Genomic DNA, 57671 nt, shown 5'->3' on the forward strand with positions numbered 1-57671 from the left:
GTAAAGATATGAGCGGGACTGGAGCCCGCCAAAAGAACTGGACTGTTCATTTCCAAAAAACTAAAATTTACTATAGCCTCGCCCACACCAGGCCAACTTACGAAGTTCGCCTGTGCTTTGGCCTTCCTAACCTTCGTAAGTTTTCCAAAACCTTAACTATAACTTATTTGCTTAACCCTGCCAATGCATTAATGGTTAATGCCACAATTACGGTATTAAAGATAAAGGCGATTAAACTGTGTAAAAGAGAAAGCCGTCTGATCTTCCGATCTGAAATTTCTACATCAGAAACCTGGAAAGTCATGCCTAGCACGAAAGAAAAATAGGCAAAATCGATAAAATCGGGTTCATCATCTCCAGGAAATTCAAGTCCTGACCCTTTTTTATTTGAATGCCCTTTCTTATTATCGCCATAGTAAAGATGTGCATAACGCATGCTAAAAGTAGTATGTACCAAAAACCACGATAAAAACATACCTGTTATGGCTACCACTAAATCGAGCGGCTCAATATCTTTATTAATCAGCAATAAAATTACGGCAAGCAGACCAGCAAAGGTAGAAACCAACACAATGGCAAAAATTTCGCCCCGGGTTTCATCCTGCATTTTAGCTTTAAGGTGCGTTTCGGCCACAGAAGTATAAAAAAACATGTACCAGTGCAGCGTAATCAGGATTAAACAAAATATATCCCAGCCGAACATGATGTGTGTAAGTACACTCATTTTAAAAAAAAGCGAAACCAAATAAAAAGCAATCCCTAAAAACAGACTAATCAACAAAATAAACAGCGCTGACCGTTTTTGGATACCTTCTAATTTCGGTTCGATTTCCATTTTCTAAAATTTAAGCTTGAAGTGTTCTTTTGCCTGTCCTTTTTTAAAGTAAACCAAGCCGATCCAGAACAAATCTACTGTTATGGTAACATCAGGATGGTTTTTAATTTCAGCCCAGGCTTCTTTCATGCCTTCGCTCCAATAAATATCGTCAAAAATCAACAGTGAATCTTCATTAATTTTAGGCAAACACCAGTTAAAATAGTTCAGGGTAGCATCCTTGCGGTGGTTACCGTCAATGTAAACGAAATCTAAACTTGGCTGTTTGGCAATAATATCGGGTAGGATCATATCAAAATTGCCCACATGAAGCTCGATATTCTCTAAATTTAGATCCTCGAAATTTTTCTTCGCCACCTCTGCCGTTTGCGGGCAACCTTCGATACTAATCACTTCTGTATCAGCACTTGTTGTGGCCAGATAAGCCGTTGTAATGCCAAGGCAAGTGCCTAATTCTATAGCACTTTTAGGATTTGTATTTTTCGCCAACCTGTAAATCAGTTTGGCCAAGCGTGGACTTTTCAACGCGTTCTTCGCAATCTGACTTACCTTTTTTGTACGATTTTTATTGAGGTGAGAACCCGCCCCAAGGTCTGTAACAGTGATTATCGAATCGTCATTAAAAAGTTTTTTTCGTTGTTCTTCTATGTTTTTGTATTCAGATTTGTCGGTAAAATCGTAAATTACCTCATCAGCGAGCTTGTACACGAATGGTGAGTGCGTTCCATGTCGGCTTTTTGCTGTTAAACGGTGTTTAAGGTAATCTGTAATAAATTGAAATAGCATAATATTGCAAAAGTAATTAAACACTGCAAACGTAGGTATGTTTTATGGAAAATAACGCAGAGATAAGTGCTTTAGTAAAATTGTTGGATGATCCTGACGAGGAAGTTTTCCATCATGTAGAGAAGAAACTGCTTGAATATGGTGGCGAAGTAGTACATTTTTTAGAAAATGCCTGGGAACAGTCTTTTGATGGCTTGTTGCAGGAGCGAATTGAAAATATTGTTCATCAGATCCAGTTTAAAACGGTTAAAGAAGATTTAAGCTTATGGTATTTAAGCGGTGCTTTTGATTTATTGCAGGGCGCATTGATTATTAACCGGTACCAATATCCGGATTTAGATGAGCAAAAGGTAATTAACCAGATGGAAGAAATTAAAAGGGATATCTGGTTGGGCCTTCAATATGAAATGAGCTCGGTTGAAAAAGTAAAACTGATCAATCACGTTTTGTATCAACAATATGGTTTTGGTGGCAATACCAAAAACCACCACGATCCACAAAATTCTTATTTAAACCAGGTTCTGGAAAGCAAAAAAGGCAACCAGATTTCGCTGGCCATTATCTATTCTACCCTGGCACAGAAATTAGACCTGCCTGTGTATGGAATAAACTTGCCACAGCACTTTATTTTGGGTTATATAGACGATAGCAAACAGGAAGGAACTGAATATGGTGTGCTTTTCTACATCAATGCTTTTAACCGCGGTAATATCTTCGGCAAACATGATGTTGATCAGTTTCTTCGCCAGCTTAATTTAGAGGCCCTGCCCGAATATTACCGGCCTTGCAGCAATACCGATATTATCCGCCGGGTAATCAGAAACCTGATTTCGGCTTATGAAAATGCAGGGGCTACTGATAAAGTTGCCGAATTGAACGAACTTCAAGATATTATTGCCGAAAAATAGTTTACCTAGATCCCATGCACAAAAGAAAACTTACCGCTCCTACTATACTGTTCTGCATTACAGCCATCATCTCCTTATCATTTTTGAGTATCCGATCAAAAGCCCAAAAAACAATTAAACCAAACGTTATTGCCTATTACACCGGACAAAATTCAGTAATAGATAGCTTTCCGATCGAAAAACTGAGTCATTTGATTTATAGTTTCGGTCATTTGAAGGGCGATAGTTTAAACATAAGCTCAGCGAAGGATTCAGCCTTGATTACTAAAATGGTGACTTTAAAACAACGAAACCCTGATTTAAAGGTAATGATTGCTATGGGTGGCTGGAGTGCCTGCAAAGATTGTTCGGAGGTATTCAGCAGGGCTGAGGGGCGAAAAACATTTGCCAAAACCACTAAAGAAATACTCGATTTTTTCCATGCCGATGGGATAGACATTGATTGGGAATACCCTGCAGTAGTTGGCTTTCCTGGACATAGATATACAATTGATGATAAACATAATTTCACTTTACTGATTAAAGAACTCCGTAAAAAATTAGGTAAAAAGGCCGAAATTAGCTTTGCTGCAGGCGGTACAAAAAACTGCATCGATTCTTGTTTCGAATGGGATAAAGTAATGCCATTGGTAAACCGGGTTAATGTGATGAGCTACGATCTGGTAAACGGATATGCGACACAAAGCGGCCACCATACCTCGTTGTATGCTACCGCTCAACAATCTTTATCAGGCGATTACGCTGTAAAAGCTTTAATAGATTTAGGTGTACCCGCACAAAAAATTGCATTAGGAGCAGCATTTTACGCCCGTATTTTTGAAAACACTATCGATGCCAACCAGGGATTATACCAGCCTACCAAATTTTTAAGCGGTGTTTCTTTTAAGGATTTTAAAAAGCGGTTCACTGCAGAAAATGGCTATACTTATTATTGGGACGAGAAAGCCAAAGCCCCATATTATTATAATCCACAAACAAAATACCTCGCCACTTTTGACGATCCGAAATCAATTTCATTGAAAACCAAATATGTAATTGATCAAAAATTAAATGGCATCATGTTCTGGGAATTAACAGATGATGCTTATACCGATGGACTATTGGATGTGATTGATAAAACGATAAAAGAATTATAACGGATTACCAAAGGTTACCACCCAGTAATTTTGGGCCATGCCTACACCAGCTTCTTTACTTTTAGCATCCATCATGGCTTTACAATGGCTCACGCTATTTTTCCATGCAGCAATTACCTGATCTGCCTGACCATATCCCTTAGCTAAGTTTTCTGCTCTAAATTCACCTGTATAACCCGCATTTAATGCACGCTCCTCAGGAGTACCGCCTTCAGGAGATAAATGATCAAAATAGTTTTGTTGTGCCATATCTTTGGCATGAGTTATTGCGGCATTTTGCAGTTGGTTATTTAATGATAGGGTGGGTACTGGGGGCATGTACGCTGTGCCACAATTACACCCACTTTGCCTTAACAGATTAATTTTAGCAATTACCAAATTAACATCATTCTCTGGCACAGGCACTTCATCCTTTTTACACTGTACAAATAAAATGCAGAGCAGTATACAGGCAAACATGCTTAGGCATTTTTTCATATTTATTTTATGCTACAAAAGGAGGCAGCTATAAAGCTACCTCCGAAAGTGAATATTTATTTTTATAAACTAAAAAGCTCTTTCTCTACCCATATAAACATTTTTACCTGTGTAGAAAGTATTGCCAGAAGGGCCTGGAGAGCCGCTATCGCCTTCCATTTGCATATTGATGATTAACCACATAGGTTTATTTACCGAATTACTCATGGTATGCTTGGCTACCCAAACATTATCGATATAATAATGGCAATCTACATCTGTCGCACTTACCTTATTGTACCAGCATTTGTAATTATGGTAGGAACCCGCATTAGAAACTGCGGTGAGTTTATTCTCCCAACCACCATCATAAGTATTCTGCCAATTTGTGTTATTGCCCTTAAACTCCATAATATCACTTTCAGGTGGCCATGAATTAACGCCGGTGATCCAAAAAGCAGGCCAGGTTCCTTTACTGGTGGGTACAGCAAAATCGCCAGAAATGGTATAACTGGGAAACTGATCGTTAATTAAAACCTGTTGTTTGGCGTAACAAGCACCTGAATTGTACCAAATAGCAATATTGGTAAAACCATTGGCAGTACTGTTTCCTGGAGATGAAGCTAAGCGGGTAGCTTTAATGGTGAGTACACCTCCGCTTAACGAGATCTGGTTATGATTTGAGGTACTACCTACCATGCGGGCAGAACCATTATGATCGGTACCCCAGGGATAATTATAATTCCATTGTGCCTCAAAATTAGTATAGTTGGCAAGAGAATTACCATCTATTAATGTTTCCCAGGCTTTAACCTGTCCGTTTTCTTGTTTAACTTCTTCTTTCTCTTTCTTACAAGATAAAAGCACCACAAACATGCATGTAAATAACATACACCATTTCATTTTTTCATTTCTCATTTTTTTTGAATTAGGTAAATATTTGGTTAATTGTAAGGCAACAGAATGTGGTCAATCGACTGTAAATCAATAACTAACAAATACAAAAGATTTCAGTGACCACTGTAGGGCAGACAAGGTTGATTGGTATTTTTTCCATAAGATTTGGTTAGGTTACAACATCATGTCAATTTTAAAATTGACATGTCTGTAAGCAAAGATATACGCAGGCTTATCAAAAAATGAGGGGCTAAATCGTAAAAAAAGAGTGGTAAAATGGGCGTTTTTACATCATTTTCTTAATATGGGTTATTTTCTGTTTCTGAATATTTGGGCATTTAATTTTATTGACAGCTAAAAACCCTACAAAAACAAAAGCCTGATCATAGTTTATGATCAGGCTTTCAATGATATTTTTTATATCTATTTACAAGTATAATTTAAGCTATATTTTACATTATAAGTATCCGTTTGAACTGGTCCACTGCTTGGATAAAAAGTAGAAAGCACCGAAAACGATACCGATGTAGCGTTTCCTTTTCCATCGTATTGATAACCGAAGGTATAAACAGCATCAGTAAAAGGATCGCCATCGCCGTCTACCGTTTTTGCTGTGCCTTTAAGTAATACATTCTTAGATTGTTTCCCAAAATATCCACCGGGAAAATAATCAACATGATAAGAAAGTGGATCCGCAATCTCGTATGTGTTTACCGCATTTTCTGTTGAATATACATAGGTAGTGGTTTCTGTGTAGCCAAGGTGAGCATCAACTGAAACTGCCTTTACTAAATTGCCGTTGGCATAAGTTAAGTTATCAGTTGTATTTAATTCTCCGTTTAAATAATTTTTCACCTGAATTAAATAGCCATCTGCATTGTAGGTGTATTTTCTGGTATAACTATAACTAACCCCACCTCCACTAATAACACCATCACTCCCACTCGATATTGCCCTTCCATTTTCCAAAACGATTTCAGACACGTTCCCATCCCCGTCGGTAGCGGTAATTTTATTTGCCGTATAAACATAATTACTCGTCTGACCGTCGGTAGTTGTTGCTTTCGAAATCCTACCAGAAGCGTCGTAAGTGAAAGCAAGTGTGTAAGTGCCTAAAACATCAAGATCGGCCTTTAAACTTACTAGTTTGCAGCCATTTCCATTAGAGTCGAACTTGGCGTTCCCATTAATTTCTTTTTTACAACTTGCTATTGATATGATAGCCACAAAAGCTACCATAACATACTTAATTGTTTTATGCATTAAAATTTCCGGTTAAGAGGTTAAAATATCAGCAAAGATATTAAAATTTCTCTTTTTTCATCCAGTCAGCCAACAAGTTAAACCAATCTACATCCGAAGTCCTGTTGATTAAACCAAAACCATGACCACCTTTCTCGTACAGATAAATATCGGTATCTACTTTATTCTGCTTTAATGCCTCATTCATTAAAACACTATTTTCGAAAGGAACAGTTTTATCATCTTTAGCATGCACAAAAAAAGTTGGAGGTGTTTTCCTGGTTACATTTTTATTGGCTGAGAAATAATGTTTTAAACTATCAGCAGGATTTGGACCCAATAAATTCTTCATCGTACCAGTGTGTACAGATTCTTCAAAACTGATTACAGGATAAATTAATGCAGCGAAATTTGGCCTAAGATCTATCTTTTCCGGATTGGCAATCTTAAGATCGTTATAATGGGCAACCAAAGTTGAGGCAAAATGCCCCCCGGCAGAAAAGCCCATAATCCCGATCTTGTTGGTTTTAATCCTATATTTTTTTGCATTTTTTCTAATCAGATAAATGGCTTGCTGCGCATCCTGCAAAGGGCCATAGGTTTTATCAACCATAATCTGATCGCTCGGTAACCGGTACTTCAATACAAAAGCGGTAACCCCAATCGCATTAAATCTTTTGGCCACATCAATACCTTCGTGGCTAAATGCCAAAGCGCCATAACCTCCGCCCGGGCAAATGATTACAGCTGTTCCGTTGGCGATATTTTTAGGCGCTTCAAAAACCGTAAATGTTGGCACCGATACTTTGGTAATACTCAATGTACCGTTGGCTCGAACCTCCGTATTTTCTATATATTCAGCAGGAGTGGTTTTAGCTCCCGGAACTTCTCCTGAATATAAGGGTACAATTTCTTGGCATTCGAATAGTTAATTGCCATAAGCAACAAAATTATAATGATGGATGATTTTGCCATTTTTTTTATTTTAAAATTCCATTAAATAAGCTTTCAAGAAATCGTTTATATCGCCATTTAAAACGGCATCAGGATTTGAAGTTTGATAATTAGTACGGTGATCTTTTACACGTCTATCATCGAGCACATAACTCCTGATCTGCGAGCCCCATTCTATTTTCTTTTTCGATCCCTCTACCGCAGCAATTGCTTCGTTACGTTTCCGTTCCTCAATTTCATATAATTGAGATTTTAATAAACGGATAGCATTCTCTTTATTCTGCAACTGCGATCGCGACTCCTGGTTTTTAATAATAATGCCTGAAGGTTTGTGGTATAAACGTACAGCTGTTTCAACTTTGTTTACGTTTTGTCCGCCTGCTCCACCAGCCCTAAATGTTTCGAATTCTATATCAGCAGGATTAATATCAATCTGTATGGTATCGTCAACTAAGGGATAAACATAAACAGAAGCGAAAGATGTATGCCTACGGGCATTCGAATCGAATGGAGAAATCCGAACCAAACGATGCACGCCATTTTCGCCTTTCAGATAACCATATGAGAAATCACCATCAAACTGAAGCGTTACCGATTTTATACCGGCAACCTCCCCTTCCTGGCTGTCCTGTTCGGTAATTTTATAACCGTTCTTTTCTCCCCACATCATATACATGCGCATCAGCATATACGCCCAATCACAGCTTTCAGTTCCGCCAGCTCCAGCAGTAATCTGTAAAACGGCAGAAAGTTGGTCTTCTTTGCTACGGAGCATATTTTTAAGTTCCAGTTCTTCTACGGCAGTTTTACTGATCTCGAACTGGTCTTGCAGCTCAGCTTCTGAAGCATCGCCCGATTGAAAAAACTCAAGCATTACCGCAGCATCTTCAACCGCATTATTGGTTTGGTTAAAGCCATCCGTCCATTTTTTCTTTGAACTTATTTCGGCAAGAATTTTCTCTGCTTTTTTAGGGTCGTCCCAGAAATCGGGAGCCATTGTTAATTTTTCCTCTTCGCGGATGGCGTAAAGTAGCTCATCAACGTCAAAGATACCTCCTCAGCGACGTTACTCTGTCCCTTAAATCCTGAATATTTTCTTTGGTCATGAAACAAATATAGTAATAAAGACAGCTTTTACCTTAGGTCCTTGTTAAGTTTGACGTTTAGAGTCAATTAGCCTTTTTAAATAATTAACCAATGGCAACTACAGATTAACTTCTCATGTAACTTAGCTGTTAAAACTTGTTAAAATCAAAAAATGACCAATCAACTAATTATTTAATTGATTAATTTTCAAAAATATTTATCAGATAGACCGGAATTTAAATGATATGCCAGGCAAGTGGCACAGCTCAAATCAATCTGTTAATACCAAACTAATATTAACATCTTAACCAACACAAATGAAAATGCTCTTTTTTATTTTAGGTTATTTGTTTTTCTGTACTGCAACATTTGCACAAACAGGTAAAATAGATAGCACTGAAATGGCTACATTGCGTATCGACCCTCAAACTGCGCGTGGCGCAGCTGTTTCTCAGGTTTTTAGCGAAGTAGAATTTATCCCCCTCGAAACCACTAAAGAAAGTCTTTTTGGTAATATACATCAACTAAAAATTGTAGACGATAATTATGTGATTTTTGACTACGATACCAAGGCAATCTTAATTTTTTCGAAAGATGGTAAGTTCAAATCCAAAATCAACGCAAACAATATACAACCAGAAAAGAACGATAAAAACAAAGCAGAGTTTAATAGCTTTACCGTCGAAAAAGAAAATAATGTAAATTATATAGTCGTTTTTGCCCACCCTCGCGCATTCTATTTTGATTTAACTGGGAAACAGATCAAAAAAGTAATGATTAAAGATTACTTTAAGCAGAATACAAGTCGAGATTACAAAATTGCAAATAACAGCATCTCGGTGAGGCCAGATTTTAAAGTAAAAAAAGGAAAGGATAGCACGCTTTACGAACTTGGAATAATTAGCAAAACCGATTCTGTTGGATATTTCCCTTATAATATAAAACGATATGAAACCGATGAATTTTGGGGATCGGGCGAGCGTTTCTATAAATATGGAGTTGAAAATGAAATGTTTTATCTCAACTACTATTCTTACAATATCTATAAAGCTAGTCCTTCTAAACTTTCGCTTGCCTACCATATTATATTTCCAGCCGCCAATTCCTTACCGAATGATTTCACAACCAATCCGGTTTATGTTAAAAAACGGGGAGAATATTTTAGAAACAACCCAAAGGTTTTTTATAGCTTAAGTAACACTTATTTAGTTGGTAATAATCTTTACCTCAAAATGCACAATTATGGTTGGGACACCGGGATGAAAAAGGCGCTTATTTACAACTTAAAAACCAGTGAGCTAACCTCTGTGCAGGATCTGGAACCTGATTCTTTATCGTTTTTTTTACCCGTTACTGATGCCAGTGGTAATTTTTATGATTTTATAAATAATGGTTTTCATATGTACGAAAATGGTTATTTCTACACCAATTATTCATCATTGGCCATGTTTACTTTTAAAGAGCAGAGCGAGGGTAAAACAACAAAATACCCGCCCAGTTTAGAAACTTATTTTAAAACCCAGAATAAAAAGAGTAACCCCGTTATCATTAAGCTTAAACCCAAACAAAACTAATATACCCATCTAAATGCACCATCTTCAACGCTACCTCACCGTATGTTTAATCTTATTCTGTTTTTACAATTCGAATGCCCAGCAAGCTAATCCTACTCAAATTGGTACAGTAAAGGGCGTGATTAGAGATACCACACACAACTACAACCTAAAATCGGCAACGGTATCTTTATTTAAAGGCGATAGCACTTTAGTCAGTTATCAACTGAGCAATAACTATGGTGAGTTTAGCTTCAAAAACATAGCACTAAATGTTAAAATGTATCTGGAAATAAGCCATGTTGGCTACCAGTTACTCCGCAAAAATTTCACGATTATAGACGGGAAAACTGCACTGGATTTAAAAACATTAATAATTGCTGTAAAAGACAACAATTTACAGGATGTTGAGATTAGGGTAGCGCCAATTACCATGAATGGCGATACTTTAGAATTTAATGCTGCAGCTTTTAAATTGGATAGCAATGCCGTTGTAGAGGATCTTTTGCGCAAAATACCCAATGTAACCCTATGGGGCGACGGGCAGATTACCGTTAACGGGCGTGAAGTAAAGAGTTTATTGGTAAATGGGAAACAGTTTTTTGGCGGTGATATTAAAATGGCCACACAAAACATTGCAAAGAATGCATTAGATAAGGTACAGGTTTACCGGGAACGGAATGAGAGCAACCCGCTTGACAGTACTTTAACCGTTAATTTAAAGCTTAAGAAAGGCAAAGACATTGGCTATTTCGGTAAAATTGGTGCAGGTTATGGCACCACCAAAAAATACGAAACCGATGCAAGCTTTAATATGTTTTCGCCTAAAATGCAACTCGGTATTATAGGTGCGAGCAATAACATTAATAAAACAGCCAATAGCATCAGATCATTAACTGCTAACAGCACTTTTAAGGGCTTAACTACCAATGTAGAGTATCAGCCCGATTTCAGGCAATCAGGCATAAACCGACCGAATATTGGTGGCGTAACTTTTACTTATAACTTTATCGAAAAGCCTCAGTACGATAAAAAAAGTACACTGGATGCAAACTATTTTGTACAAAACAGGAACAACGAAAATGTATCCGACACGCGAACTACAACATCCATTAATGCTACCGATAAAATATTCGATACAAACACCTCTAAGGGAAATGTCACATCAACCAATCAAAGCTTTAATTCAAGTCTCGATTTTGTTAAAAAGAACCATCGTTTAAATATTAACCAATCAATGTCGTTGAACAATGGCAACTCAAATAACGACACACAAAGAAGTGCTTTTAATGGACAAAATGTACTAACAAGTACCAATAATACAAAAGGACAAAGTGATTTTAACAACAAAGGCTTTAATCTTGGTATAAGATATGGTATGTCTCCCAATTATATCACCAGAAAAGAACATACTTTTGGCGGCCTTAATGCAGATTATCGGTTATCAATAAATGACAATGATAGCCAAAGATCGAATCTAACCTCTTTTAGATCTTTTGTAAACGCAGCCACCAATACCGATTATGATAGACGGTATGATACACAGCGAAAATCTTTTAACCAGACCCTATCGTTAGAACTACCCAATTTAAAATCGTTACTATTTGGATATAAAAATGTTGCGGGCTTCGATTTGTCTTTAAAAAATAATTTAGAACTAAACAATAGTAATGACCATAACCTGGTAGAAGATTTAAAGGCTGGTGCTTATACTAGAAACACCTATTTAAGCAATAATACCAAAACCAGTACAGTTGATGAAACCCCGAGTCTAACCTTAAGTAAATCTTTTCACAAGAGTTTGTCAAATAGATTTAGCAAAAGCTTAAACATTGGAATTTCCGCGAAACAGCGCTTTATTTTTCAGGATAACAGATCGGATAAAGCGCAACAAAACATTAACCGGACTTATAACAGATTTGTCCCGGAGGTCGATATTAATTATACGAATTATCAATATGGCGAATCATATAAATCAATATCATTAACCTATAAGACAGATATCACCATACCCTATCTACAACAACTTGCCCCTTTAACCGATAGTACAAATTTATATAATTTACAACGGGGCAATATTAAACTGCGCGAGGCTATCAACAGATCCATTAACATTAACCTCAACCATTCGGATCAGAAAAGCAAAAACACCTTAAACTATAATTTTAGCATTTCTGCAGGTATAGTTGATGATGCTATAGTAGATAGTATTTTTATCGACAGCCAAAATAAGCGTACCGCCTATTTAACCAATGCCGGTGGAAATAAGTATTTAAATGCTAATGGTTATTTAAGAAAAGCTTTAAAATTGAAGACGACTGAATTACAGCTCAGTTTAAACGGAGGAATAAATATTGCTAAAAATGCCAGTTATTTAAATGATGTATTCAGTTTTTCCAATATCTTAAATACAAATGCCAACCTAAGCTTAAACTATACTTATAAAGATAAATTTGCAGCTGAAGCCGGCCAGGGCTTTAATACCTACCGAACGGAACAGGAAGCGTTTAACACGAAATATAGCGGAATAAATTTAACCAGTTCTTTAAGCTCCATTTATAACATTACCAAAAAGTTTACTTTAAGCAGCAACATTAGCTTTAATTCGAGCAAATCGAACAGTGCTGCCAATATAAATTTTGCTATCTGGAATGCCAGTGCCGTTTATCGTTTTCTAAAAGGAAATAATGCAGAGTTTAAATTTTCTGCCATGGATCTGTTACATCAGAATACCAATATCATTAATTATGGTGGCGCGAACAGTTTTACGTTGGGTACACAAAATGTATTACAACAATATTTTATGGCTACTTTTTCATACTATCCAAGGCAGTTTGGCAAAAAACCAGTGAAGAAATAAGATGATTAAATCATCTTATTTCTTCATCGACATATAATCTAAAGTAAGATTAGATAATAATTTGACCCCTAAAACAAAACCGCTTTCATCAAGATAAAAATCCGGTGTGTGGTGCGATGGCGCTTTTAAAGGATCTTTACCTTTTGGCATCCCCCCTAAAAACACAAATAAGCCAGGTACTTTTTCCTGGAAGAAGGAGAAATCTTCTGCGCCAGTAACTGGTGGTTTTAACTTCACATGATCCTTACCTGCCGTTGATTCCATGCTTGACAACATTTTTTCGGTTAGCGCAATGTTATTAAAAGTAACCGGATAATGGTTGCTATAAGGGATTTTGACTTCAGCTGTTGCACCGCCTGCTTCGGCCGTTTTGGTTACGATGGTTTTAATCCTTTCGATAAACATAGCCTCATCTTCCTTACTAAAGTTGCGTACTGTACCTAACATTTCTACCTTTTCAGGAATAATATTCGACCGTACACCACCATTAATTGCGCCAATGGTAACTACACCTGGGTTTTCGGTCACATTTAAATTCCTACTTACTATGGTTTGCAGGCTGTTGATAATCTGGGCCGAAACCACAACCGGATCGATACTGCTCCATGGATAAGCCCCATGTGCCTGACGGCCGGTAACTGTAATCTTCATATCGTTTACTGCAGCCATTGTACCCCCTGGGCGATAAGTTACATCGCCAACTTCAGTTTGAGAATTGATGTGTAAACCGAAAATCACATCAACTTTAGGGTTTTCGAGTACGCCCTCCTTAATCATTAACGCTGCCCCGCCTTCATCTCCAGCAGGCACACCTTCCTCAGCGGGCTGAAATATGAATTTCACCGTCCCTTGAATATCTTTTTGCATAGAAGCCAGCACTTCTGCTACACCCATTAAAATAGCCACATGACTATCATGTCCACAGGCATGCATTACACCTACCTCTTGTCCGTTATATTGTGTTTTCACTTTCGAGGCAAATGGAACGTCTACCCGCTCTGTAACCGGCAAACCATCCATATCGGCACGCAAAGCAACTACTGGTCCGGGCTTCCCTCCTTTTAGCACACCAACTACGCCTGTTTTGGCAACGCCTGTTTTTACTTGAATACCTAAAGATTCTAAATGTTTTGCAATAATACCAGCTGTTCTTACTTCAGTATTTCCCAATTCAGGATGTTCATGAAAATCGCGCCTCCAGGTAATTACTTTTTGTTCGATGGCATCAGCTTTTTTTGAAACCAATGGTCTTAAATCTGATTTTTGGGCGAAAGAATTTAATGCCAGTATGGAAAAACCGATCAGGAATATTTTCTTCATAAATGAATTATTTAGTTTAGGTGCCCTAAGCTAAACAATTTTAAGGAGAGATTGAATTGTGCAAAAAAACAAAAGCCATCCCTTGGGATAGCTTTTTGGATGATTAACCTTTTTTATAAATTACAATCTTTCTTACGTAGATATCACAAGCGATCACCTCGTCGTTAGCGCCTAGTGCCACACCTCTAGCAAAATCTAATTGGCCGAGCCCTATCTTTTCTCTAACATCACCGTTCTCGTCAGTTTTAATGATGTAACCGCCAGCGGCAATGTATAAATAATCACCTTTACCCTTAATGGCCCAATAGTTATCTGAAACTTTCCAAGTTTTTAGGTATTTGCCTTGCTTATCAAAAACCTGCATCCTACCGGCATCACTAACATAAATATTCCCTTTAAAATAACATATGCCTAACGGTGTATAGAATTGACCATTTGCTCTGCCCTCGGTACCAAATGTGAAAAGTAACTTCCCATTTGAATCATATTTCTTAATCCGATCGTTTAGGCTGTCTACAATCCAAATATTCTGTTCGTCGTCAATAGTTAGTTCTTCTACATTTCCAAATCCATTATCTCCTGTCCCGTAAACGCCCCATTCTCTAATTAACTGCTTATTAGCATCAAACATCTGAACATAACTACTACTTTGGGTGCGGGTTGCTATATAATTTCCATTGCTAAAAAAACCAATTGCCCTTGCACCCGACCCACTATAAAAAAGCTCCTTATAATTTCCATTGATATCAAATTTCTGAACACGGTTTAACCCCTCATCACTTACATAAATATTTCCAGTTTTATCTGTTTCAATGTGATAGGCAAAGTTAAATTGACCAACTCCGTTACCCTCTGTTCCAAAAGACAGTGCACGATAATAATTTAACCCAGAGGTATATCCAAAATCTGCATCACTAAACCGACTAAAAGACTTTGTATTATTGTAAGTTCTAACCTTATAAAAGTTCTTTGTCAAAGATTTTGCTATAGCTGTATCATCAAAAGTAGTATCGGCTAATTCTTTTAACAAAACATACTTTTGAGTAACATCATTAAACTTATATAACTGATACTTTTGAGCCAATGGCATTGGTGTCCAAGAAATGGTGATCCGAGTTCCGTAAATGCCTTTTGTGGCTTTAAGATTTATTGGACGGTCGACATCGAGTGTGTCGATGATTCTTAAGGAATCAATTTTGGTTACACCATCTTTTTCACAAGAAGAAAAAAAGAAGCAACAAAAAAACAGGCAGCCTGCGGCCAATAGTGAGAGCGCTCTATACATATTTTATTTTTTTGGTGAAGGTAATTATTTAACCTCGTTTGTTAAATAATTACCTTCGATTAATTTTACCCAAACATTCCCTTCAGCTTATCCATAATGCCACCACCTCCTGCCTGGCCGGGTTGCTGCGCCTGCCCACCACCATTAAACATTCCGATTACATCACTTACATCAAATTTACCATCATCACCGCCCAAACTTCCCAAAACATCTTTAATGTTAAAGGAGCTATCGTTCGGGTCGTTTGTTTTTTGGGTAAACTTGGCAATCAGGCCCGGAATAATGCTTGCGGCCAAAGATTTCGCCGTATCGGCATTAATGCCTAAGCCACTTAATTTATCGATAAAATTCCCCGAGGCCTGCTCAGCAACCTGGGTACCCTCTGCTTTATTACCGTTAAATATATCGGTTAATGCACCAATATTACCTGATGATACCTGCTCTTTCAGCGTATCGAAGATAGAACCCGATGCAGCCTGGATTACCGCTTCATTTTGTTCATTGGGAATGGCAGTGTTGTTTACAACGCTTTCCTGGACGTTTTCACGCACCATTTCATTTAAATTTTCTAACATAACGTAGAATTAAAGGTTAAAAATAATTGATGAACTAACAGGGACGGTATATTAAAGTTAATGTGTTTAATCGACATTAAAAATTCTTATTCATTTAGAACATTAAAAAGACCATTTTAAATTTTTGCTTTATTACTTTTACAAAAAAACAAAGATTATGTTACCTAAAGTAAATTTCACAGAAACTGAGGCCTACAAGTATTTAGCCGATCATTTTATAGATATTAATCAAAAAAGCATTAAAGATCTTTTTGCTGAGGATGCAGATCGTTTCAATAAGTTTTCTGTTTTTTTTGAAGATATTCTACTAGATTATAGCAAGAACCGCATCAGCGATGAAACATTAGCACTATTGATTCAATTGGCCCGTGAGTGTAAATTGGATGAAGCTATAAAATCGATGTACAACGGCGATAAAATTAATGAAACGGAAGACCGTTCGGTACTTCATATTGCCTTACGTAATTTAAGCAATACGGCAATTTTAGTTGACGGTAAAGATGTGATGCCGGAAGTAAATGCAGTACTGGCTAAAATGGAGAAATTCAGCAACAGCATCATTAGCGGCGAATGGAAAGGTTATACAGGCAAAGCCATTACCGATGTGGTTAATATCGGTATCGGTGGGTCAGATTTAGGTCCGGTTATGGTTACCGAAGCTTTAAAACATTATAAAAACCACTTAAACATTCACTTTGTTTCGAATATTGATGGCACACACATCGCCGAAACATTAGCAGATTTAAATGCCGAAACAACATTATTCTTAGTCGCATCAAAAACTTTTACGACACAAGAAACCATGACGAATGCACACTCTGCACGCTCTTGGTTTTTGGATAAAGGCGGAAAAGAAAATGATATTGCCAAACACTTTGCTGCATTATCTACCAATGCGAAAGACGTATCGGCTTTTGGTATCGATACCGAAAATATGTTTGAGTTTTGGGATTGGGTTGGCGGCCGCTACTCGTTATGGAGCGCTATCGGCTTATCCATCTCATTAAGCATAGGCTTCGATAATTTTAAACAATTGTTAGCTGGAGCTCACGCAACTGACAACCACTTTAAAACTGCCGAGTTTGAAAGCAACCTGCCTGTAATTTTAGGTTTGTTAGGCATTTGGTATATCAATTTCTACAATGCAGAAACACAGGTTATTTTACCTTACGATCAATATATGCACCGTTTTGCTGCTTATTTCCAACAGGGAGATATGGAGAGCAATGGTAAACACGTAGATAGGAACGGTAATGAAGTTGATTATGAAACCGGACCGATTATCTGGGGTGAGCCCGGAACAAATGGCCAGCATGCCTTTTATCAGTTAATTCATCAGGGCACCAGAATTATCCCTGCCGATTTTATTGCTCCGGCACAGAGCTTAAACCCACTAGGCGATCATCATCCAATTTTACTATCAAACTTCTTTGCACAAACAGAAGCTTTAATGAACGGTAAAACCGAAGAAGAAGTAACCGCTGAGTTAAAGAAAGATGGCAAATCAGCGTCAGAAATTGAAAAAATTGCGCCGTTTAAGGTATTTGAAGGCAACCGCCCAACAAATTCTATCTTATTGAAAAAAGTAACGCCATATACTTTGGGCAGTTTAGTTGCCATTTACGAACATAAAATATTTGTTCAGGGAATTATCTGGAACATCTTTAGTTTCGACCAGTGGGGAGTAGAACTTGGCAAGCAATTGGCCAAAAAAATTCTTCCAGAGCTGGAGGGCAGCGAAAAAGTTTCGAGCCACGATAGCTCTACCAACGGCTTAATTAACCAATACAAGGCCTGGAAATAAAATATATTAAAAAAGCGAGTGTAAATACTCGCTTTTTTTGTTTAAATCCATAATTTAGGCCATCCTGATTATTCTTCACGCTAGTGAAAAATCCAAATTAACTTATTAATGAAATAGTTGCTCGCTTTCGCCTTTGATTATTTCTAATCATTTAAAAAAAACTACTAATGAAAAAAAGAATTCTTTTTGCTTTGGCCATTTCCGGTCTGTGCTTAAGTGCTTCTGCCCAAAAAGTACAGTTTACGGAATTTGACCTTGACAATGGCCTCCATGTCATTCTACACCAAGACAAAACCGCTCCAGTAGTTGCCGTTTCGGTAATGTATCATGTTGGTTCTAAAGATGAAGAAACCCAGCGTACAGGTTTTGCTCACTTTTTCGAACACTTATTATTCGAAGGTTCGGATAACATCAAAAAAGGTGAATTTATGAAATTAGTAAGTAGTAACGGCGGCCAGAACAATGCCAATACTTCTCAAGACCGTACTTTTTATTATGAACTTTTTCCATCAAACCAATTGGAACTGGGTTTATGGCTGGAAAGCGAAAGAATGTTACACCCGGTAATTAACGAAAGTGGAGTAAAAACACAAAATGAGGTAGTAAAAGAAGAAAAACGTTTACGCATAGACAACTCACCTTACGGAAAATTTACAGAGAAAATTTTCGGTCATTTATTTGATGGGCATCCTTACCGTTGGCAGCCAATTGGTTCAATGGAGCACTTAGACGCAGCAAAATTGAGCGAGTTTATTGCTTTCTTTAAAAAGTATTATGTGCCTAACAATGCGGTTTTAACCATTGCCGGCGATTTAGATATAGAGAAGACCAAAGCTTTAGTAAAATCATACTTTGCCGAAGTACCTAAAGGTGCACAAATTGTTCGTCAAGAATTCAAATTACCAGAAATTACCAAAGAAATTATCGATACTGCTTATGATGCCAACATTCAGATCCCGGCCATCTTCGCGGCTTACCGCGTACCAGGAATGAAGAGCAGAGAAAGCAAGGTTTTAGGTATGATCAGCTCTATTTTATCAGAAGGTGGAAGCTCGAGATTAAGCACTAAAATGGTCGATCAAAAGAAAACTGCCCTGCAGGTTGCTGCTTTTAACTATTCGCTTGAAGATTATGGCGCTTATATCACCTTAGCTTTACCCAATAAGAATACACCGCTTAACGATTTATTAAAAGATATTGATGAAGAAGTTTTACGTCTTCAAACCGATTTGATTAGCGAAAGTGATTATAAAAAACTACAGAATAAATTCGAAAACAACTACGTAAGTGCAAACAGTAAAATGTTGGGTGTAGCTGAAAACCTGGCCGATGGTTATACTTTCCATGATAAGGATACAAACGATATCAACAAGGAATTAGAGGTAATTAGATCCATTACCCGTGAGGAGATCAGAGACGTTGCTAAAAAGTACCTGAACAAAAACCAAAGAGTTGTATTGTATTACTTACCTAAGAAATAAGCAGATCGCTTTTTCATTTTAATTATTAAAAACATGAAGAAATTATTCATTATAGCTGCAGTTTCCTTATTGGCTCAAGGTATTTCAGCACAAACAATAGACCGAAGCCACAAACCAAAACCAGGTCCGGCACCCATTATTACCGTTGGCGATCCTGTGATTTATAAATTAGCGAATGGCATAACTGTTTTGGTGGTAGAAAACCATAAACTACCAAAAGTAGCAGCAAGTTATAGTATCGATGCAGGTCCCATTACTGAAGGTGCTAAAGCAGGCGTAGTAGGTTTGATGGGCAGTATGCTAAACGAGGGAACCACAACTAAAACAAAAGCACAATTTGACGAAGCGGTAGATCAGCTTGGCGCTGATGTAAGTGCAGGGGCATATGGGGGCTCAGCTTCTGCTTTAACCCGTTATTTTCCTGAGGCATTTGCTTTAATGGCGGAGAGTATCCGTAAACCTGCTTTTCCCGCAGAATCTTTCGAAAAACTAAAATCGCAAACCATTACTGGATTAAAATCTAATGAGAAAAGTGCGAAAGCCATTTCTGCACGTGTAGTAAATGCTTTGGCCTATGGCAAAAACCATCCTTATGGAGAGTTTGAAACCGAGGCTTCTATTACAGGTATTACTTTAGACGATGTAAAAGCAGCTTATAAGAAATACATTACCCCATCTAGAGGTTATTTAACTTTTGTAGGTGATATTAAACCAGAAGCAGCAAAAGCTTTGGCAGAGAAAGCCTTTGGCGATTGGAAAGGAACCGCCTTAACTTTACCAGTACTTACTAAAGTTGTTAATCCTGCCAAAACAGAAGTTGACATCATTAATGTGAGCAATGCTGTTCAATCTGAAATTACAGTTGTGAACTTAATCGACCTGCCAATGAGCAGCCCAGATTATTTCCCGATTTTATTGGCAAACCAGATTTTAGGTGGTGGCTCTGAATCGAGGTTATTTGATAACCTCCGTGAGAAACATGGCTTTACTTATGGTGCGTATTCTAGCACAGGTTCGGGCCGTTTTCAATCTAAATTTTCGGCCAATGCAGCCGTTAGAAATGAAAAAGTTGACAGTGCAGTGGTGGAATTTTTAAGAGAAATTAATACGATCCGCACGGCAAAGGTAACTGCTGATGAATTACAGAATGCGAAAAATCTTTTCAACGGATCGTTTGCATTGGGCTTAGAAAATCCGGCACGAACTGCAGGGTTTGCGAGCAATATCTTAATTAATAACTTACCGAAAGATTTTTACCGTACTTATTTACAAAAGATTAATGCGGTAACAACCGACGATATTTTAAGGGTAACCAAAAAATACTTTAACCATGATAATACACGTATTGTTATTGTAGGCAAAAGTGATGCATTTGCGGCAGGCTTAACGAAAGCAGGCTTTAAAACACAGGTTTATGATAACTATGCGAATGCAGTTAAAGCAACCGAAACTGCTGCTGTACCAACAGCTGCGCCTGCAGAAATTATCAAAAACTACATTAAAGCCATTGGCGGTGAAGAAGCCATTAAAAAAATTACTTCCTTACAGCAAAATGGTGAAATGGAAATGCAAGGTCAAAAGCTTATGGTTACCATTAAAAACATGGCGCCGAACTTAAGCAGCATGGAAATTTCTATGGGTGGCCAAACTGCCATGAAACAGGTTTACAATGGAAAAACAGGTTATGCGATGCAAATGGGCCAAAAGGCTGAATTAACTGGCGATGACCTGGCTGAAAAGAAAGATGATAAAGGTTATGGCGGTCAACTCTACTATGCAACCGATGGAACGAAAATTGAAGCAGCCGGAACAGCAAAGGTAGGTACTGCTGATGCTTTTAAATTAAATATCACTTCTCCATCGGGCAAAAAGAAAACTGAATACTACGATACCAAATCGGGTTTACTTTTAAAAGATGAAAGTACCACGACCAAAGGTGGGGCTGAAATTAGTCAATCTACAGAATATTCAAACTACAAGAAAGTTGGCGATGTATTATTTCCATTTACCTTAACTCAATCGGTGGCAACCCCACAAGGTTCTCAGGAGTTTTCAGTTGTAATTAAAGACATTAAAATTAATCCTCCATTAAAAACCGAAGATTTTAATTAGGTTTTAGATACAATTTATCTCGAAAGCCATCCCGATTTTAGATCGGGACGGCTTTTTTTTTGTGTTTTTTTTATTGCAGGCAACCAATTGTAAAAAGTGTACGTAACGATTAAGATTTCAATAGAAATTATTTAAAAGCCCATGGTTATTACAAAAACCGCGATAGTTTTCAAATAAACAAAACATAAATCTTAAAAAATTCGGATATGGCTGCAAAAAAACAAGTTATCGCAATTTTATTTGCTGTATTTCTGATCATGTTATGCCTATCGGTAAAAGCAAAAGACAATTCGGCCATCCCTACAAAAAAATCCATTACCCTGTACCATAATCGAATATGAGGATATAAATATGACTCTACCACCAATTTTTAATCTTAAGTAAATACCTATGAAAAAACAAAATTCAATCTTTTTATTAGCCGCAATTACGGCCTTGCTTTTTGCCTGCTCTAAAAAACAAGCAGAAGAATTAAAGCCCGAAACTCCAAAACCCAATGGCCCAACACCTGTAACCACTGCGAATGTAACCTACACAAATTTTGCCGGGGCATTGTTTAAAACCAAATGTAACAGCTGCCATGGCCCTAATGGGGGAATGAAAGGAGTATGGGCATTGAATGGTTTAGCCTCTATAAAAAATGATGCACGTGTAGCTAATTCTGTTCTAGTTACCAAAACAATGCCAAGAGGTGGATCAATAACCACTAACGAAAGGGAATTATTACAAGCCTGGGTTGATAAAGGCATGCCAGAATAATAAATAAGGATTAACGCCAATCAAGATGGTTCCATTAAAAATTTAAACAGATACACCGATGCAAAAACTACTTTTCACCTTAATAGCCTTGTTATTATGCACAGGCATAAAAGCGCAGATATGGGTAAGTAAAAATGTAACTTCTTCATTTTTCTCTTCAACACCTGTTGAAGATATAGAGGCGTTGAGCAAAACAGGCGCTTCAGCCCTCAATACCAAAACCAACGATATCATTTTCAAAATCAACAATACTTCTTTTCAGTTTAAGAAAAAGTTGATGCAGGAACATTTTAACGAAAACTATATTGAAAGCGACAAATACCCAACTTCAGATTTTAAAGGAAAAATTATAGAACAGATTGATTTTTCGAAACCAGGCACTTATCCAATTACCATAAAAGGGAACCTGCAGATCCATGGGGTTACCAAAGAATATCAGGTTAAAGGTTCGCTGGTTATCACAGCTGATGAGGCAAAGGCTACTTCGGCTTTTAATGTAAAACTTGCCGATCATGCCATCAAAATCCCAACAATTGTTTTCAAACAAATTGCCGAAACCATACAGGTAAAAATGACGGCTACTTATCAACCTAAAAAATAAAACCTTATGAAATATCATCTAAAATCACTTTTATACTTGTTTGCCCTTTGTTTACCAATAGTTGCTTCTGCACAGGATTCGCTCGAAAATGCATTGCAGATGCCTATAGAAAAAAAGAATGTAAAGGCCACATTTAAAGCAACCAAACTCATTAACATACAAACCAATGAAACCATTTACAAAAACGAGATGGATTTCAGGGTAGATCACCGGTTTGGAGACATTGCCGGATCTGGTGGCGGAATTAAAAACTTTTTCGGTCTGGATCAATCTACCGACATCCGCATTGGCTTTGAATATGGAATCAGCGATAAACTTTCTGTAGGCTTAGCAAGGGCAAAAGGCGCCGGAGTTGTAACACAATTGTACGAAGGAAACTTAAAATATCGGTTACTGGAACAAACAGATGATGAAAAAGTACCCGTAGCGGTAACATTGTTTGGCAGTACAACCATTGCAGCCGTAAAAGCTTCAACTGATCCGACAGCGGTGAATGCTTACAGCAAATTTCAAGATCGTTTGACCTATGTGGTGCAAGCTGTAATTGCCCGTAAATTTAATTCGAACTTCTCGATGCTGGTCATGCCATCGTACGTACACCGCAACTTTACTGTTTTTGGAGACCAGAACGATATGCTTGCACTGTCTGTTGGTGGGCGTATTAAGATCACTAAACGGATGGCTTTTGTTGCCGATTATACTATTCCATTCAGAGATAAAGATAAAAAAGCCTACCTCGAAAACACCTTGGGAACGCAATATTACAAGACACTTGGTGCCGGACTTGAGTTTGAAACTGGCGGTCATATTTTCCACCTTAATTTCACTAATGCCACGGCCATACAGGAATCGCAATTTATTACCGATACCAATACCTCTTGGCTGAAGGGACAATACCGTTGGGGTTTTAGTATTGCCCGAAGGTTCTCTTTCGATAAGAAGAAAGCAAAGTAGATCAAATTCAACCAAAAATAAAAACCTAAACAATTATGGAACGTAACGAATTTATCAAATCATTGGGGCTGGGTGTTGCCATGGTTTGCACCGGCGCTTGCTTTTCTGCTTGCGGTAAAAAAAGTGATGCCCCAGAACCCGACAAACCTAATGGTAGTGGTGTTCCTTCGGGTACTACCGCAAGTGTAGATCTGAGTACGCAATTACTAACCGTTGGCGCATCTATCACTGTAAACAGCATATTGTTTATTCGTATCGCACCGGCGAATGCCAGCAACTCGTTTGTGGCCACACAAGCAGTTTGCCCACACCAGGGCGGTGCATTGAGTTTTATCCAGGCCAGCAATTACATTCAATGTGGCCTGCATAGTTCGCGTTATACCACTTCGGGTAGCATTTTGGCCCAACCAAATGATGGTGGCACCACGAGTGTGCTAAAAGTTTATCCGCTTACTGTTTCAGGAAATATACTGACTGCCACAGCATAAGTTTTTGTTTTTAAGGGTAAAGCAGTATCATAATTGGTACTGCTTTTTTTTATGACAATGATTAAACAGTTACATTCTGTCCTTTTACATCAAATGCATCTCGTAAGCCTATGGCCAGCACATTAAAGGCATAAACAGTAAACATAATGGCTAAACCGGGCAAAACAGCTAAGTAGGCTGCATCCATAATGATATAACCATAATGTTCTTTAATCATGCTCCCCCAGCTTGGCATAGGTGGTTGAGCGCCAAAGCCTAAAAAGCTTAACCCTGTTTCCAGCAATATGGCTGAGGCAAAATTTGATGAGGCAACAACTAAAATTGGCCCCGCGATGTTCGGTAGTATATGTTTGATAATGGTTCTGCTCGTGCTAAAGCCCAAGGCTCTTGCCGCCTCTACAAATTCGACTTCTTTTAAAGCCATTACCTGTCCGCGTACCAACCTTGCTACATCGACCCAGGTTGATAAGCCTACCGCAATAAAAATCTGCCAAAAACCCTTGCCTAAAGCGAATGATATGGCGATTACCAACAGTAACGAGGGCAGTGACCAAACTACGTTCATAAACCAACTGATGGCTGCGTCTACGCGACCACCAAAATAGCCAGCAATGGCTCCTAAACTCACGCCAATAAAAAGAGAGATGAGCACGGCCATTAAACCTACAGATAACGAAACTCTGATACCTAAAATCAACCGGCTTAATAAATCACGTCCGTAAATATCTGTGCCTAAAATATAAGTCTTTTTATAAATGTTATTTTTTTCGAAAAGCGCCTGCGGGCTACCTATTTTGGAAGGTACTACGCAAGAAGGGCACAAATCTTTAAGTTCATACTTCGTTTCCCTGGCTTTTTCATCCTCGCCAATATATTCCTGTACAAAAACATTTTTATCTTTTATCTTGTAAGAAGTAATCGGGATACTTTTAAAAGTTGGTGTTTGCCCGTTTAACATTCTTTCGAAAAAGTTAAGCTTTTCTACTTTCGGGCTCCTACTTATAATTAAAAACGTAAATGTACTTCCTGGTTTCTTTTTGTTTAACTGGAGAATCTGAACGTTCGCATTTGGAGAATCATCAGGCATAATTAAATAACCCAAAATACCCATTACCATCAAAAGTAAAATAAAGGCCAATCCGCCGAAGGCAAATTTATTCCGTTTAAACTTTAACCATACTTTTTTTGATGGGCTATTATCCATTATCTAACCATTCTGCCTTTCCAATTGTATTTTCCGCTGTTTCCAGCAATGCCGATGTACACCATATAAAGCACATGCAGCACATTTAAAACTGGGATTAAAATGAGTAAACTGCGCCTTTTTGCAAAGCCGGTTACATCCCATAAAAATAAGGTTTCTAAAATCATTTTAACCAATAGTTGATAAAATGTAATGGTCAAAAAACCCGGAATAAACAGCCCGGTGATAAAGTTTGCCAGAATAGTGAGGTTAAAGATCCAAATCAGAACCCCTAATACGATAATAGCCTTATTTTTATAACGGGTACTTTTAGAAGCCCAACGTTTGCGTTGTTGAATAAATGCGCCCAAGGTTTCTTTTGCATGCGTATACACAATGGCTTCTCTATTTTTGAGAAAACCGATCTGATCAGGATACTTGGCAGCAATTTTATGCAACAGTAGCTCATCATCACCTGAAGCCAGGTCATCTATACCCTGAAAGCCACCAACTTCATAAAAGGTTGTTTTCTCGTAAGCTAAATTTGCTCCGTTACAGGTAGAGGGTTCCCTATTGCCAATAGTAGAGGCCCCCAAGCCGATCAGGTATAGAAACTCTAACGACTGCAGGCGCTCAAAGAAACTTTTCTCCTGAAAATAGGCTACTGGAGAGGAGATCATTTTATAATTTTTCTGCTCATATAGGTTTACAATGGTAGCCAGCCAATCTGCGCCCATCCTGCAATCGGCATCAGTAGTGATAATCAGATCGCCAGAACAAGTTCCTATTGCAGTTTGTATAGCCTTTTTTTTGTATGAATTCAGGGCCCTATCTTCATTCAGCTTAATCAGTTTCACATTCCGGTCTGTATAACTTAACACAATTTCTGCCGTACGATCGGTAGAATGGTCATCGATAATAATAATTTCGGTTAAAACCTTAGGGTATCGCTGTGCAACCAGGTCATCAATGGTTTTGGTGATATTAGCTTCCTCATCCCTTGCAGCAACAATGATAGAAACTTTGGTTTGAGGATCGGACTTTTGTGGTGTAAAATAAACCAGGTTATGCCATCCTCTGATAAAATTAAGGACTAAAAAACCATAGATTAAGGTTAAAGCAGCAGATACCAGACTAATTAGATTTAAGATTTCCAAAAAAATTGAGTTTAAAAACGAAATAAGTGCCTAAGATAGCAGGAATTATAATATTTATGAGCCAAATACTTGCAGTACATGCAATAACAGCCACATGTTGATCAGTTACGTGTTTAAATAATTCAACAGCTGTAACACTCCTGATACCCACATCAAAAAGATCAAGTGACGGTAATGCCGATTGTACCAAAAAGAGCAAACAGGTCATCATGATGATATCTACATAATGCAAACCTGGTACCAACCATACAAACAAGATGAAGTATTGCGAGCTAAACACCAAATAGCGAACAAAACAATAGATTATGATTTTGAATAGTTCCCTTTTTCGGTACCTCGCTAAAATGCTGTAAAATTTCTTGTATTTCCTGGTAAATTTAAATGAAAGCAAAATGCCATTTAACCATCGGATGTTAAAGTAGAAGATCAGGAAAAACAGGCAGAAAAATACCGCGAGAAATACCATGGCGATAAAAAGTACACGGTCGATAGGAATAAAACGATAAACAAAAAAACAGGCTGCAATGGCTCCAAAAACATTCGTTAATACCAGTTGACCAATGCTGCCCACACTCATGGCCACTATGCCTACAATCCTTCTTTTAGGTGACAGGAAAAATACCCTTCCTCCATACTCTCCTAGCCTATTGGGTGTAAAAATGGCCAGTGTTAATCCGCAAAATACCGATTCGATAGCGCGATAAAAACTGATAGGCTCGATGTGGCTCATGAGGTATTTCCATTTTCCCGCCTCCAAAAACCAATTCACAAACATCAATAACACCACGATACCAATTACCGTAATAATTTCTGTTTGAGGGATATTTTTTAATAATGCACTGAAATCCTGCAGATTTTTATTCGCAACGAGCTTATGGTAAATAAACCAAAAAGCAAATATTACGATTGCAGCTTTGATGAAGATTGATAATATTTTTTTGTTCTTGCCTGTCAAGATTATCTTTTTAGTTTGCAAATATGCTTAATATTGCTGTAATGTTGAACGAAAAAAAGGAACGGGTTATTATGGGCATTGATCCAGGCACAGCGGTGATGGGTTATGGCGTAATTTTAGAGAAGGGAAATAAAACAGAACTGATCAGTTTAGGGGTAGTAAAGATGACCCATTTAGATGATCCTTTTCTTAAGCTTCAGCGGATATTCGAAAAAACAGTAGTTTTAATCGATCAGTACAAGCCAGATGTCCTCGCCATCGAAGCACCATTTTATGGTAAAAACATTCAGGTTTTATTAAAACTCGGCCGCGCGCAGGGTATTGCCATTGCAGCTGCACTCTCCAGAAATATCTCGGTAACGGAATATTCTCCACGTAAGATCAAACAATCCATTACAGGCAGCGGAAATGCAACTAAAGAGCAAGTGGCAGCCATGTTGCAACGTTTGTTAAATTTTAAAGAAACGCCAGAGTTTTTAGATGCTACTGACGGGTTGGCTGTAGCCGTTTGCCATTCTTTTCAAAAAATTACCGCAGGAGGGAAATCTAAAACCTATTCGGGCTGGGAATCTTTTGTAAGCGATAACAAAACCAAGGTTAAAGGTTTAGTGGTTAAAGCAAAGAAATAGTGATGAAATCAATCCAAATTTGTCACGTTGAGCTTGTCGAAACGCTTTCGAAAACTTAAACAGATCCTTCGACAGGCTCAGGATGACAATGCTATACTTATAATACAGTCTCCTAATTAAGAAGATAAAATAATCTATTTGATTTAAATGGTTCATGCGAACACGAACCATGGAATGCAAAAATAATGTTCTCAATTTATCTCCAGTCTACTGATTGTTCTGCTTATCCTAACAGATGACTTTTTAATCTCTACAATGTTGCTATAAACTATTGTATCCTGACCTTCAATTACTTTTATCTTATTAAAAAGAACAGTTTCATCTTTATCGCCCCAACCATCGATACTAAGATACGAATCGGGGAAAAGCGAATAACGTTGTACCAGGTTTACGGTATCGGTAGAAATTAATTGTTTGTGTTGCTCACTACCTGCACGGGCATAACTATCTGTTAGAAAAACTTTAAAATCATGTTCCGACCACCACTCTCTGTAATTTTCCTTATCAAAAAATAATTCGACAGTAAGATTACGATCTGTTTTATTCCAAATTTCTACACTAGGTCTGGGGGGGTCGTAAACACATGAAGAGATAATCAAAACGAAGGTTATAAGAATATAAAGACATAATTTAATACCTTTTTCATTAAAACGTTCACTCAATACAATGGCTGGTAAGTCATTAACCATAAGCAAGTTTCTATCTAATAAATAATCTATTTGATTTAAAATGGCCCGTGCGAACACGGACCATAGAGCGATAATGAAATAGCTGTTTATTGTCGGGCCTGATCAATCATATTTTTAGTCGCTTCATCCATTGCTAATTTATTCTTACGAATAAAATATTTTATCGTGAAGAAGATTGCAATACCTACTAATATCAACATCCATAAATTGGAAATTGCGATGATGATTTCTTTAAAAATTGTCCAACCATTTACAATACCCAACCAAAGTCTGTTAATAAATGCCGGACGGTAGTCGTACAGATTGTCATTGGCCACAATCATTGTTTTAACGGTGTTATCCTGATAAAAATTAAGGGTAATGGTACTGAATTTTACACGGCTGTCGATTTGCATATTCTCAATTCTCTTGTCTACATAATCGTCTTTGATGTAAAGAGAAGATTCTACATTGGCGCTTTTCTTCGAAGCTACTTTATTGATCTTTTCGATCGCATCGACCCGATTCTGTGCTTTTAGCTTATTGGATAAATAGGCGATACTCTGATCGTCCATTTTCATCGATTGGTTATCCACAAAAACCGCCATTTTTGCAATGGTATTGGTAAATTCATCCAGCTTCTCAGACGGAACCCTGGCTACCAAATAGCCTTGGGTACGATAGGAGGTAATTTCTTTTAGCGAATCGGTAGATTGTTTAACCTTATCGGTTTCCTGGATGGTACTTTCGATTGAGAACTCTGCAACAGTACCTCCTTCGGCTTTAATGGTTTTGCTAAGCTGTTCTTTGGTATTTTGAACGTCTTTCACCCTAAAACGCATATCTGCAGTTTTGATGATTTTTTCGGCTGCAGCAGTATCTGCAGATTCTTTGTTTAATTCCTTTGTGTCGACAGCATCGGCACTTGCATATTTTTTATTTTCATTTTGGCAGCCAAAAATTGTTAAAACTATGGCTATAGCAATTATATTCCTTTTCATGATTCTGTGATTCTAAAAAATTAATCATTTTAAATATTTGCTTCAAATGGCCATTAGAAGTTTAGCGTTTTGGTTAGCTTTTAACGCTGTGTTTTCTCTTAATACCATAATCGTATTTAGGTAACCCAATACAGAGTTTAGAGTAGCGAGAAGAGAATTTGGAGGGGTTTTTCGTTTATTATAAACCTCGCAGGTTTTGAAAACCTACGAGGTTTACCTGGAGTCTTTAAAGTGTGTCTTTTTTGAAAAGCAGGTTACTGTGTACATCGGTTCCGAAAGCCCTGCCATCTGCTTTACCTCTCTGCGTTCGGTGCCCGCTCCTGTCAGGTTTAAATTACTTAGGCAGACCTTTCTATCCTAAACCCGACAGCCGCGATAGCCCCTGATTCTTCATCAGGGCTAAAGCAAATGGCGGGACTGCTGTACCCCAAATGCTTCTGAATTTGCTTTGCAAAAAAAGAAAGTAACATTGTTTTTAATAGCCTCAATGAGGGCTGCACCATTTAAAATCTGATGGATTTGTGCCTATAAACAAAAAAGCCGATCATGAATGAACATGACCGGCTTTTATATCTTGATCGCAATTGGCTTATGCGTCTAATATTTTGAATACACCTTTAATGGCAATAATTGCACCGATGAACAAAACAATCCAGGATGCCAAAGATACTTGCCACGAATCATAAGCGAAACGTGCGTAAGTACCCACCATGCAAACCAGTACACCAAAAATCATTAATTTATAAATTCCTGGCTGGTTAGCCGTTTTCATACTTTCTGTATTGTGCTTTAATTCGTTGTTCTCCATAATGTTTATTTTTATGATGCTGCAAAAGTAATACTTATTGCTGAATAATTATAAAACTTAATAACTTTTTAATCGTTCTAATCTTTGTTTCGCTTTATCTTTATCACTAAGTTTTTCTCCCTGATACAAAGGCTTTTCCCAATCTCCGTACATTGGGTTTGGCAACACGATATACTTTGTTCCAAACAGGCTCTGGTTTGCATTTACCTGCTCGAAGGTATTCTTTTGCTCACGATAGAAAATGTTACTGAAATCGCTTAAATTATCGCCACACAGCAAAAGGATATTGTGTGTTTCTGCTATTTTTTGGCGGCGCGGTTCTTTATTTGATGCTCCTTTCGAAACCACTAAATGTGCATCATCTGCATATGGAAAGCCAAAGCTTTGAAGGTTTTTCAATGTTGCGGTATAATCCTTTTCATCGCGGTTACTCACATAAAATGTTTCGATATGCTTTGATGCAGCAAATTTTAAAAAAGCCAAAGCCCCCGGAACAGTATCAGCTTTAGCTAGGTTTGTCCATTCGGTCCAATCTGCAGGCACATAACTCAGTCCTTTCTTAATTTCATGTCCCTGAAAAGCCGAGTTGTCCAAAACCGTCTCGTCTATATCAACAATCACACAATTTGGCTTTTTGCTGGTATCGGCCCATAATGTTTCTTTTAATGATAAACGGGCAAAGTTATAGGCCTGAAAACATAAAGCTCTGTACTCGCCCGAAGTTTGCTGCCAAAGCACTGCATTGGTATAATCACGGGCAGGATTTTGGGCCATTGTGAAAAACGGGAAAGCAGATAAGATGATAATGATGTATTTTTTCATTGTTGATATTATACCGCAAAGATATTAAAAGACGATAACTAACCAGGCCTGAAAAAGCTTGTAAACAGCTCTTAAGTAATTTTGTATGGAAATACTTTAAATACAATACATGTAAGTAAGAGATAGACTACGGAGTAACAACAATAATCAGAGTAATTTCCCACCAATTAAGATTTTAGTTATAAAAATAACTACTTTTGAGCACACACAAATAAAATCAATTATTATGAAATTTAAACACTTATTAGGGATAGCTATTGCCCTATTTTTCTTTGCAGCCTGCAAGAAGGATAACCCGATTATTGAACCTCCGGTAGTTATCGAAAAAGAAGATCCTTTAGAATATGCACACGACAGCATTTCTTACAGTATTGATGGAATCACTTATAAGCTGTCTGAATATTCCAGTTTATCCGGAGCCGGTAATAGTCAACCGTATTCAAAAGTAGATTCAATTGTCGATAACGCTTATTATATATCTGGCATTAAAGATTCTGTTTTATACTCACGGAATTATGGAATATATACTGATGGAAAAAAAGTCGATGTTATATTTATTAAAACTTATAAAAAAGCATCGATGTTACAATCACTGATTTTAAGGCCAAAAGATGTTATGGATTTATTTACAGTCGGGACTAGAAATTATGCGCTGGACTATGGTAGGGATAATATACAAAATGGCGTTGCAATAAGCCTATCTGATGGATTTAAAACATATGGTTCAGATGATTTTCGAAGACCTCCACAATTAGGCGCTGATGCTCAAAAGAATTCAAAATTTGAAATCACAAGTTTAAAGAAATTAAAGTCGGGCACATCTATTTTAGAAGCTAAATTTAATGCAACGGTTTATAACGAAAAGAACGTGAGCAAAAAATTAGAAAATGGATATCTGAGATTAGTTATGAGTAAATATGACTCGATCTTATAAGTAGATGCCCATTCCAATTTAAGAATGGGCATCTTAGTTTTATCAACAAATGATCAACTATTCAAAAAACTTCCTCTTTCGCTTTTTGATAAGACCAGTGTCTCTGCTTCAGGGTAAGCTTGGGTAAAGGTTACAGGAAGTTTGTTTTTACCTCTTTCATTCCATTTAAATTCTACAGCGAGAAGCCTCGTATCTGTTTTTTCGATATAATCGATTTCCTGTTGCTGAGTTGTACGCCAGAAAAAGCATTCAGCTTCCATTTGATTCTGATGCAAAAACTTCATCCGCTCCGCAATCATATAATTTTCAAACAATGCACCTACATCGTTTCTGTTGGCAATTGGATTAAAATTCCGTGTAATGGCGTTTACAATCCCCGTATCGTAGAAATAAATCTTTTTATTCTTTTTTATTTCGTTGCGTACGTTACCCGAAAATGCTGGTAGTGTAAAAACTACAAAAGATTTTTCAAGCAGACTGATGTATTTATCAACTGTTTTCTGGTCGGCTTTCACCAATTGTGCTAGTTCAGAAAAATTCACCTCGCTCCCAATCTGTAAAGCCAAAGCCTTTACAATTTTCTCGAACAACAGTGGCTTCTTCACCTCCTCGAGTGCAAATAAATCCTTATACAGGTAGCTATCGGAAAGTAATTTTAAATGCTCTTCGGCATGCTGTGGATCGTTAATAATTTCAGGATAAGAACCATATATTAAACGTTGCTCCAGCGATCTTTCTTCGGTAATGAAATCGGTATCGTTTACCAGTTCGGCATAAGAAAAAGGCAGAAGCATCATTTCATACTTACGACCTGTTAAAGGCTCGTTAATCTTACCTGATAGTTCAAAGGCTGAAGAGCCTGTAGCAATTACCTGAACATTTTTAAATCGATCTACAATGATTTTAATCAATAATCCAACATCACTTATCCGTTGAGCTTCATCAATAAATAGAACTTCGTAATTACCAAGCATTTGGCCAATCTGTATAGCGTTCGGTTTAGCTAATGTTTCCCTTACATCAGCATCATCTCCATTCAAATACAATGTTTTTTTATTAACCTTTGCTAGCAACTGCTCCACAAAAGTAGTTTTACCGGTTTGCCTCGGGCCGAATATAATAAAAGCTTTCCCCTTAAAGAGCCTGGCAAAAGCATAATCTAATTGTTTCCTAACGATCATAGCCAATAATTATCATACAAAAGTATAATAATTTTGGATTACAATCCATAAAAAACATAATAATTTTGGATTTCAATCCATAAAAATTATAATAATTTCGGATTAGATATTACATTAATAATAAAAAAGCCCATTTCAATTAAGAAATGGGCTTTATATCTTATCGGATTCAGGACTAAAAACGCCCAACTCCAAACTAAATGTTATCCGTTCAATGCTGCTGCACCACTTACAATCTCAGTTAACTCAGTTGTAATTGCTGCCTGGCGAGCCTGGTTGTATGAAAGTTTTAAGGCTTTCAATAATTCTCCAGCATTTTCAGTTGCTTTATCCATTGATGTCATACGTGCGCCGTGCTCAGAAGCGTGAGAATCTAAAACGGCTTTGTATAACTGAATTTTAACTGATTTAGGGATCAACTGTCCTACAATCTCTTCTTGCGAAGGCTCTAGAATGTAATCAACATTGGTTGTTTTACTTTCAACCTTTGTTTCTTCTGCTTTTGGTAAAGGCAATAATTGTTCAGTTGTAATAAACTGAACCGCTGCATTTTTAAAACGATTGTAAACAACCTCCACTTTATCAAACTCACCTTTAATAAAACCGGCCATAATCGCATCGGTAATTTTGGTTACGTTTTCGAAAGTTAAAGCAGCGTATACTTCGTTATTATTACCAATTACGTTATAATTACGTTTTTCGTAAAAATCCTGAGTTTTCTTACCGATAGAAATAATGCTTACATTACCGTTTTTCAACTGTTCGCTATATTTCTCAGCAATTAAATTGTTGGCCGCTTTAATCACGTTCATGTTAAAAGCACCAGCCAAACCACGGTTTGATGATACCGTTACAATTAAAACCTTATTAGGTTCACGCTCTTGTATAAAAGGCGATGAAGACCCTTCTAAACTTGCTGATAGATTACCTAAAATCTCTTTCAGTTTAGTTGCATAAGGACGTAAAGCGATAATTGCATTGGTAGCACGTTTCAACTTAGCTGCCGAAACCATTTTCATAGCCTTGGTAATCTGCTGCGTTGATTGTACCGATGCAATCCGGTTTCTTACTTCTTTTAAATTAGCCATTTTTTAAGTATCGAGTATTAAGTATCAAGTATCAAGATAGGTGAACAAACCCAATCTTGATACTTGATACCCGCTACTTGTATCTAATTAGTATTTACTTGAAATCTCTTTTGCTACTGTATCTAAAACACCTGTAATGGTATCGTCAAATTTACCAGCTTTTAATGCCGCTAAAGTTTCTGGATGACGTAATTCCAATTGCGTTAAATATTCAGTTTCGAATTCTTTTACTTTATCAACCGGTACGCTACGCATTAAGTTTTTAGTACCTGCATAAACAATAGCTACTTGTTTTTCAACTGTAAAAGGTGTAAACTGAGCTTGTTTTAACATTTGTACGTTACGTGCACCTTTATCTAAAACCGATTTCGTTGCAGCATCTAAATCAGAACCGAATTTAGAGAAAGCCTCTAACTCGCGGTATTGAGCCTGATCTAACTTTAAAGTACCCGCTACTTTTTTCATCGATTTGATCTGCGCATTACCACCCACACGTGATACCGAGATACCTACGTTAATTGCCGGGCGGATACCTGAGTTGAACAAGTTCGACTCTAAGAAGATCTGACCATCAGTAATCGAAATTACGTTGGTTGGGATATATGCTGATACGTCACCTGCCTGAGTTTCGATAATCGGTAAAGCTGTTAATGAACCACCACCTTTAACGATATGTCTGATCGATTCAGGTAAATCGTTCATCGCTTTTGCGATATCATCGTTAGAGTTGATTTTCGCAGCTCTTTCTAACAAACGACTGTGTAAGTAAAAAACGTCACCTGGATAAGCTTCACGGCCCGGCGGACGACGAAGTAATAGAGATACCTCACGGTAAGCTACAGCTTGTTTAGATAAATCATCATAAACTATTAAAGCTGGTCTACCTGTATCGCGGAAAAACTCACCAATTGCAGCACCTGCAAACGGCGCATAGAACTGCATTGGAGCAGGGTCTGCAGCCGAAGCAGCAACAACAACTGTATATGGTAAAGCGCCGTTTTCTTCTAATGTACGTACAATGTTAGCTACAGTAGAGTTTTTCTGACCGATAGCAACATAAATACAGAACACAGGCTGGCCTGCTTCATAAAATTCTTTTTGGTTGATAATAGTATCGATACAAACGGCAGTTTTACCAATCTGACGGTCGCCAATAACCAACTCACGTTGACCACGACCGATTGGGATCATTGCATCAATTGCTTTAATACCAGTTTGTAAAGGCTCATTTACCGGCTGACGATAAATTACACCTGGTGCTTTACGCTCTAAAGGCATTTCGTAAGTTTCACCTAAGATTGGACCTTTACCATCTAAAGGCTCACCTAAAGTGTTCACTACGCGGCCAAGCATACCTTCACCAACTTTAATAGAGGCAATTTTTTTGGTACGTTTAATCGTATCACCTTCTTTGATCTCGTCTGAAGCACCCAAAAGTACCACGCCAACGTTATCTTCTTCAAGGTTTAATACAATACCTTGTAGGCCGTTTGCAAATTCAACTAATTCTCCCGATTGAACTTTAGTTAAACCGTAAACACGGGCAATACCGTCGCCCACTTGCAACACGGTACCAACTTCTTCCAGTTCGGTTTCTGATTTGAAGCCCGCCAATTGCTGTCTGATAATTGCCGATACTTCGTCTGGTCTTACCTCTACCATAATTTTAATTATATCTTTTTGTAAATGTTTTTGCTTGGCGCATGGCGCTTGGCATTTATTTGCCATCCGCTTACGCAATTCTATTTGTTTGGCGTTTGTCGTATGGCGTTTTCCACTAGACGCTTACCGCCACGCGCTATTGCGCAAATTCTTTTTTCAGTTTACTTAAACCGCTGGCGATACTAGCATCAAATTGCTTATCACCAACTTTTAATATAAAACCACCAATTAATTTTTCGTTAATTTTTTCGTTAACAATAACCTGGTTGGCGTTTAATTCTCGTTTTACAATCGCAATAATCTGCTCTTTAGCTGCAGGGCTTAGTGCACTTGCAGTAGTTACATCAGCAGTAACAATACCCTTAATTAAGTTATATTGTTGAACGAACTGTTTAGCAGTGGTAAATAAAATCGCCGAACGGCCTTTGCTTACTACAATCTTGAAAAACGAGATGGTTAGTTTACTTACTTTATCAGCAAAAATACCGTTCAAAATACCCGTCTTTTTATCTAAAGGTACAATCGGGTTTTTTAATATTGCTTCTAGTTCAGGGGTTTCATCAACCACTTTCTCAAACAAAACCATATCATTATAAGAAGCTTCTAACGCATTGTTTTCAACGGCTAGGTCTATTAATGATTTGGCGTATCTGCTTGCAACTTTAATTTCTGACATATCTTTTGGGTTGGCGTTTAGCGGTTAGCGTTTAGCACGCCCATCGCTTTACGCAATACGCTTAGTTTAATTCAACGTCTTTTAACAAGTTAGCTACTAAAGTTTCTTGTTTTGCTTTATCATCCAATTGCGTACGTAAAACACGTTCTGCAATTTCTAATGATAATGAAGAAACCTGATCTTTAACTTCAGCTAAAGCTGCTTTCTTTTGGTTCTCGATTTCGATTTTAGCTTTCTCGATCAATTTAGCACCTTCAACCTGAGCTTGTTTTTTAGCTTCGTTTAAGATACCATCCTTTAAGGTTTTAGCTTCCTTTAAAATCTCATCACGTTCTGCGCGAGCTTGTTGCATCAAATCTTGATTCTGGCTGGTTAAACGAGCCATTTCTTGTTTGGCTAATTCAGCTTTGTTAAGTGCCTCATCAATGCTCTGCTCACGTTCGTGAATAGCACCTAAAATAGGTTTCCATGCAAATTTTCTAAGTAATAGCAATAAAAGGATGAATGCTATCGACGTCCAAAAAACCAATCCTATGCTTGGGGTTACTAATTCCATTTTTATCTAATTTTAAAAAACAATCTTTTTAATAGGGCTGGGTAAATAACCAATCGTTAAATACCCAACCTTAATTTTTTCAGTGATTATTAACCGTTTAAGCCTAATAATGCAACTACCACACCGAATAAAGCAGCACCCTCGATAAGGGCAGCAGCAATAATCATTGCAGTCTGAATTTTTGATGCAGCTTCTGGTTGACGAGCAATACCTTCCATTGCTTTACCACCTACTTGACCGATACCGATACCTGCACCGATTACTGCTAAACCGGCACCAATTGCCGCGATTGAACCTACCATAACTAATTTAATTTATATTAATTTGTAAAAAATAGTTTTCTATTAATGATGTTCTTCTACTGCCATACCTATAAATAAGGCAGTTAATAATGTAAAAATAAAGGCTTGTAAAAACGCTACCAGTAATTCCAATACATCCATAAATAAAACGAATGCAACTGAAACCGGGGCAATAGCCAATGTTTCGAAAATAAAAATTAAGGATATTAAACTTAATACGATAATGTGACCCGCAGTAATGTTAGCGAACAAACGAACCATTAAAGCGAACGGCTTAGAAATGATCCCAATTAATTCAACAGGAATCATAATCGGATATAACCAAAAAGGAACATCTGGTTTAAAAATGTGTTTCCAGTAGTATTTGTTACCATTAATATTTACGATGATTAAAGTTCCAAGCGCCATTACAAAAGTCAGGGCAATATTACCCGTAACGTTAGCGCCACCCGGGAAAATTGGAATTAAACCAAATAAGTTGTTAAATAAAATAAAGAAAAACGTAGTCAATAAATAAGGCATAAACTTAGCATATTTATGACCGATGTTTGGCTTAGCAATATCATCTCTCACGAAAACGATAATTGGCTCCATAAAAGACTGCAAACCTTTTGGTGCTTTACCTACACGTTTACGATAAGAAGCTGCCACAGAAATAAATATTACAAGTATTACAAAAATCGCAACAAACATTGCAGCAACGTTTTTGGTTATAGAAAAGTCTAAAACAGATTTACTTGCTTCTTCATCAACCTTTCCATCAGCACCAACTACCTTTACATGATCTTCCTCTAAACGATAGTTATTGTATTTACCGTTATAATCATGCTCACCATGGTGGAAGTTACCAGAAGAAAAAACCTCTAAACCGTTAGCGGTATATAAAATTACTGGAAGAGGCAATGAAGTATGCCCCCAAAGATGCCACATATGCGAATCGGCAATGTGCTCCATGATCAATTTAGTTGGCTCGAATTTTTCTTCACCATGTTTAGCAGGGCCATGCTCACCAGAAACGGCTTCGGCAGATCCGGCTACAACACTATCAACAGGAACAACAGCGCTATCAACCTGAGCGAAAGTATCAATTTTGATAGATAAAAACGCGATTAAAAGCGTAAAAACAATAGTTAGCCTTTTAACTTTAGACACAAAAACTCGGTTACAATCCATTTATTGGCAGTTTTTTACTTTAAATTTTGGTGGCGCAAGTTACGTAACAAACAGTAAATTTCAAAGGCCGTAAACAATAAATATAAAGAAAAAAAATTAAGCAGAAATACAAGCCCAATTCCCTTCGCTTTTATACTGTAAATCAATACAAAAGCCATACAAAAAATCATCTTCACTGCAATTGATCCCATAATCGCCATAATACCAACCTCAGGATCACGTTTTACACCAATATCAACCAACATATAAGCCACGTAAGTGATACCGGCTAAAAAGCCAAACATCACCCAAAAGTTATTTACGAACAATTGTTGATCAGGAAATACGACAGGTAAAACGGCAATTACACCTATTAATAGGCCTACGAAAATGAAATAGATACTGGTAAATTTGGCTAGAGTCAATGTATAATTTCTTAGCAGATAAAAACTTCGGCAAAGATAAGGTTTTTAGTATCAAGTAAGTAGTGAGAAAAGAATTATTGTTGGAATGGTGAAGTGTTTAAACTGGTAATCGGTTAACTGAGGTAAATATCCTTTGCTGAATTGTCAAATTGATTAATTGTTTGACGTAGTCACTGAAAACTGCCAATTGAAAACTTACGGCTTAGTGGCCTGCCTGATGGCCTGGTATAAAGCAATCCCTACCCCTGCCAAAGCAAAAGCAGCAGTAATTAAGTTAGTTTTACTGTTTCTACGCTCATCGATCTTGTAACCTATAAAAGTAAGCAGGCCAATGGTAGCAATCATCTGGAAGCCAATAGCAGAATATTTGGCGGCTGCATTTACCTTTTTCTTTGTATCTTCTTCTTTCGGATTTTCCATTTTTTAATGCAATAATTAAATTAACTTTGAATAATTAAAATTTGTTGCCAAATAAAATATTTTTCTACATATATTGTTTATTGTATTTCCACCTAAGAGATTTATCATACTTGAAAAATTACGCTAACAAAAACTTAAATCCCTTCTTCATCCTTATAAGTGTCCTCCTTATTTATGGCTGTGTCGCAAATAAAGATACGGCAGTAGATCGCAGGTTTCAAAACTTAACGGCAAGGTATAACTATATCTACAACTCCAATGTTTTACTAACTGAGTACAATGAGAGCTTATTACAAAGTTATGCCGATAATTATGAAAAAACACTGCCTGTTTACCTCGATCCTGAACCACAGGTAAATCTGGTGCTTACACCAGGGGTAGCCAATAAACAGCTCGATGACGTTATTACCAAAGGACAAACTGTTATAAACGATAAAAGTTTTAGTAATTATATTGATGATGCCTATATGCTTTTGGGTAAAGCAAATTATTTAAAAGGCAATTATTTTATCGCATCAGAATATTTCGATTATACGGCAAAAACCTATAACAGCGATTTAAAAACATTCATTATGGCGATGAACTGGAAAGCACGTAGCCAAATGCAACTGAACAATATGGTACTGGCCGATAAAATTCTTGATACCATGTTACGTGCTTCCGACGAGCTGAAGAAAGATCTGGCAGAACCTTTAGCCACTGCCGCTCAAATGCGTATTTATCAAAAACGCAATAAAGAGGCTATTCTTTTTTTAGAATCGGCAATTGCGCTTCCGGCAGAAAAACAGCTGCGTATACGCTGGCGCTTTATCCTTGCCCAATTGCAGGAGAAAGAGAAAAATCTTCAGGATGCTTATGCCAATTTCACCAAGGTTGAAAAAAGCAACGCACCGTTCGAGATGTATTTTCATGCCAATTTAAACCGCATTAAACTAAGGGCATTGCTCAGTGGCGTAAAACTGAATAAGGAAGAACAGCTGCTTGCTTTGTTAAAAGATGATAAGAATTTCGATTATACCGATCAGATTTATTATCAGGTTGGAGAGCTCTTTTCCGCTGAAGGAAACTTTGTAAAAGCTGAAGAAAATTACCACAAATCTGTTGCAAAAAGCACCAGGAACCAAACTCAAAAGGCATTGTCCTATTTAAGAATTGCCGACTTAAATTTTAAAGCGTTTAACAACTACATTAAATCAAAACTGTATTACGATAGTACGGTGATGATTTTACCTAAAAACTTTCCTGACTACGACAACATTGTTAAAAAAGCCGATAACCTGAAATATTTAACTGATAGGTATACCATTATTGCTAAGGAAGACACTGCTCAGGCTATTGCCAAACTTCCTGCAGGCGAACGTGAGGCTAAGGTTAAAGCCTATTTAACACCTAAAGTTGAAGTGAGCAATACTGGAGGGGTAATCAGCAATCAATATTTAAATGATCCTGACTTCCCAAATCGATCGTTAAATGCTCCGAATAATACTGCGGGGAACACCTTTTACTTTAATAACAATGCTGCAATAAGCAATGGTTTTGGCGATTTCAAAAAACGCTGGGGCAACAGACAGCTGGAAGATAACTGGCGACAAAGCATCCGTTCATCAGCCCAGGAAACCAATCAGGTTTTAGCTGGTGGGAATGTAGCTACCGGAATCACGCCTGCAAATGGAGAAACGAATCAAACGGCTGTAGACCAAACCACATTAGAAAAACAATTTTTGGATGGTTTGCCAACCACTCCCGCATTATTGGCTACCTCCGATCAAAAAATCATTGATGCTTATTTCGAAATCGCCAGCTTCTATCAACAAGAGCTAAACGACAAAGCAGAAGCAAATAAGATTTACCTGGAACTGATTAAAAGATATCCGGACAATAACCACTTAGTTGCCATTTACTACAGTTTACATCTAAATTACAAGGGTGTTGATGAAGTAAAATCAGATCAGTATAAACAATTGGTGCTCACTAAGTTCCCTGAATCTAATTTTGCAAAGAATATCTTAGATCCATCATACTCGGCCAAACAAACAGAAATGGAAAACATTGCCATTAACAACTACAATGTGGCCTTTGATGCTTATGCGAAAAAAGATTATCCAGGGGTAGTAAAACAGGCTGATGATAACATTACGGCTTTCCCTAATAATGATTTAGCACCACAGTATGCCTATTTAAAAGCAATTGCTGTCGGCCGCACCGCTAAGGTTGATGCGCTGCTTACTGAATTTAATTTGATTACAACGCTTTATCCAAACGATAAAATTATTACCCCATTGGTCCGCGATCATTTAAAATATATTGAGGCAAATTTGGAAGAGTTTAAACAACGGCCGCTTGCTCTTATCGATTTTGATCCAAATGCGCCACGTTTTGTAAGTCAGGCAACACCAATTGCCGTTCCAACAAAACCCTTAGTAACTGATAATGTCACTGTAAAAACAGCAGAGCCTACCTCTGTATCTAAACCTGCTGAGGTTAAACCGGCCAATCCTAACAAACCAGCCAGCATTTTTAGCGCGACTAAATCAGAAGAGTATTATTATGTGATCGATGTTGCCGACGCAACTTTAACCTTAAGTTCATCCCGTTTCGGCATAGGTCAGTTTAACCGTGGCAATTACCCCGATAATGATTTGGAACATAAATTGGTAGAGTTAGATAATGATCAGCTGATTTACATTACGAGTTTTATCGATCTTGAAGATGCCAAAATTTACGAATCAAGCATTACAGGCCAGTTAAAGAACATTATGAAAGTTCCAGCCAACTTATATAAAGGCTTTATCATCAGCAAAGAAAACTTCGAAAAGCTAACAGACCGATCGCGCATTAACGAGTACCTGGAGTTTTTAAAAGACAATTACAAATAAGCAATATGGTTTAAGCTGGTGGAGAAAAGCCTATTCTATAAAAAATTAATAAATTTGCATCCAAATCTTCTATTCTGGAGATGATTGGAAAATAACAACACAAAATGAACAAGTCCCTTTCTGCACAAGAAACAAAAAGATATAGTTTAATCATCTGGAAAATATTGATCGGTGGAATTGCCCTGTTTGCTATTTTCATTTCGATGGTAGGCTTGGGCCTTTTTGGTGCGCTACCTTCTTTCAGGGATATCGAACATCCAAAAAGCAACCAGGCTTCAGAAATTATTGCCGAGGATGGCCGGCCATTAGGCACCTACTTTGTTCAAAACAGATCGAATGTTACTTATAAAGATATTTCCGAAAATGTAATCAACGGGCTGATTGCCACGGAAGATACCCGTTTTAAAGAACACTCGGGCATAGATTTCAAACGTACCTTCACCATTATCGGTTATAATTTAATCGGTAAAAAACAAGGTGCAAGTACCATTACACAACAATTGGCAAAAAATCTTTTCCCTAGAGAATCGAACCTGAATTTTTTCTCGCTGGTGTTAACCAAGTTTAAAGAGTGGATTGTTGCCGTTAAATTGGAACGCAACTATACCAAGGAAGAAATTATTACCATGTATTTAAACACGGTCGATTTTGGGAACCAGGCTTATGGCATAAAATCGGCAGCCAGGGTTTATTTTAACACTACCCCTGATAAACTTACTTTAACAGAGGCTGCAACGCTTGTAGGGATGCAAAAAGGGATAACCATGTACTCGCCAACCCGCCATCCTGAACGCTCAAGAGACCGCAGAAATACCGTAATGGCCATGATGGTTAAATCGGAGCTCTTAACCCAGCAAGAATTTGACGAACAAAAAGAAAAACCTTTGAACCTGCATTTTAATGCGGCAACCGTTAACGATGGTATTGCGCCATATTTCCGGTCGGTACTGAAGAATGATATTAAAAACATTTTTCAGGAGCAGTCGATTACCAAGCCTGATGGCACACCCTACGATTTAGACCGCGATGGTTTGAAAATTTATACCACATTGAATTATGATATGCAGGTATATGCCGAAGAGGCACAAAAAGAATACATGAAGATCTTACAGGCGCAGTTTATCGCCAGCTGGAAAGGCAGAAACCCTTTTAAGGATAAAGCTTTACAGATTGAACAAGGCATTAAAAGATCAGACCGTTATAAATCCTTAAAACTGGAAGGTAAATCAGACGATGAAATTAAAAATGATTTTAACACCAAAACAGAAATGAGCATTTTTACCTGGAAGGGTAATATTGATACGGTAATGAAACCGATCGACTCTGTACGTTATTACAAAATGTTGTTGCGTAATGCTATGATGACGATGGACCCCACAAATGGCCATGTAAAAGCATGGGTTGGGGGGATTAATTACGAACATTTTAAATACGATCAGGTTAAAATGGGGACCAGACAAGTGGGTTCGACCGCAAAACCGTTCACTTATGCCGTAGCAATTGAAAATGGTTATTCTCCTTGTTACACTGTGCCAAATGTACCAGTAACGATAGATGGCTATGGAGAACCATGGACGCCAAGAAATTCGGGTAAACCTCTACCGGGCAGCATTACTTTACAAAAAGCCCTGGCTTACTCTCAAAATTATGTTACCGCCTATTTAATGAAACAGGTTGGCCCGGTTGCAGTATCAACATTAGCTACTAAAATGGGCATTCCTAATGTTCCGGCATTTCCATCTATTTGTTTGGGCACATTCGATTCATCAATTTATAATATGGTAGGTGCTTATGGCGCTTTTGCAAACAAAGGAACCTATACCAAGCCGGTTTATTTACTAAGAATTGAAGATAAAAATGGAGTAGTACTATTTTCTCAAAAGGAAATACCAAAACCGATCATGAGTGAAGAGGTTGCTTACGTAATGACCAGGATGCTTAAAGGTGTGGTTACCAACGGTACCGGATCGAGGTTGAATTATAAATATAAGGTAAATGCACCCATCGGGGCTAAAACAGGCACTACCCAAAACAACTCTGACGGGTGGTTTATAGCCATTACCCCACAATTGGTAACCGGTATCTGGACAGGCTGCGAAGACAGGGCATTCCACTTTATCAGCACCAACCAGGGTGAAGGTGCCAATACAGCTTTACCAATTTTTGCGGGATTTATCAAAAGAGTATATGCCAATCCAGCGTTAAAGATCAGTCATGCTGACTTTGAAGCGCCAAAATCTGGTGTTTCCATTACTTTTGATTGTAACCAATATCAGCAGCAGGAAGAAGGCGCAACCGAATTGGATGAGAAGTTGGGTTTTTAATGTTTTTGCGGTTGCGTGAGGGATAGCAGTGGAAATCCTTTTGTTGTCGCCTTGAGTGCAACCGAAAGGCAACAAAAGATTGTAACGGATAGCCTGACCCTTTGCGCAGCTTAGGGACACGCCCAAATTATAAGTGCAGCACTTCGGTTCATTTTAATCAAAATTATCTCTCTCGAATCCTATTTTGTAAATAATGAGCAGTTTCGACCATAAAACAGCATTAACAGCAATTCCACATAAACCCGGCGTTTACCAATATTGGGATGCTGATGGGAAGCTCATGTATATTGGAAAGGCGAAAGACCTGCGCAACCGTGTGGGTTCTTATTTTAATAGCGACAGGAACCAGTTTAACGGCAAAACAAGGGTGCTGGTATCCAAGATCCGTAAAATCACTTTTACCATTGTTGATACGGAGATTGATGCCTGGTTGCTCGAAAATAGCCTGATCAAAAAGCATCAGCCAAAATTTAACATCAATTTAAAGGACGATAAAACGTACCCATGGATTATTGTTAAAAACGAGAATTATCCTCGAATTTACTGGACAAGGAAAGTGATTAAAGATGGCTCTACCTATTTTGGCCCTTATGGTTCGATAGGTATGATGCATACTATTTTGGATCTGATTAAAGAAACCTACCCACTACGTACCTGCAGCTTACCTTTAACAGAAAAAAATATAGCTGAAGGGAAATTTAAAGTTTGCCTGGAATATCAAATTGGCAACTGTAAAGGTCCTTGTCAGAATTACCAAACCGAAACCGACTACGATAAAAATATAGGTGAGATCAAAGAGATCCTGAATGGCAAAATCGGAAATGTAATCCGGGATGTTAAAGGGATCATTAAATCGGCATCAGAAAACCTGAACTTCGAACTGGCGCATCAATATGCAAGAAGATTAGAAGTACTGGAGAAATACCAGAGTAAATCTACTGTCGTAAATAGTGCTATTACAAATGTTGATGTGGTGAGTATTGCATCGGATGAACGTTATGCATTTGTGAATTACCTGAAAGTGATGAACGGAACGATTATCCAGACGCAGACCATCGAGGTTAAAAAGCAATTGGATGAGAGTGATGATGAAATTTTAACATTGGCCATGTTAGAATTCAGAACGAAGTTCAGCAGCACCTCCAAAGAAATTATTGTTCCTTTTGAGCCTTCGTTAGAAGATGAAAGTTTAAAATTTACTGTACCTAAGCTCGGCGAGAAGAAAAAACTTTTAGAGCTTTCGCAGAAAAATGTATTATTCTTCAAAAAAGAGAAACTCAATCAATACGAAAAATTAAATCCCGATTTACGCACCGATCGTATTTTAACGACCATGCAGAAAGATCTGCGTTTAACCCAGCTTCCAAAACATATAGAATGTTTTGATAACTCCAACTTTCAGGGAAAATATCCGGTTTCGGCAATAGTCGTTTTTAAAGACGCTAAACCATCGAAAAAAGACTACCGCCATTTTAATGTGAAAACGGTAGAGGGTCCTAACGATTTTGCGACCATGGAAGAAGCCGTTTTCCGTCGTTACAGGAGAATGTTGGATGAAAACCAGACGTTGCCTCAGCTCATCATCATTGATGGCGGTAAAGGGCAGCTTTCGTCGGCTCTGAAGAGTTTAAAGTTATTGGGCATAGAAAATAAAGTTACCGTAATTGGTATTGCCAAACGTTTGGAAGAACTGTTCTATCCTGGCGATTCCTATCCATTGTATCTGGATAAAAAATCGGAAACCTTAAAAGTGATCCAACAGCTACGTGATGAGGCCCATCGCTTTGGGATTACCTTTCACCGCAAGAAACGCGATCAAGGGACACTTAAAACTGAACTCGAACAGATTGAAGGTATCGGCAAAACTACCGCAGATAAACTGCTAACCCATTTTAAATCGGTTAAAAAAATTAAAGAGGCTACCGAAAAAGAACTGGCAGAAGTGCTGAATAAAAAACAGATGATTACCCTTCAGGACTATTTTAAAAAGGAATAACGCTTTTAACCCTTATTTCTTTGAAGAGGATTTAGATTTCTCCTCCGAAGGAGCTCCTTTGGAACACTACGGTCCAAATGACCATATAACAAAAAAGGCTCCGATTTATTATCGAAGCCTTTTAATAAGTTAGTATTCCCAAAGACCTTGTTCGTAATCAAGAACAGATTTTTTAATCCTTTCTGATTCGTACAACCTTTCTCTAGGATCGGTAATAATATCCCTGATCTTATTGTCGCCAGGATTTGATTCTTTTACAATATAGCTGCTGAATAAGCGGCGGATAAAGAAATCATCGAAGCTCAATGCTGAAGCATCATTATTGGTATTGATTAAACGTTTCTTCGTTAAAATCTCCCTAGCCTCCGGATAGTACACCCAAAATACCGGTTGCCATTGTTTCGAAACCTCATTGTATTTTAATGGCGCAATACCTACAATACGAGGTTCGAAAACAGAACGCTTGGTATCGAAAATCCAATCTTCTTTAATTCTGAATTTCAAGAATAATTCCGGATTAAAATCATTAACCACAGTAGTAACTGTTCCGGTTTTGTTGTTCGAAACCTCTGCTGTTCCTAAAGCCGATTTGGAAGCAGAATCTGCCGACATTGGATTAAGAAAAGCATCATCTTCGTTCAACGCGCTATCAATTGGCGAATACGCTGTTAGTTCGTCTTTCTTAATTGCGGCAATCAATACATCAATTAATCGAGATTTAGGCGATTTTAAGGCTGAGTTAACCGTATCACGTAAGTCGATTTCTCTCCAGATCCGTTTTGCATAAAAAACATCCTCTTCCCTCACATCTGCCAAAGGAACCATTTCAGTACTGTCAATGTCCTTACGGGCGTAAAAACCATCTTTAGGCGGTACCTTAAGTTTCTTTTTAGCTGTTTTAACGGGGGCTTTCACCGTATCTGCCACGGGGGGCGCAGCAACAACGGGTTCAGCTTTCTTTGGCGCTAACCTGGTTGGCTTTTTTTGTGCAAAAGCAAACGAGGTTAACAAAACTAAAATAGCAATACTTAAAATCCTTTTCATCTTCTTTTTATTTTACGCTAAACGCTAATGAAGGCAAAATTCTTTGACGACCATCTGGCCCTACAGAAACAATATCTTCAAAAAATACTCTTGTACCAGGCGTAATCGAGTTTATTGCACCCTTAACTGCACCCGCGAAACTCCCTCCACTACCAGGAATGGTAACAGCATCAGAACGAGGTTTTATAATGGTTAACTTATAACGTTGTATTTTAAACTTAACATCGAAAGGAAAATCATCCAGATCTGCTTCAATTTCAGTTTCGCTTTTTAGCTGTACTGAAGCTACATCACCTCCAGCGCGGCCACCAACCTTAGCTACCGGAGCAGGGATAGCTTTAACCCTGAATTTTTGTGAGCCTAAGCTAACCGTTTTACCAGCGTTATTTGCGGATACATTAATGGATACTTCCTGACCAACCATACTTCCCGGAACGTTAACATTATAGTTTCCGTTACCACCAGACATTGAACCTCCTGAAATGGAAGCACGAACACTCTCTAATGGAAAACCTGCCGCCGATACCGTAAATGGATTAGCAATACCTGCATAAATTACATTCAATTTCGTTGAAGAAACAGATGCTGATGGCTTCGCTACCTGATAAGTTTGTGGTTGGGTTTTATATTCTTTTACCTGACCATCGGTTTGGCGAACACGAACCGTACCAACCCATGTAAACTGGCCAACACTACTTGTTCCACCACTATAAGTTCCTTTACCATCTTTAACGGATAATTTACTTCCATTAACGGTAATATCAGGAGTTGATCTCGAATCGCTGGCTGTTAAAAATACCTCAGCAGTATACGGCTGACCTTGGATTACGTAAGAAGTAGGTGCTACTGCAACTGCTGCAAACTGATCCAGATTAACCTGTGCTTTATCCATATTTCCGAACAATTTCTTAACTACTTCTGCTTCAGCGTTTTTGGTATCTGTTTGCAGTTTGGTTAAAATCGTCATTGCAGCAGTTAATGGCGTTCCCTCACCAAAGTAAGTTTCCTGCCAGTTTCCTTTCCTTTTTCTTGCAGGATCTTTAGCTTCGAGAGAGAATGAAACATTCGCTCTATCAGCCGGGTCTAACAAAGAGATTAATTTTTCGCGTGTGGCGTTAATTCTCTTTTTCAACTCATCTGCTTTCTTTTGATTGATCATGATATTCTGTGCAATATCCTGATTTGATCTATTTACCAAATCTTCAGTTTCCGGATCGATTCCATCACCTGCCTGGGTAAATTCTTTTTTAATGCTTTCAATATAATTATTCAAATCATCAGCCGCCTTCTGTGCCTGTTTTGCCTTATCGTAAATTGGCTGTGCACGGGCTGGCTCTTCTTTCAACTTCGAATTTTCGAAGGCAGAAAATAACTGATTAATACTTGTATTTACATTGTTTTTAGAAGTATCCAAACTATCGTTGATATTTTTGAATGCATCTAAAATGGTATCTGATACGTTTAAGGCGAGCATAGCCAACAATACCAAATACATGATATTGATCATCCGCTGCCTAGTTGTTTCTTTTCCGCCTGCCATGTTTGATGTAGCTTTTCCTTTAAAAATTAAAAACTAAACAAATTATACGCGTGGGCCGTTCATAGCCGATAACATATTGCCATAGATTGCATTAAGCGATGATAGGTTTTTAGCCAGCTTATTCACCTCTTCTTTAAACTGTTTCGAATCTTCCATCGATTCGTTAAAGTTTTGCATAGTTAATGATAAGTTTGAATAGAATTTATTCATCGATTTTAGATGCGCGCTCGAATCTTGTAATTCTAGTTCATACACTGCATTTAAAGCTGATAAATTTTTAGCCAAATTGTTAACCTGATCATGGTAAGCCTGAGAATCTACCGTGCTCTCACCCATTGCTTTCAAATTAGCCGTGGCTTTATCAAAAGATGCACTTAAATTATCGAAACCAGCTGAAGCTGTTTTAATTTTGCCTGTAAATTCATTAGTTGCTGTAGATGCATCTGCAACATTAGAAATCGTTGCCACTTTATCACCAAAAGTACGTAAACCAGAACCTAAACTTTCAATCAATTCAGGACCGATTTTAGCGTCTGATAACATTTTATCCAAAGCTGCTGTGTTCGATGCTGATGCTGCGACTGGCCTTGCTGATGCCGTTGGTAACTCTCCTTTAAAATCTGCTTTTAATTCTGGATATACTCTTTCCCAAGCTGGTTCTGGCTCTGGCGGAAAGAATCCGGTTAAAAAGAATAAAATTGCCTCTATTCCAAGACCAAGCCCGATCATATAACTACCTACAATTCCACCAATGTGTAGAATTTTAAATAACGCTCCGATAATTACAATACTTGCTCCCCATGAAATCGCTACGTGTAACCAGCCTGGTTGTTTTTTTGCTGCCATAAAATTTTGATGTTTTTCTTTAGTTTTTAGTTTGTTCGGTTTAATTTCTTAAATCGGTACCAGGATAAGATGAAACGCATCTGAAACCAATATATGATCTTTGTGTATCCTGATATTCGTACGTTGCTACAGCGTTTTGCAGAAAATAGCCTGTATCTTTCCACGAACCGCCTTTTACAACTTTACGCTTTTTATATTTGCTGTCGGTTGCACCAGCATCGTAAGTAAAATTCGGGTTCAAATCGTGCAATAATGGGCTAGCGCCTTTATTGTATGCGGTTAATGTCCATTCAGAAACGTTACCAGCCATATTATATAGACCATAGTCATTAGGAAAATATGATCTGACGCCTACCGTATAAATACCACCATCGCTTGAATAATCGCCACGACCTGGTTTAAAGTTAGCCTGTAAACATCCTTTTGTATTTCTAATATAAGGACCGCCCCAAGGATATTTGGTTTTGGTATTCCCACCTCTTGCTGCATATTCAAATTCAGTTTCGGCTGGTAATCTATAATCTGATCTTGATCCTGCGGGCAATTTTCTTGCTGTGGCAACTCCATCGTACAATCGTGTTCTCCAATGAGAGAACGCTTTTGCCTGTTCCCAGCTTACGCCAACTACGGGGTAATCATCGTAAGAAGGGTGGTTGTAGTAACCACGTACCATAGGATCGTTTTGTGAATAAGAATAATCTGTTTTCCATACCATGGTATCAGGATAAATAGCAACGGTATAACGATCGATATAATCCTGGCGTTTGCTGTTTGGATCTTTATGCCCCAGAGCAGCTTTCTCCATATTTAATTCGGCATAAGAATATTCGAATTTACGAACATCCAGTTCTTTTTTGCCTGGAAGCGCATCTAAACCTGAGTAATACATGCCATCTAACTGGCTAACCTGAGCGGCAGCTGCACCCTTACCTTTATTGCGCCAAATGTTGGCACCGTTTGGTCCAACTTTTCTCCAGTCGATGTATTTCTCCCCACCAACAGCATTTGCTGCATTTCCTTTGGGCGTAACCATAAACTGTTGAGGGTTGCCCATCATCACAATTGCAATCGAATCGCGTACCCAGTTGGTAAACTGGCGGTATTCTGCATTGGAAATCTCGGTCTGGTCCATAAAGAACGCGCTAATGGTAACCATTTTACTTGGCCCGTTCTGAGAGAAAGTAATATCTTCATCCGATCCTCCCAGTGGGGTATGCCCTGGCGGCACATAAACCATTCCTAGTGGGATTCTATCGTTTTTAAATTTCCGGTTATAAGCACCAACCAGCTCGCCTTGACCGCCATGACCACAGCTTGCTAGCATTACAGTTATACCTACAATAGCTAGAAGGTAGATTTTCTTCATATTTTTTATAGTGTGCACAGCACGATTAGGAGCAATTTTATCAAAAATCACTGAAATTATCAACAAAAGCAAATATTTTACGTTAAATCATTACTGAAAGGCAATTAAAGTTACATTAACATTTCGCCAACAGCCATATATTTTGTTCAAAAATATGCGTAACTCTCTTACTAACAGTAAAGTTACGCATTTATTGTATTGACTTAAAATAAATTATTTATCGTATTATTTATTAGATATTTTGATGTAATTTTCAATAGCCATCGTCATAGACGGAACGCCCGGGGTTGGCGCAGCAATATCCACAATCAGATCCATATCGGCACAAGCCTTACTGGTGTTGGTTCCAAAGGCAGCAATTCGGGTATTATTTTGTTTAAAATCGGGGAAATTTTTAAACAACGACTGAATACTTGACGGACTAAAAAATGCAATAACATCGTAGAAAACTTCGGCTAAATCAGATAGATCGCTCACTACAGTTTTAAACAAAACTGCAGGTGTAAAATCATACCCACTTTTTTCCAAAAACTTCATCGTGTCTTCGGTAGCCATATCAGAGCAAGGATATAAAAACTTCTCGTTTGCATGTTTCTTTAGCACCTCTGCTAAATCTGCTGCAGTTTGTTTACCAAAAAAGATTTTACGCTTCCTATACTGGATGTACTTCTGCAAATACAATGCAATAGTCTCAGACAGACAAAAATATTTCAGTTCTGCCGGCACTTCATAACGCATTTCTTCGCAGATTCTAAAAAAATGATCTGCTGCATTACGGCTGGTAAAAATTACTGCCGTAAAATCGGCCAGGTTAATCTTATCCTTTCTAAAGTCTCTTGCAGGCACACCTTCAACATGAATAAAGGACCTAAAATCAACTTTTAAGTTGTGTTTTTTGGCCAAATCGTAGTAAGGAGATTTTTCTGTTTCAGGTTTTGGTAAAGTAACCAAAATACTTTTTACTTTGCGGATTCTAGAGTCGTTCTTTTCTTGCATTTTCCTTTTTCCTGCTACAGCCCTATCGTTTTAATTAGTATTAAGATAGGACATATTTCGAGGGCGCAAAAGTACAAAAATAAATGCATTCTAGAAAACTTATTATTAGAAAGTATCGTTATACCTGCCCGCAATAGCTGAAAAGCAAAAATAATGCCTAACAGTAAGAATGCCAACACGATATACACTCCACCGTATTTAAGTGGCGATAAGGCGAAAGCAACTACTAAAGGAATAAATAGCAGGGATGCATTGAAGTAGCTGAGGTACAAAATTGAGATATATTCGCCCACCGGTTTCTGTACATTGAACAGATAACCCAAAAAGCGTAAAAGAACAAGTTTGAGGGCATAAAAAACAATTATAGTAATCGATATACTAAAAAAGAACTTAAACCCATCTTTAGCCTGATACATATCATTCCACTGCGCTACCAGAAAAAAGAACATTCCAAAAACGAAACCAAACTGCACAAAAAGCAACAAAAATGGCCACGAACTAAACAGGTTATCTTCCTTGTTAATATTGTTCAAAATCCTGTTGCTGAAAAACGATTGAACGATTGCCGATAATTGTTTCGAAAAAGCATTTTTTAGAATGGCAAAGATGATAAGCATGCCAAAAATAAATCCAAGCAAACCAACATTGCCTTTTGGGATTTTTGTGCCCAATTGATAGGGATTTGCCTTTTTCTTTAAGTGCTGGTATTTCTTTTGCCAGGCCAGTAGATCGAGTTTAGGAAAAAGATATTCCTTTTCGATGGTATCGAGCAGTGCACCCTTATTGATTAAACTATCAGGAAGCACCCAGGTATGGTGAACAAGAGAATCGGTTGAAAATTTCTGTCTGGCCAGTGTTGCCGAATCGGGCCGATATCTTCGATACTGATATTGACTTACGGTCACACTATCTGTTTGAACAGGAATTTCTTGTGCAGCTACAAAATGAGCAGACCATACAAACGCAAACAAAATGAAAATGAATTTCGGCATGCTGTAAATCAAAACTTAAGGATGCAAAAGTAGTTGAATAATCATTGTTTACCTAAAGAAAAAAATGGATTTAAGATAGGCTAAACCTTCTCTCCAGATTTTTCTTATGATCTGGCAAATAAAATAAGTGCTTCGTAACTACCAACATCAGCCAGCTTTAATGCATCGAGGTATTTCTTTCTATGCTCACTTTCTTTTGAAAGATTTCCAGCACCCCACGTAAATACTGGCTTATCGAATATCTTTTCGATAATTATATCTGCCATTAAACGGCTATGCCTGCCGTTCCCATTAGAAAAACAATGAATACTTACCACACGATGTTTAAAACGGATTGCTATCTCGTCGGCAGCGAAAGTATTATTATCAACCCAAAACCTAATGTCTTCCAGTAGATTCTTTAATTCAACAGCAACCTTCCACCTGTCTACACCAATGTTTTTATTCGTTTTTCGAAAATTTCCTGCCCAAGACCAAACATCTTTATACATGCGTTTATGCACATCTTTAACAAAGTTTTCGGTAAACAAGTTATCTGGTTTAAATTTTCGAACTAGAGTCCATTTTATAGCTTCTTCAATATTTTGCTGCTCAAACTCATCAAGTTCTGCTCTTGTTGCTATTGTAGAAATGAGCAAACCTTCTTTTTCTTCCTCATCCAAAGGGGTTTGCCCATCAATATAAACTAAATCTAATCCCATAAAATTTTAGGCATTTCTTTTTTTAGCTCTTCTGTCCGCTCCTTTATCGCTTTCTCGATCCTTTCTTTAGAATTTTCCTGATCTTCCAATTTCATTGTGTTTGATGTACGAAGCACAATTTCTGTAGCCAGTTCATTGGCTTTTTCCTCAATCATTGCATCCAGAGAACCAGCTTTAGGCACAAAACCATAAACCAGCTCCATATCCAAAACCCGCCCCAATTCGCGTAACGATTTTATCGTGATGGAACCGTCTTTCTCTCTTCTTTCCATATCTAGAACGCCTTGCCTGCTTATGGAAAGTTTTTTGGCCAATTGTTGCATAGACATACCAAGTGTATTTCGGATTGCTTTAATCCATCCGTCTGGTGGAACTGCAATACGGCTTAAAATTGAAAAACTTAAAAGTTTACCATTCAGTTGCTGAAGCATTAGTGACTTTTTACCCATAAGTAAAGCTATAACTTGTCTTTTACACAACAAAAGTAAAGTTATTACTTTACAAAAACAACAATAAAGTAAAGTTATAGCTTTACTTTTAATTATCTTTTAAATCCTTGAAGGATATAAACAATATATTTATGACAATAAAGGAAAACTAACTTCATTATCTTTGCCCTAATGTCCGGTATCTATATCCATATCCCTTTCTGTAAAAAGGCCTGTCACTATTGCGATTTTCACTTCAGCACTTCCTTGAAATATGCTGATGAAATGGTTGATGCAATCTGCAAGGAGATCAAAATGAAAAAGGATCGAATTAGCGGACAGGTAGGGAGTATTTACCTTGGCGGAGGAACACCCTCTATTTTATCGCAGGCAGCTTTGCAAAAGATTTTTGATGCCATTACCCATACATTTTCGGTTGATGCAAATGCTGAAATTACCATCGAAACCAATCCAGACGATTTAACGGCCCAGAAGTTAAAAGAACTGAAACAGTTGCCTGTTAACCGCTTTAGTGTGGGTATTCAATCTTTTTACGATGAAGACCTGATCTGGATGAACCGTGCACACCAGGCAAAAGAAGCTGAGGATTGCATCAGAAGAAGTCAAGACGCCGGTTTTGAAAACCTAAGCCTCGATTTAATTTATGGTTATCCTTTGCTTACCGATCAAAAATGGCTAAGTAATATCCAAAAGGCAATTGAACTCGAGGTTCCACATATTTCGGCCTATGCCCTAACGGTAGAACCTCGGACAGCTTTAGCTCATGCCATTAAAAACAAAAAACAAACGCCCGTAAACGATAATCAAAGTGCTGCTCAGTTTGTAATTTTAATGGATAAACTGATTGATGCCGGATTTGAACACTATGAAATTTCGAATTTTGCCAAACCAAACCATTATGCCGTGCACAACACCAATTACTGGAAAGGCGTAGATTACATTGGCATAGGTCCATCGGCGCATGGCTTTAATGGCCAGAACCGCTATATGAACCCCGCCAATAACGCCCTGTATATGGAAACGTTAGTCCATAACAAACTTCCTGAAATTGTTGAAGAACTGAGTTTAAACGACAGATTTAACGAGTACATCATGACTTCGTTAAGAACGATGTGGGGAACTGATTTACAAAAAATAAATACCGATTTCGGGAAAGATTTTTTAGCGGAAACAAAACACAACCTTAAAAATTTCGAGGATAAAGATTGGCTACTGATTGATGGAGATAAGATTTGTTTAAGTCAAAACGGAAAATTATTTGCTGATCATATTGCTTCGGAATTGTTTATTGTTGAGAATGATTGAAAGAACGAATTAGAGAATGAGTGAGTTTTGAATGAATTTGTTTTATCACAGAAACCAACCATTCTCTCATTCAATCATTCCTTAATTCAATAATTATATATTTATGTCAAAAATTGTATGGATTACAGGTGCATCATCAGGTATTGGTGAGGCCTTAGTATATGAATATTTTAAAGCGGGCAATAAACTGATCATCTCAGGAAGAAATCGCGATGAGCTATTCCGTGTAAAAGGAAACTGCCAAAATTCTTTTAATATACATGTTTTACCATTCGATTTAAGCGAAACGGCTACACTCGAAAACAAAGCTGCCGATGCCATCCGTATTTTTGGGAAAATAGATTTAATGATCAATAGCGGCGGCGTAAGTCAGCGGAGTTTAGCGCTCGAAACCAACCTGCAAACAGAACAACAAATTATGGACACCAATTTCTGGGGAACAGTTGTACTGAGCAAAGCAGTTCTGCCTTTGATGATCGCTAACGGCGGTGGCCAGATAGTTGTAATTAGTAGTCTTGTCGGGAAATTCGGCACGAAATTCCGCTCTACTTATGCGGCATCAAAACATGCGCTTCATGGTTATTTCGATTCACTCCGATCGGAAGTTTACAACAAAAACATCGACATTACCATCATCTGCCCAGGTTTTATCAAAACAAATGTAACCTACAATGCACTTACGGGAGATGGTAACCCACTCAATATGATGGGCAATGCACATGAAAATGCCATGACACCTGCTGAATGTGCCAAGCAAATCGTACAGGCTGTTAGCAACAAAAAAGAAGAGGTTTATATTGGTGGAAAAGAAACCAGAGCCGTGTTATTGAAACGCTTTTTCCCGAAGATTTTTTCTAAAAAAGTGAGAACAGCCAAGGTGAATTAGAGAAGCGTTTTGAGGTTGGCGTTAAGCGTGATCCACCAAGTTTAAAAGGATGCGACTTAGGGGCGAACCCAATTGATCTAAACCTGGTTGAAGCGATATCCTTTTGGCGCTCATTCTGAGCGGAGTCGAAGAATAGCCAAAAGATTAAGCGAAAAACGGGACTAGCAGACCCGAAGAACTACCGCAGCACCTTTGCAAATCAAAAAAATAAAAATTAAAACACTAACAATCAACACATTAAAAATTATTTTTTATTTCTAAAAACCAAGTAGCTGTTAGCCATCGTAAATGGAATCAAATAACAGAAACTTAAAAATCAGAAATAATGAAAAATTTAATCTTATCCGCATTTGCCGTAATTACAATGGCGTTCACCACTCAAGTTTACGCTCAAAAAAATCCAATGGTTGGTGGCGCAGCCATGTATTCGACTAAGGATATTGTAGATAATGCTGTAAATTCAAAAGACCACACTACACTGGTTGCAGCAGTAAAAGCCGCAGATTTGGTTGAAACTTTAAAAAGTGCTGGTCCTTTCACTGTTTTTGCACCAACAAATGCCGCATTTGATAAACTTCCTGCCGGAACGGTAGACAATCTTGTTAAACCTGAAAACAAAGCAACCCTAACGACCATTTT

Annotated in this window: 53 protein-coding genes (1 of these 53 running past the window's edge); 19 read left to right on the plus strand and 34 right to left on the minus strand. The window is 37.8% G+C overall.

Going from position 1 to position 57671, the window contains the following annotated elements:
• Positions 1–163: 163 nt before the first annotated feature.
• Both J7E57_RS16880 and J7E57_RS16885 read right to left on the minus strand, forming a co-directional pair.
• A complete protein-coding gene (locus J7E57_RS16880; RefSeq protein ID WP_215132296.1) occupies positions 164–835 on the minus strand; it encodes a DUF1345 domain-containing protein in 672 nt (223 codons plus the stop codon).
• A 3-nt stretch (positions 836–838) separates the two neighbouring features.
• Positions 839–1621, minus strand: a complete 783-nt coding sequence (locus tag J7E57_RS16885; protein ID WP_215132295.1) for an O-methyltransferase — start codon at positions 1619–1621, stop codon at positions 839–841.
• A gap of 44 nt (positions 1622–1665) precedes the next feature.
• Here J7E57_RS16885 and J7E57_RS16890 point away from each other — a divergent pair, with 44 nt between their 5' ends.
• Positions 1666–2529, plus strand: a complete 864-nt coding sequence (locus J7E57_RS16890; protein WP_116248731.1) for a transglutaminase-like domain-containing protein — start codon at positions 1666–1668, stop codon at positions 2527–2529.
• Between the two features lie 14 nt (positions 2530–2543).
• A complete protein-coding gene (locus J7E57_RS16895) occupies positions 2544–3665 on the plus strand; it encodes a glycoside hydrolase family 18 protein (RefSeq protein WP_215132293.1) in 1122 nt (373 codons plus the stop codon).
• Here the strand turns inward: J7E57_RS16895 and J7E57_RS16900 are convergent.
• From J7E57_RS16900 to prfB, 5 genes are all read right to left on the minus strand, one after another.
• Positions 3660–4142 (minus strand): CAP domain-containing protein, encoded by a 483-nt coding sequence (locus tag J7E57_RS16900; protein WP_215132292.1) that lies wholly within the window; start codon positions 4140–4142, stop codon positions 3660–3662. The genes J7E57_RS16895 and J7E57_RS16900 overlap by 6 nt on opposite strands.
• A 69-nt stretch (positions 4143–4211) precedes the next feature.
• Positions 4212–5039, minus strand: coding sequence for a glycoside hydrolase (locus tag J7E57_RS16905; protein WP_215132291.1), 828 nt, complete (start codon positions 5037–5039; stop codon positions 4212–4214).
• A 402-nt stretch (positions 5040–5441) separates the two neighbouring features.
• Positions 5442–6281: a DUF4595 domain-containing protein gene (locus J7E57_RS16910; RefSeq protein WP_215132289.1), complete on the minus strand. Its 840-nt coding sequence runs from the start codon at positions 6279–6281 to the stop codon at positions 5442–5444.
• Between the two features lie 40 nt (positions 6282–6321).
• A complete protein-coding gene (locus tag J7E57_RS16915) occupies positions 6322–7080 on the minus strand; it encodes an alpha/beta hydrolase (protein WP_251029952.1) in 759 nt (252 codons plus the stop codon).
• A 165-nt stretch (positions 7081–7245) separates the two neighbouring features.
• Positions 7246–8320 (minus strand): peptide chain release factor 2 gene (gene prfB, locus J7E57_RS16920; protein WP_215132288.1). Its coding sequence is split into 2 segments (ribosomal slippage): positions 7246–8259 and positions 8261–8320, totalling 1074 coding nucleotides; the frame shifts between segments, so codons are not numbered across the junction.
• A gap of 297 nt (positions 8321–8617) precedes the next feature.
• Between prfB and J7E57_RS16925 the strand changes: the two genes are divergently transcribed.
• A complete protein-coding gene (locus tag J7E57_RS16925) occupies positions 8618–9874 on the plus strand; it encodes a 6-bladed beta-propeller (protein ID WP_215132287.1) in 1257 nt (418 codons plus the stop codon).
• A gap of 13 nt (positions 9875–9887) precedes the next feature.
• The gene (locus J7E57_RS16930; protein WP_215132286.1) at positions 9888–12713 is read left to right on the plus strand and encodes a TonB-dependent receptor; all 2826 of its coding nucleotides are present in this window, start codon (positions 9888–9890) and stop codon (positions 12711–12713) included.
• Positions 12714–12728: 15 nt separating this feature from the next.
• Here the strand turns inward: J7E57_RS16930 and J7E57_RS16935 are convergent, their stop codons facing one another.
• The 3 genes from J7E57_RS16935 to J7E57_RS16945 form a co-directional block, all read right to left on the minus strand.
• A complete protein-coding gene (locus J7E57_RS16935) occupies positions 12729–14033 on the minus strand; it encodes an amidohydrolase (protein ID WP_215132284.1) in 1305 nt (434 codons plus the stop codon).
• A gap of 103 nt (positions 14034–14136) precedes the next feature.
• Positions 14137–15318 carry an NHL repeat-containing protein gene (locus J7E57_RS16940; RefSeq protein WP_215132283.1) on the minus strand — a complete coding sequence of 394 codons (1182 nt, stop codon included), beginning with the start codon at positions 15316–15318 and terminating at the stop codon, positions 14137–14139.
• A gap of 65 nt (positions 15319–15383) precedes the next feature.
• Entirely contained in the window at positions 15384–15893 is a 510-nt protein-coding gene (locus tag J7E57_RS16945) for a hypothetical protein (protein ID WP_215132282.1), read from the minus strand.
• A 157-nt stretch (positions 15894–16050) separates the two neighbouring features.
• On the opposite strand from J7E57_RS16945, the gene pgi reads away from it, so the two are divergent.
• The 7 genes from pgi (at position 16051) to J7E57_RS16980 (ending at position 24092) form a co-directional block, all read left to right on the plus strand.
• Positions 16051–17697 carry a glucose-6-phosphate isomerase gene (gene pgi, locus J7E57_RS16950; RefSeq protein WP_215132281.1) on the plus strand — a complete coding sequence of 549 codons (1647 nt, stop codon included), beginning with the start codon at positions 16051–16053 and terminating at the stop codon, positions 17695–17697.
• Between the two features lie 167 nt (positions 17698–17864).
• Positions 17865–19178: a M16 family metallopeptidase gene (locus J7E57_RS16955; RefSeq protein WP_215132279.1), complete on the plus strand. Its 1314-nt coding sequence runs from the start codon at positions 17865–17867 to the stop codon at positions 19176–19178.
• A gap of 33 nt (positions 19179–19211) precedes the next feature.
• Positions 19212–21290: a M16 family metallopeptidase gene (locus J7E57_RS16960; protein WP_215132278.1), complete on the plus strand. Its 2079-nt coding sequence runs from the start codon at positions 19212–19214 to the stop codon at positions 21288–21290.
• Between the two features lie 390 nt (positions 21291–21680).
• Positions 21681–22049 carry a cytochrome c gene (locus J7E57_RS16965; RefSeq protein ID WP_215132277.1) on the plus strand — a complete coding sequence of 123 codons (369 nt, stop codon included), beginning with the start codon at positions 21681–21683 and terminating at the stop codon, positions 22047–22049.
• Between the two features lie 58 nt (positions 22050–22107).
• Positions 22108–22650 (plus strand): YceI family protein, encoded by a 543-nt coding sequence (locus tag J7E57_RS16970; protein ID WP_215132276.1) that lies wholly within the window; start codon positions 22108–22110, stop codon positions 22648–22650.
• 6 nt (positions 22651–22656) lie between these two features.
• Positions 22657–23604, plus strand: a complete 948-nt coding sequence (locus tag J7E57_RS16975) for a DUF5777 family beta-barrel protein (protein ID WP_215132275.1) — start codon at positions 22657–22659, stop codon at positions 23602–23604.
• Between the two features lie 35 nt (positions 23605–23639).
• Entirely contained in the window at positions 23640–24092 is a 453-nt protein-coding gene (locus J7E57_RS16980) for a ubiquinol-cytochrome c reductase iron-sulfur subunit (RefSeq protein WP_215132274.1), read from the plus strand.
• Between the two features lie 61 nt (positions 24093–24153).
• Here the strand turns inward: J7E57_RS16980 and J7E57_RS16985 are convergent, their stop codons facing one another.
• From J7E57_RS16985 to J7E57_RS16995, 3 genes are read right to left on the minus strand one after another with little or no spacing between them, the layout of a single operon-like run.
• Positions 24154–25296: an ABC transporter permease gene (locus J7E57_RS16985; protein ID WP_215132273.1), complete on the minus strand. Its 1143-nt coding sequence runs from the start codon at positions 25294–25296 to the stop codon at positions 24154–24156.
• A complete protein-coding gene (locus J7E57_RS16990) occupies positions 25296–26432 on the minus strand; it encodes a glycosyltransferase family 2 protein (protein ID WP_215132272.1) in 1137 nt (378 codons plus the stop codon). The genes J7E57_RS16985 and J7E57_RS16990 overlap by 1 nt, the downstream gene beginning before the upstream one ends.
• Positions 26410–27387 carry a lysylphosphatidylglycerol synthase domain-containing protein gene (locus J7E57_RS16995; RefSeq protein ID WP_215132271.1) on the minus strand — a complete coding sequence of 326 codons (978 nt, stop codon included), beginning with the start codon at positions 27385–27387 and terminating at the stop codon, positions 26410–26412. The genes J7E57_RS16990 and J7E57_RS16995 overlap by 23 nt, the downstream gene beginning before the upstream one ends.
• A gap of 41 nt (positions 27388–27428) precedes the next feature.
• On the opposite strand from J7E57_RS16995, the gene ruvC reads away from it, so the two are divergent.
• The gene (ruvC, locus tag J7E57_RS17000) at positions 27429–28016 is read left to right on the plus strand and encodes a crossover junction endodeoxyribonuclease RuvC (protein ID WP_215132269.1); all 588 of its coding nucleotides are present in this window, start codon (positions 27429–27431) and stop codon (positions 28014–28016) included.
• A 191-nt stretch (positions 28017–28207) separates the two neighbouring features.
• Here the strand turns inward: ruvC and J7E57_RS17005 are convergent, their stop codons facing one another.
• The 4 genes from J7E57_RS17005 to J7E57_RS17020 all read right to left on the minus strand — a co-directional run bounded on the left by J7E57_RS17005 (position 28208) and on the right by J7E57_RS17020 (position 31315).
• Positions 28208–28705 (minus strand): hypothetical protein, encoded by a 498-nt coding sequence (locus tag J7E57_RS17005; RefSeq protein WP_215132268.1) that lies wholly within the window; start codon positions 28703–28705, stop codon positions 28208–28210.
• A gap of 86 nt (positions 28706–28791) precedes the next feature.
• Positions 28792–29685 (minus strand): DUF4349 domain-containing protein, encoded by an 894-nt coding sequence (locus J7E57_RS17010; RefSeq protein ID WP_215132266.1) that lies wholly within the window; start codon positions 29683–29685, stop codon positions 28792–28794.
• Positions 29686–30274: 589 nt separating this feature from the next.
• Positions 30275–30493, minus strand: coding sequence for a hypothetical protein (locus J7E57_RS17015; protein WP_029278686.1), 219 nt, complete (start codon positions 30491–30493; stop codon positions 30275–30277).
• Positions 30494–30550: 57 nt separating this feature from the next.
• A complete protein-coding gene (locus J7E57_RS17020; protein WP_215132265.1) occupies positions 30551–31315 on the minus strand; it encodes a 5'-nucleotidase, lipoprotein e(P4) family in 765 nt (254 codons plus the stop codon).
• A gap of 226 nt (positions 31316–31541) precedes the next feature.
• Between J7E57_RS17020 and J7E57_RS17025 the strand changes: the two genes are divergently transcribed.
• Positions 31542–32249, plus strand: a complete 708-nt coding sequence (locus tag J7E57_RS17025; RefSeq protein WP_215132264.1) for a hypothetical protein — start codon at positions 31542–31544, stop codon at positions 32247–32249.
• A 53-nt stretch (positions 32250–32302) separates the two neighbouring features.
• Here the strand turns inward: J7E57_RS17025 and J7E57_RS17030 are convergent, their stop codons facing one another.
• The 9 genes from J7E57_RS17030 to J7E57_RS17070 form a co-directional block, all read right to left on the minus strand.
• The gene (locus tag J7E57_RS17030) at positions 32303–33430 is read right to left on the minus strand and encodes an ATP-binding protein (RefSeq protein ID WP_215132263.1); all 1128 of its coding nucleotides are present in this window, start codon (positions 33428–33430) and stop codon (positions 32303–32305) included.
• Between the two features lie 203 nt (positions 33431–33633).
• Positions 33634–34518: an ATP synthase F1 subunit gamma gene (gene atpG, locus J7E57_RS17035; protein ID WP_215132261.1), complete on the minus strand. Its 885-nt coding sequence runs from the start codon at positions 34516–34518 to the stop codon at positions 33634–33636.
• 87 nt (positions 34519–34605) lie between these two features.
• Entirely contained in the window at positions 34606–36180 is a 1575-nt protein-coding gene (gene atpA / locus J7E57_RS17040) for a F0F1 ATP synthase subunit alpha (protein ID WP_116248760.1), read from the minus strand.
• Positions 36181–36316: 136 nt separating this feature from the next.
• Positions 36317–36856: an ATP synthase F1 subunit delta gene (gene atpH, locus J7E57_RS17045; RefSeq protein ID WP_215132260.1), complete on the minus strand. Its 540-nt coding sequence runs from the start codon at positions 36854–36856 to the stop codon at positions 36317–36319.
• A gap of 61 nt (positions 36857–36917) precedes the next feature.
• Positions 36918–37412: a F0F1 ATP synthase subunit B gene (locus J7E57_RS17050; RefSeq protein ID WP_029279570.1), complete on the minus strand. Its 495-nt coding sequence runs from the start codon at positions 37410–37412 to the stop codon at positions 36918–36920.
• Positions 37413–37501: 89 nt separating this feature from the next.
• Positions 37502–37714, minus strand: a complete 213-nt coding sequence (gene atpE, locus J7E57_RS17055) for an ATP synthase F0 subunit C (protein WP_025144011.1) — start codon at positions 37712–37714, stop codon at positions 37502–37504.
• Between the two features lie 42 nt (positions 37715–37756).
• Positions 37757–38887 carry a F0F1 ATP synthase subunit A gene (gene atpB, locus J7E57_RS17060; RefSeq protein WP_215132259.1) on the minus strand — a complete coding sequence of 377 codons (1131 nt, stop codon included), beginning with the start codon at positions 38885–38887 and terminating at the stop codon, positions 37757–37759.
• Positions 38888–38901: 14 nt separating this feature from the next.
• Positions 38902–39291 carry a hypothetical protein gene (locus J7E57_RS17065; RefSeq protein ID WP_251029953.1) on the minus strand — a complete coding sequence of 130 codons (390 nt, stop codon included), beginning with the start codon at positions 39289–39291 and terminating at the stop codon, positions 38902–38904.
• A gap of 195 nt (positions 39292–39486) precedes the next feature.
• Positions 39487–39711 (minus strand): AtpZ/AtpI family protein, encoded by a 225-nt coding sequence (locus J7E57_RS17070; RefSeq protein WP_215132258.1) that lies wholly within the window; start codon positions 39709–39711, stop codon positions 39487–39489.
• A 110-nt stretch (positions 39712–39821) separates the two neighbouring features.
• On the opposite strand from J7E57_RS17070, the gene J7E57_RS17075 reads away from it, so the two are divergent.
• The 3 genes from J7E57_RS17075 to uvrC all read left to right on the plus strand — a co-directional run bounded on the left by J7E57_RS17075 (position 39822) and on the right by uvrC (position 46907).
• On the plus strand, positions 39822–42587 hold the full coding sequence (locus J7E57_RS17075) for a tetratricopeptide repeat protein (RefSeq protein ID WP_215132256.1): 2766 nt from the start codon (positions 39822–39824) through the stop codon (positions 42585–42587).
• Between the two features lie 104 nt (positions 42588–42691).
• Entirely contained in the window at positions 42692–44911 is a 2220-nt protein-coding gene (locus J7E57_RS17080; RefSeq protein WP_215132255.1) for a transglycosylase domain-containing protein, read from the plus strand.
• Positions 44912–45104: 193 nt separating this feature from the next.
• Positions 45105–46907 (plus strand): excinuclease ABC subunit UvrC, encoded by a 1803-nt coding sequence (gene uvrC, locus J7E57_RS17085; RefSeq protein ID WP_215132254.1) that lies wholly within the window; start codon positions 45105–45107, stop codon positions 46905–46907.
• Positions 46908–47036: 129 nt separating this feature from the next.
• Here the strand turns inward: uvrC and gldN are convergent, their stop codons facing one another.
• From gldN to J7E57_RS17125, 8 genes are all read right to left on the minus strand, one after another.
• Positions 47037–47951 carry a gliding motility protein GldN gene (gene gldN, locus J7E57_RS17090; protein WP_215132252.1) on the minus strand — a complete coding sequence of 305 codons (915 nt, stop codon included), beginning with the start codon at positions 47949–47951 and terminating at the stop codon, positions 47037–47039.
• Positions 47952–47958: 7 nt separating this feature from the next.
• Positions 47959–49491 (minus strand): gliding motility protein GldM, encoded by a 1533-nt coding sequence (gene gldM, locus J7E57_RS17095; protein WP_215132251.1) that lies wholly within the window; start codon positions 49489–49491, stop codon positions 47959–47961.
• A gap of 42 nt (positions 49492–49533) precedes the next feature.
• Positions 49534–50337 carry a gliding motility protein GldL gene (gldL, locus tag J7E57_RS17100; protein ID WP_215132250.1) on the minus strand — a complete coding sequence of 268 codons (804 nt, stop codon included), beginning with the start codon at positions 50335–50337 and terminating at the stop codon, positions 49534–49536.
• 40 nt (positions 50338–50377) lie between these two features.
• Positions 50378–51703, minus strand: a complete 1326-nt coding sequence (locus J7E57_RS17105) for an SUMF1/EgtB/PvdO family nonheme iron enzyme (RefSeq protein WP_215132248.1) — start codon at positions 51701–51703, stop codon at positions 50378–50380.
• Positions 51704–51928: 225 nt separating this feature from the next.
• Positions 51929–52699, minus strand: coding sequence for a uroporphyrinogen-III synthase (locus tag J7E57_RS17110; protein WP_215132233.1), 771 nt, complete (start codon positions 52697–52699; stop codon positions 51929–51931).
• 14 nt (positions 52700–52713) lie between these two features.
• Positions 52714–53691, minus strand: coding sequence for a DUF4271 domain-containing protein (locus J7E57_RS17115; protein WP_215132231.1), 978 nt, complete (start codon positions 53689–53691; stop codon positions 52714–52716).
• Positions 53692–53795: 104 nt separating this feature from the next.
• A complete protein-coding gene (locus tag J7E57_RS17120; protein ID WP_215132229.1) occupies positions 53796–54392 on the minus strand; it encodes a mobile mystery protein B in 597 nt (198 codons plus the stop codon).
• Entirely contained in the window at positions 54383–54823 is a 441-nt protein-coding gene (locus J7E57_RS17125) for a mobile mystery protein A (protein WP_251029954.1), read from the minus strand. Before J7E57_RS17125 ends, J7E57_RS17120 begins: the two co-directional genes overlap by 10 nt.
• 189 nt (positions 54824–55012) lie before the next feature.
• Here J7E57_RS17125 and hemW point away from each other — a divergent pair, with 189 nt between their 5' ends.
• The 3 genes from hemW to J7E57_RS17140 all read left to right on the plus strand — a co-directional run.
• Positions 55013–56146: a radical SAM family heme chaperone HemW gene (gene hemW, locus J7E57_RS17130; protein ID WP_215132225.1), complete on the plus strand. Its 1134-nt coding sequence runs from the start codon at positions 55013–55015 to the stop codon at positions 56144–56146.
• Positions 56147–56249: 103 nt separating this feature from the next.
• Complete coding sequence (locus J7E57_RS17135; protein WP_215132224.1) at positions 56250–57032, plus strand: SDR family oxidoreductase; 783 nt, start codon at positions 56250–56252, stop codon at positions 57030–57032.
• A 325-nt stretch (positions 57033–57357) separates the two neighbouring features.
• Positions 57358–57671, plus strand: the 5' portion of a protein-coding gene (locus J7E57_RS17140) for a fasciclin domain-containing protein (protein ID WP_215132222.1). It continues 238 nt past the right edge of the window; only the first 314 of its 552 coding nucleotides appear in the window; it begins with the start codon at positions 57358–57360; its stop codon lies off the right edge, out of view.

It is taken from the genome of Pedobacter sp. ISL-64, assembly GCF_018613605.1.
GTDB lineage: Bacteria > Bacteroidota > Bacteroidia > Sphingobacteriales > Sphingobacteriaceae > Pedobacter.

What these genes read in the sequence shown, in the direction of transcription:
- J7E57_RS16880 (WP_215132296.1), bottom strand. Translation starts at nt 835, where the DNA reads ATGGAAATCGAACCGAAATTAGAAGGTATCCAAAAACGGTCAGCGCTG.
- J7E57_RS16885 (WP_215132295.1), bottom strand. Translation starts at nt 1,621, where the DNA reads ATGCTATTTCAATTTATTACAGATTACCTTAAACACCGTTTAACAGCA.
- J7E57_RS16890 (WP_116248731.1), top strand. Translation starts at nt 1,666, where the DNA reads ATGGAAAATAACGCAGAGATAAGTGCTTTAGTAAAATTGTTGGATGAT.
- J7E57_RS16895 (WP_215132293.1), top strand. Translation starts at nt 2,544, where the DNA reads ATGCACAAAAGAAAACTTACCGCTCCTACTATACTGTTCTGCATTACA.
- J7E57_RS16900 (WP_215132292.1), bottom strand. Translation starts at nt 4,142, where the DNA reads ATGAAAAAATGCCTAAGCATGTTTGCCTGTATACTGCTCTGCATTTTA.
- J7E57_RS16905 (WP_215132291.1), bottom strand. Translation starts at nt 5,039, where the DNA reads ATGAGAAATGAAAAAATGAAATGGTGTATGTTATTTACATGCATGTTT.
- J7E57_RS16910 (WP_215132289.1), bottom strand. Translation starts at nt 6,281, where the DNA reads ATGCATAAAACAATTAAGTATGTTATGGTAGCTTTTGTGGCTATCATA.
- J7E57_RS16925 (WP_215132287.1), top strand. Translation starts at nt 8,618, where the DNA reads ATGAAAATGCTCTTTTTTATTTTAGGTTATTTGTTTTTCTGTACTGCA.
- J7E57_RS16930 (WP_215132286.1), top strand. Translation starts at nt 9,888, where the DNA reads ATGCACCATCTTCAACGCTACCTCACCGTATGTTTAATCTTATTCTGT.
- J7E57_RS16935 (WP_215132284.1), bottom strand. Translation starts at nt 14,033, where the DNA reads ATGAAGAAAATATTCCTGATCGGTTTTTCCATACTGGCATTAAATTCT.
- J7E57_RS16940 (WP_215132283.1), bottom strand. Translation starts at nt 15,318, where the DNA reads ATGTATAGAGCGCTCTCACTATTGGCCGCAGGCTGCCTGTTTTTTTGT.
- J7E57_RS16945 (WP_215132282.1), bottom strand. Translation starts at nt 15,893, where the DNA reads ATGTTAGAAAATTTAAATGAAATGGTGCGTGAAAACGTCCAGGAAAGC.
- pgi (WP_215132281.1), top strand. Translation starts at nt 16,051, where the DNA reads ATGTTACCTAAAGTAAATTTCACAGAAACTGAGGCCTACAAGTATTTA.
- J7E57_RS16955 (WP_215132279.1), top strand. Translation starts at nt 17,865, where the DNA reads ATGAAAAAAAGAATTCTTTTTGCTTTGGCCATTTCCGGTCTGTGCTTA.
- J7E57_RS16960 (WP_215132278.1), top strand. Translation starts at nt 19,212, where the DNA reads ATGAAGAAATTATTCATTATAGCTGCAGTTTCCTTATTGGCTCAAGGT.
- J7E57_RS16965 (WP_215132277.1), top strand. Translation starts at nt 21,681, where the DNA reads ATGAAAAAACAAAATTCAATCTTTTTATTAGCCGCAATTACGGCCTTG.
- J7E57_RS16970 (WP_215132276.1), top strand. Translation starts at nt 22,108, where the DNA reads ATGCAAAAACTACTTTTCACCTTAATAGCCTTGTTATTATGCACAGGC.
- J7E57_RS16975 (WP_215132275.1), top strand. Translation starts at nt 22,657, where the DNA reads ATGAAATATCATCTAAAATCACTTTTATACTTGTTTGCCCTTTGTTTA.
- J7E57_RS16980 (WP_215132274.1), top strand. Translation starts at nt 23,640, where the DNA reads ATGGAACGTAACGAATTTATCAAATCATTGGGGCTGGGTGTTGCCATG.
- J7E57_RS16985 (WP_215132273.1), bottom strand. Translation starts at nt 25,296, where the DNA reads ATGGATAATAGCCCATCAAAAAAAGTATGGTTAAAGTTTAAACGGAAT.
- ruvC (WP_215132269.1), top strand. Translation starts at nt 27,429, where the DNA reads ATGTTGAACGAAAAAAAGGAACGGGTTATTATGGGCATTGATCCAGGC.
- J7E57_RS17005 (WP_215132268.1), bottom strand. Translation starts at nt 28,705, where the DNA reads ATGGTTAATGACTTACCAGCCATTGTATTGAGTGAACGTTTTAATGAA.
- J7E57_RS17010 (WP_215132266.1), bottom strand. Translation starts at nt 29,685, where the DNA reads ATGAAAAGGAATATAATTGCTATAGCCATAGTTTTAACAATTTTTGGC.
- J7E57_RS17015 (WP_029278686.1), bottom strand. Translation starts at nt 30,493, where the DNA reads ATGGAGAACAACGAATTAAAGCACAATACAGAAAGTATGAAAACGGCT.
- J7E57_RS17020 (WP_215132265.1), bottom strand. Translation starts at nt 31,315, where the DNA reads ATGAAAAAATACATCATTATCATCTTATCTGCTTTCCCGTTTTTCACA.
- J7E57_RS17025 (WP_215132264.1), top strand. Translation starts at nt 31,542, where the DNA reads ATGAAATTTAAACACTTATTAGGGATAGCTATTGCCCTATTTTTCTTT.
- J7E57_RS17030 (WP_215132263.1), bottom strand. Translation starts at nt 33,430, where the DNA reads ATGATCGTTAGGAAACAATTAGATTATGCTTTTGCCAGGCTCTTTAAG.
- atpG (WP_215132261.1), bottom strand. Translation starts at nt 34,518, where the DNA reads ATGGCTAATTTAAAAGAAGTAAGAAACCGGATTGCATCGGTACAATCA.
- atpA (WP_116248760.1), bottom strand. Translation starts at nt 36,180, where the DNA reads ATGGTAGAGGTAAGACCAGACGAAGTATCGGCAATTATCAGACAGCAA.
- atpH (WP_215132260.1), bottom strand. Translation starts at nt 36,856, where the DNA reads ATGTCAGAAATTAAAGTTGCAAGCAGATACGCCAAATCATTAATAGAC.
- J7E57_RS17050 (WP_029279570.1), bottom strand. Translation starts at nt 37,412, where the DNA reads ATGGAATTAGTAACCCCAAGCATAGGATTGGTTTTTTGGACGTCGATA.
- atpE (WP_025144011.1), bottom strand. Translation starts at nt 37,714, where the DNA reads ATGGTAGGTTCAATCGCGGCAATTGGTGCCGGTTTAGCAGTAATCGGT.
- atpB (WP_215132259.1), bottom strand. Translation starts at nt 38,887, where the DNA reads ATGGATTGTAACCGAGTTTTTGTGTCTAAAGTTAAAAGGCTAACTATT.
- J7E57_RS17070 (WP_215132258.1), bottom strand. Translation starts at nt 39,711, where the DNA reads ATGGAAAATCCGAAAGAAGAAGATACAAAGAAAAAGGTAAATGCAGCC.
- J7E57_RS17080 (WP_215132255.1), top strand. Translation starts at nt 42,692, where the DNA reads ATGAACAAGTCCCTTTCTGCACAAGAAACAAAAAGATATAGTTTAATC.
- uvrC (WP_215132254.1), top strand. Translation starts at nt 45,105, where the DNA reads ATGAGCAGTTTCGACCATAAAACAGCATTAACAGCAATTCCACATAAA.
- gldN (WP_215132252.1), bottom strand. Translation starts at nt 47,951, where the DNA reads ATGAAAAGGATTTTAAGTATTGCTATTTTAGTTTTGTTAACCTCGTTT.
- gldM (WP_215132251.1), bottom strand. Translation starts at nt 49,491, where the DNA reads ATGGCAGGCGGAAAAGAAACAACTAGGCAGCGGATGATCAATATCATG.
- gldL (WP_215132250.1), bottom strand. Translation starts at nt 50,337, where the DNA reads ATGGCAGCAAAAAAACAACCAGGCTGGTTACACGTAGCGATTTCATGG.
- J7E57_RS17105 (WP_215132248.1), bottom strand. Translation starts at nt 51,703, where the DNA reads ATGAAGAAAATCTACCTTCTAGCTATTGTAGGTATAACTGTAATGCTA.
- J7E57_RS17110 (WP_215132233.1), bottom strand. Translation starts at nt 52,699, where the DNA reads ATGCAAGAAAAGAACGACTCTAGAATCCGCAAAGTAAAAAGTATTTTG.
- J7E57_RS17115 (WP_215132231.1), bottom strand. Translation starts at nt 53,691, where the DNA reads ATGCCGAAATTCATTTTCATTTTGTTTGCGTTTGTATGGTCTGCTCAT.
- J7E57_RS17120 (WP_215132229.1), bottom strand. Translation starts at nt 54,392, where the DNA reads ATGGGATTAGATTTAGTTTATATTGATGGGCAAACCCCTTTGGATGAG.
- J7E57_RS17125 (WP_251029954.1), bottom strand. Translation starts at nt 54,823, where the DNA reads ATGCTTCAGCAACTGAATGGTAAACTTTTAAGTTTTTCAATTTTAAGC.
- hemW (WP_215132225.1), top strand. Translation starts at nt 55,013, where the DNA reads ATGTCCGGTATCTATATCCATATCCCTTTCTGTAAAAAGGCCTGTCAC.
- J7E57_RS17135 (WP_215132224.1), top strand. Translation starts at nt 56,250, where the DNA reads ATGTCAAAAATTGTATGGATTACAGGTGCATCATCAGGTATTGGTGAG.